General features: G+C 32.8%; 49 protein-coding genes and 1 tRNA gene (1 of these 50 running past the window's edge). 19 read left to right on the top strand and 31 right to left on the bottom strand.

The window, feature by feature from the left end; translation table 11 throughout:
* Nucleotides 1-98: 98 nt before the first annotated feature.
* Both RT228_RS06065 and RT228_RS06070 read right to left on the bottom strand, forming a co-directional pair.
* A complete protein-coding gene (locus RT228_RS06065; protein ID WP_006259091.1) occupies nucleotides 99-686 on the bottom strand; it encodes a hypothetical protein in 588 nt (195 codons plus the stop codon).
* Between the two features lie 670 nt (nucleotides 687-1,356).
* Nucleotides 1,357-2,367 carry a hypothetical protein gene (locus RT228_RS06070; protein ID WP_039329343.1) on the bottom strand — a complete coding sequence of 337 codons (1,011 nt, stop codon included), beginning with the start codon at nucleotides 2,365-2,367 and terminating at the stop codon, nucleotides 1,357-1,359.
* 247 nt (nucleotides 2,368-2,614) lie between these two features.
* On the opposite strand from RT228_RS06070, the gene RT228_RS06075 reads away from it, so the two are divergent.
* From RT228_RS06075 to RT228_RS06105, 7 genes are all read left to right on the top strand, one after another.
* Entirely contained in the window at nucleotides 2,615-4,360 is a 1,746-nt protein-coding gene (locus RT228_RS06075; RefSeq protein WP_039329345.1) for an MFS transporter, read from the top strand.
* A 180-nt stretch (nucleotides 4,361-4,540) separates the two neighbouring features.
* A complete protein-coding gene (locus RT228_RS06080; protein ID WP_286418381.1) occupies nucleotides 4,541-5,668 on the top strand; it encodes a cysteine desulfurase family protein in 1,128 nt (375 codons plus the stop codon).
* 166 nt (nucleotides 5,669-5,834) lie between these two features.
* Nucleotides 5,835-7,007: an AIR synthase related protein gene (locus tag RT228_RS06085; protein WP_006259084.1), complete on the top strand. Its 1,173-nt coding sequence runs from the start codon at nucleotides 5,835-5,837 to the stop codon at nucleotides 7,005-7,007.
* 19 nt (nucleotides 7,008-7,026) lie between these two features.
* The gene (gene ruvX, locus RT228_RS06090; protein WP_131540814.1) at nucleotides 7,027-7,434 is read left to right on the top strand and encodes a Holliday junction resolvase RuvX; all 408 of its coding nucleotides are present in this window, start codon (nucleotides 7,027-7,029) and stop codon (nucleotides 7,432-7,434) included.
* Nucleotides 7,435-7,521: 87 nt separating this feature from the next.
* Nucleotides 7,522-9,018 carry a malate:quinone oxidoreductase gene (locus RT228_RS06095; RefSeq protein ID WP_262711049.1) on the top strand — a complete coding sequence of 499 codons (1,497 nt, stop codon included), beginning with the start codon at nucleotides 7,522-7,524 and terminating at the stop codon, nucleotides 9,016-9,018.
* A gap of 183 nt (nucleotides 9,019-9,201) precedes the next feature.
* Nucleotides 9,202-11,220 carry an ATP-binding protein gene (locus RT228_RS06100; RefSeq protein ID WP_286418379.1) on the top strand — a complete coding sequence of 673 codons (2,019 nt, stop codon included), beginning with the start codon at nucleotides 9,202-9,204 and terminating at the stop codon, nucleotides 11,218-11,220.
* 210 nt (nucleotides 11,221-11,430) lie between these two features.
* The gene (locus RT228_RS06105; RefSeq protein WP_313138515.1) at nucleotides 11,431-13,425 is read left to right on the top strand and encodes an ATP-binding protein; all 1,995 of its coding nucleotides are present in this window, start codon (nucleotides 11,431-11,433) and stop codon (nucleotides 13,423-13,425) included.
* Between the two features lie 55 nt (nucleotides 13,426-13,480).
* On the opposite strand, the gene creD is transcribed toward RT228_RS06105, so the two are convergent.
* Genes creD through RT228_RS06120 form a run of 3 tightly spaced genes read right to left on the bottom strand, consistent with a single transcriptional unit; the run spans nucleotide 13,481 to nucleotide 15,752 of the window.
* Nucleotides 13,481-14,764 (bottom strand): cell envelope integrity protein CreD, encoded by a 1,284-nt coding sequence (gene creD / locus RT228_RS06110; protein WP_006259079.1) that lies wholly within the window; start codon nucleotides 14,762-14,764, stop codon nucleotides 13,481-13,483.
* A gap of 50 nt (nucleotides 14,765-14,814) precedes the next feature.
* Nucleotides 14,815-15,114 carry a winged helix-turn-helix domain-containing protein gene (locus RT228_RS06115; protein ID WP_006259078.1) on the bottom strand — a complete coding sequence of 100 codons (300 nt, stop codon included), beginning with the start codon at nucleotides 15,112-15,114 and terminating at the stop codon, nucleotides 14,815-14,817.
* Nucleotides 15,115-15,128: 14 nt separating this feature from the next.
* Nucleotides 15,129-15,752 (bottom strand): hypothetical protein, encoded by a 624-nt coding sequence (locus RT228_RS06120; RefSeq protein ID WP_131540816.1) that lies wholly within the window; start codon nucleotides 15,750-15,752, stop codon nucleotides 15,129-15,131.
* 513 nt (nucleotides 15,753-16,265) lie between these two features.
* Between RT228_RS06120 and RT228_RS06125 the strand changes: the two genes are divergently transcribed.
* Nucleotides 16,266-17,033 carry a hypothetical protein gene (locus RT228_RS06125; protein WP_016649521.1) on the top strand — a complete coding sequence of 256 codons (768 nt, stop codon included), beginning with the start codon at nucleotides 16,266-16,268 and terminating at the stop codon, nucleotides 17,031-17,033.
* A gap of 138 nt (nucleotides 17,034-17,171) precedes the next feature.
* The gene (locus tag RT228_RS06130) at nucleotides 17,172-20,606 is read left to right on the top strand and encodes a methylmalonyl-CoA mutase family protein (protein ID WP_006265172.1); all 3,435 of its coding nucleotides are present in this window, start codon (nucleotides 17,172-17,174) and stop codon (nucleotides 20,604-20,606) included.
* Nucleotides 20,607-21,060: 454 nt separating this feature from the next.
* On the opposite strand, the gene pheT is transcribed toward RT228_RS06130, so the two are convergent.
* The 3 genes from pheT to RT228_RS06145 all read right to left on the bottom strand — a co-directional run bounded on the left by pheT (nucleotide 21,061) and on the right by RT228_RS06145 (nucleotide 26,185).
* Nucleotides 21,061-23,496, bottom strand: a complete 2,436-nt coding sequence (gene pheT / locus RT228_RS06135) for a phenylalanine--tRNA ligase subunit beta (RefSeq protein WP_006261047.1) — start codon at nucleotides 23,494-23,496, stop codon at nucleotides 21,061-21,063.
* Between the two features lie 101 nt (nucleotides 23,497-23,597).
* Nucleotides 23,598-24,011, bottom strand: coding sequence for a thiol-disulfide oxidoreductase DCC family protein (locus tag RT228_RS06140; protein WP_006259073.1), 414 nt, complete (start codon nucleotides 24,009-24,011; stop codon nucleotides 23,598-23,600).
* The gene (locus RT228_RS06145; RefSeq protein WP_006259072.1) at nucleotides 24,011-26,185 is read right to left on the bottom strand and encodes an endonuclease MutS2; all 2,175 of its coding nucleotides are present in this window, start codon (nucleotides 26,183-26,185) and stop codon (nucleotides 24,011-24,013) included. Before RT228_RS06145 ends, RT228_RS06140 begins: the two co-directional genes overlap by 1 nt.
* A gap of 443 nt (nucleotides 26,186-26,628) precedes the next feature.
* Here RT228_RS06145 and RT228_RS06150 point away from each other — a divergent pair, with 443 nt between their 5' ends.
* The 3 genes from RT228_RS06150 (at nucleotide 26,629) to RT228_RS06160 (ending at nucleotide 29,044) form a co-directional block, all read left to right on the top strand.
* Complete coding sequence (locus tag RT228_RS06150; protein WP_006265173.1) at nucleotides 26,629-27,186, top strand: Crp/Fnr family transcriptional regulator; 558 nt, start codon at nucleotides 26,629-26,631, stop codon at nucleotides 27,184-27,186.
* Between the two features lie 65 nt (nucleotides 27,187-27,251).
* Nucleotides 27,252-27,650 (top strand): DUF3995 domain-containing protein, encoded by a 399-nt coding sequence (locus tag RT228_RS06155; protein WP_036497081.1) that lies wholly within the window; start codon nucleotides 27,252-27,254, stop codon nucleotides 27,648-27,650.
* A gap of 128 nt (nucleotides 27,651-27,778) precedes the next feature.
* Complete coding sequence (locus RT228_RS06160; RefSeq protein ID WP_006265175.1) at nucleotides 27,779-29,044, top strand: acetyl-CoA hydrolase/transferase family protein; 1,266 nt, start codon at nucleotides 27,779-27,781, stop codon at nucleotides 29,042-29,044.
* Nucleotides 29,045-29,203: 159 nt separating this feature from the next.
* On the opposite strand, the gene RT228_RS06165 is transcribed toward RT228_RS06160, so the two are convergent.
* Complete coding sequence (locus RT228_RS06165) at nucleotides 29,204-30,652, bottom strand: hypothetical protein (RefSeq protein WP_006261053.1); 1,449 nt, start codon at nucleotides 30,650-30,652, stop codon at nucleotides 29,204-29,206.
* A 62-nt stretch (nucleotides 30,653-30,714) separates the two neighbouring features.
* Between RT228_RS06165 and RT228_RS06170 the strand changes: the two genes are divergently transcribed.
* Genes RT228_RS06170 through RT228_RS06180 form a run of 3 tightly spaced genes read left to right on the top strand, consistent with a single transcriptional unit; the run spans nucleotide 30,715 to nucleotide 32,579 of the window.
* Complete coding sequence (locus RT228_RS06170; protein ID WP_006265176.1) at nucleotides 30,715-31,500, top strand: MBL fold metallo-hydrolase; 786 nt, start codon at nucleotides 30,715-30,717, stop codon at nucleotides 31,498-31,500.
* A 14-nt stretch (nucleotides 31,501-31,514) separates the two neighbouring features.
* The gene (locus RT228_RS06175; RefSeq protein WP_006261055.1) at nucleotides 31,515-32,009 is read left to right on the top strand and encodes a hypothetical protein; all 495 of its coding nucleotides are present in this window, start codon (nucleotides 31,515-31,517) and stop codon (nucleotides 32,007-32,009) included.
* Nucleotides 32,010-32,036: 27 nt separating this feature from the next.
* Nucleotides 32,037-32,579, top strand: a complete 543-nt coding sequence (locus tag RT228_RS06180; protein WP_006259065.1) for a hypothetical protein — start codon at nucleotides 32,037-32,039, stop codon at nucleotides 32,577-32,579.
* A 63-nt stretch (nucleotides 32,580-32,642) separates the two neighbouring features.
* Here RT228_RS06180 and RT228_RS06185 read toward each other — a convergent pair whose 3' ends face one another.
* The 13 genes from RT228_RS06185 to RT228_RS06245 form a co-directional block, all read right to left on the bottom strand.
* Complete coding sequence (locus tag RT228_RS06185; protein ID WP_006259064.1) at nucleotides 32,643-33,296, bottom strand: alpha/beta hydrolase; 654 nt, start codon at nucleotides 33,294-33,296, stop codon at nucleotides 32,643-32,645.
* Between the two features lie 2 nt (nucleotides 33,297-33,298).
* A complete protein-coding gene (locus tag RT228_RS06190; protein WP_006265177.1) occupies nucleotides 33,299-33,643 on the bottom strand; it encodes a hypothetical protein in 345 nt (114 codons plus the stop codon).
* 17 nt (nucleotides 33,644-33,660) lie between these two features.
* A complete protein-coding gene (locus RT228_RS06195; protein WP_006265178.1) occupies nucleotides 33,661-34,911 on the bottom strand; it encodes a dihydroorotase in 1,251 nt (416 codons plus the stop codon).
* A 114-nt stretch (nucleotides 34,912-35,025) separates the two neighbouring features.
* The gene (locus RT228_RS06200; protein WP_006259061.1) at nucleotides 35,026-35,781 is read right to left on the bottom strand and encodes a carboxypeptidase-like regulatory domain-containing protein; all 756 of its coding nucleotides are present in this window, start codon (nucleotides 35,779-35,781) and stop codon (nucleotides 35,026-35,028) included.
* 70 nt (nucleotides 35,782-35,851) lie between these two features.
* Nucleotides 35,852-37,735 carry a DEAD/DEAH box helicase gene (locus RT228_RS06205; RefSeq protein WP_006259059.1) on the bottom strand — a complete coding sequence of 628 codons (1,884 nt, stop codon included), beginning with the start codon at nucleotides 37,733-37,735 and terminating at the stop codon, nucleotides 35,852-35,854.
* A gap of 502 nt (nucleotides 37,736-38,237) precedes the next feature.
* Entirely contained in the window at nucleotides 38,238-38,816 is a 579-nt protein-coding gene (locus tag RT228_RS06210; RefSeq protein WP_006259058.1) for a non-canonical purine NTP diphosphatase, read from the bottom strand.
* 14 nt (nucleotides 38,817-38,830) lie between these two features.
* Nucleotides 38,831-40,933, bottom strand: a complete 2,103-nt coding sequence (recG, locus tag RT228_RS06215) for an ATP-dependent DNA helicase RecG (RefSeq protein WP_071307353.1) — start codon at nucleotides 40,931-40,933, stop codon at nucleotides 38,831-38,833.
* Nucleotides 40,934-41,086: 153 nt separating this feature from the next.
* Nucleotides 41,087-41,494, bottom strand: a complete 408-nt coding sequence (locus RT228_RS06220; RefSeq protein ID WP_006265180.1) for a DUF4377 domain-containing protein — start codon at nucleotides 41,492-41,494, stop codon at nucleotides 41,087-41,089.
* Nucleotides 41,495-41,991: 497 nt separating this feature from the next.
* Nucleotides 41,992-42,066, bottom strand: a tRNA-Val gene (locus RT228_RS06225).
* A 60-nt stretch (nucleotides 42,067-42,126) separates the two neighbouring features.
* Nucleotides 42,127-42,501 carry a DUF4258 domain-containing protein gene (locus RT228_RS06230; RefSeq protein ID WP_006259055.1) on the bottom strand — a complete coding sequence of 125 codons (375 nt, stop codon included), beginning with the start codon at nucleotides 42,499-42,501 and terminating at the stop codon, nucleotides 42,127-42,129.
* A gap of 63 nt (nucleotides 42,502-42,564) precedes the next feature.
* Nucleotides 42,565-43,761 (bottom strand): alanine dehydrogenase, encoded by a 1,197-nt coding sequence (locus RT228_RS06235; protein ID WP_006265181.1) that lies wholly within the window; start codon nucleotides 43,759-43,761, stop codon nucleotides 42,565-42,567.
* Between the two features lie 14 nt (nucleotides 43,762-43,775).
* Nucleotides 43,776-44,195, bottom strand: a complete 420-nt coding sequence (gene tsaE, locus RT228_RS06240; RefSeq protein ID WP_006259052.1) for a tRNA (adenosine(37)-N6)-threonylcarbamoyltransferase complex ATPase subunit type 1 TsaE — start codon at nucleotides 44,193-44,195, stop codon at nucleotides 43,776-43,778.
* Nucleotides 44,196-44,197: 2 nt separating this feature from the next.
* A complete protein-coding gene (locus RT228_RS06245; RefSeq protein WP_006259051.1) occupies nucleotides 44,198-45,754 on the bottom strand; it encodes a PglZ domain-containing protein in 1,557 nt (518 codons plus the stop codon).
* 145 nt (nucleotides 45,755-45,899) lie between these two features.
* Here RT228_RS06245 and RT228_RS06250 point away from each other — a divergent pair, with 145 nt between their 5' ends.
* From RT228_RS06250 to RT228_RS06265, 4 genes are all read left to right on the top strand, one after another.
* Nucleotides 45,900-46,892, top strand: coding sequence for a glycosyltransferase (locus RT228_RS06250; RefSeq protein WP_006265182.1), 993 nt, complete (start codon nucleotides 45,900-45,902; stop codon nucleotides 46,890-46,892).
* 10 nt (nucleotides 46,893-46,902) lie between these two features.
* Complete coding sequence (gene coaE / locus RT228_RS06255; RefSeq protein WP_006265183.1) at nucleotides 46,903-47,490, top strand: dephospho-CoA kinase; 588 nt, start codon at nucleotides 46,903-46,905, stop codon at nucleotides 47,488-47,490.
* Between the two features lie 144 nt (nucleotides 47,491-47,634).
* On the top strand, nucleotides 47,635-49,143 hold the full coding sequence (locus RT228_RS06260; protein ID WP_006265184.1) for a sensor histidine kinase: 1,509 nt from the start codon (nucleotides 47,635-47,637) through the stop codon (nucleotides 49,141-49,143).
* A gap of 7 nt (nucleotides 49,144-49,150) precedes the next feature.
* Entirely contained in the window at nucleotides 49,151-49,873 is a 723-nt protein-coding gene (locus RT228_RS06265) for a response regulator transcription factor (RefSeq protein ID WP_006259047.1), read from the top strand.
* Nucleotides 49,874-49,930: 57 nt separating this feature from the next.
* Here the strand turns inward: RT228_RS06265 and RT228_RS06270 are convergent, their stop codons facing one another.
* From RT228_RS06270 to RT228_RS06310, 9 genes are all read right to left on the bottom strand, one after another.
* A complete protein-coding gene (locus RT228_RS06270) occupies nucleotides 49,931-50,872 on the bottom strand; it encodes a LysR family transcriptional regulator (RefSeq protein ID WP_006259046.1) in 942 nt (313 codons plus the stop codon).
* Between the two features lie 51 nt (nucleotides 50,873-50,923).
* Nucleotides 50,924-51,526, bottom strand: a complete 603-nt coding sequence (locus tag RT228_RS06275) for a hypothetical protein (RefSeq protein WP_006259045.1) — start codon at nucleotides 51,524-51,526, stop codon at nucleotides 50,924-50,926.
* 12 nt (nucleotides 51,527-51,538) lie between these two features.
* Nucleotides 51,539-52,033 carry an RNA polymerase sigma factor gene (locus RT228_RS06280; RefSeq protein ID WP_006259044.1) on the bottom strand — a complete coding sequence of 165 codons (495 nt, stop codon included), beginning with the start codon at nucleotides 52,031-52,033 and terminating at the stop codon, nucleotides 51,539-51,541.
* A 107-nt stretch (nucleotides 52,034-52,140) separates the two neighbouring features.
* Nucleotides 52,141-53,256: a TlpA disulfide reductase family protein gene (locus RT228_RS06285; RefSeq protein ID WP_006265185.1), complete on the bottom strand. Its 1,116-nt coding sequence runs from the start codon at nucleotides 53,254-53,256 to the stop codon at nucleotides 52,141-52,143.
* Nucleotides 53,257-53,392: 136 nt separating this feature from the next.
* Complete coding sequence (locus RT228_RS06290; protein WP_006261065.1) at nucleotides 53,393-54,523, bottom strand: redoxin domain-containing protein; 1,131 nt, start codon at nucleotides 54,521-54,523, stop codon at nucleotides 53,393-53,395.
* Between the two features lie 99 nt (nucleotides 54,524-54,622).
* Nucleotides 54,623-55,009 (bottom strand): DUF423 domain-containing protein, encoded by a 387-nt coding sequence (locus RT228_RS06295; protein ID WP_006259041.1) that lies wholly within the window; start codon nucleotides 55,007-55,009, stop codon nucleotides 54,623-54,625.
* Between the two features lie 8 nt (nucleotides 55,010-55,017).
* Nucleotides 55,018-55,962: a transglutaminase-like domain-containing protein gene (locus RT228_RS06300; RefSeq protein ID WP_006259040.1), complete on the bottom strand. Its 945-nt coding sequence runs from the start codon at nucleotides 55,960-55,962 to the stop codon at nucleotides 55,018-55,020.
* A 23-nt stretch (nucleotides 55,963-55,985) separates the two neighbouring features.
* Entirely contained in the window at nucleotides 55,986-56,831 is an 846-nt protein-coding gene (locus RT228_RS06305) for a substrate-binding domain-containing protein (RefSeq protein WP_006261066.1), read from the bottom strand.
* 117 nt (nucleotides 56,832-56,948) lie between these two features.
* Nucleotides 56,949-57,671 carry the final stretch of a succinate CoA transferase gene (locus RT228_RS06310; RefSeq protein WP_006263460.1) on the bottom strand. 783 nt of this gene lie beyond the right edge of the window, so only the last 723 of its 1,506 coding nucleotides appear in the window; the start codon falls outside the window, past its right edge; it ends in the stop codon at nucleotides 56,949-56,951.

Consider the following 57,671-nt stretch of genomic DNA (forward strand, 5'->3'; position numbering starts at 1 on the left):
CTTAAGCCCAAAAGCTAGGAAATGGAGACTGACACAGTTTGTGTTACACTCCCATTTAAATATAAAAGGGAATCTACACGGTAGATTCCCTTTTATATTTATTCTTTTTTCTCAACTGGTTTGTTCTTGTTGATTTCATCTTGAAGTTGACGGCGTATTCTTTGTTCGCGTTCAAGAGAAGATTTTCTTAATTCTTCAAGTTCTTCTTCTGTCTCAGATAATTTTCTGTTTACTTCTCTGATTTCAGAAAAGCTTCTTTTAAAGCGATAGTATATTATTCCTAAAACAATAATTAGTATACCTATAATAGCCCATATAATCGTCAAGAAAGTTGATTTCTCTGAAGATATTCCTAAAACTTCAATATTCTTTGTAGTAGTTAATGAAGTTGAAAGAGAATCTCTAGTTATTTGTAACTGCGATGTTAAGCTTTCAACAGATTCTTTATGTTCTAAAGAAGCATCTTTATTATTAGCAATAGTTAGATGTAACTTAGTAAGAGAGTCATTTACATTTTTTTGTAATTGGTGCAATTTTTCTACCTCGACAATTTTAGACTTTTGCCAGTTTGTTGATTCGTTTAGTAAAGTATTAAATTGATTATCTATTGTATTTGTTCTTTCTTGTGCAAAGCTCGCCAAACTAATTGCAATTAAAGCAACAGTAAATGTGAATTTATTTCTCATCTATATTTTTTATTCTCGTATCTTCAGAGTGACACTTGTTAATATAATTTATTTAGCCCTTTCTTGTAAAATCTTCATTGTAGAAAATATCAAAACTAAAAAAGTGAATAGTACAATAACTTTTTACTCTTTGAATACTTTTAAAAATTATAGAAAGAATAAAGAACTATTATTTTATTTAAGACCTTTTTGGTTTTGTTTACATGTGCAATATATAAAATGTTTAGTATTATCTAAAATTGTTTTAAAATTCTAATAAAATTGAATGTAAATACTTCTAATGTTAGATATCAATATGCTTATTTGTATAAAAGTTGTGTTATATTGAATAAAATTGAAGATATTTAAAATATTTAAATTTTATTGTAGTAGCAATTTTTGAATTTTAGAGGGAATAAAAGTTAAAAAGTGCCATATAATTATGTAGTACAAAAATAAAAGTTAATCTTCTTTCTTTTTAAAGAAGCTTTAGAATCATTGTATTTGTTCCTATTTAGACTTTTAAATGGTTTTAATTTTAGCAATGCTATAGAGCTATTTAGTACCATTTTTTAGAACTTTGATGAATATTTATTTTTGTAATATTTATAAGAAAGGTTTAGTATTATTACTAATAATAAAAAAGTCGCTGTTAAAAACAGCGACTTTAAGTGTCCTAAATAGGATAGAATTATTTTTTATCTGTAACAATAGTTCCGAAAGGTAATGTCGGTTTTATGAATGTCCTATCTGTGTTACTTGCTTTTATGAATGTTAGGTTTCTTAGTGAGATCTCATGTAGTAATTTTGGTTCAGATCCATCTACAGGTTCAGTCCATCTAGATTTGATAACTATTTGCCCTTTAGGTGCAACCCAATATTCTTCTAATTTATTTGGGTTGTTAGTATTTGATCCAGGTATGTCTCCTTCGTACTCACATACTTGATTTAGATTAATACCTGTACGACTATATTGTTTTATACTAAGTAGTCTTTTATCGTTTAGTTCTATAATACTTTCAGCCGTAGCTTCTGTTGGAAGATCATCTTCAGTGATATTCAAGATAAGAGCTTCTTTGTCTTTTAAGTTATATAATGAGTTGTTACAATTAAAATTGTTTAGACCATTACCATTGTTATTATCAAACTTAAAAGCTAAAGTTCTATTTGCATAAGTTGTAGATCCAAAAGTCATCTGATCATATTTAATACTAGTGTCTCCTTGATTAAAATGTATATTTAATAAAGAAAACGTGTACTGATAAATTAGGTTGACGCTATTATCAGTTGCTGTTGTATTATTATTAACCTGTACTGTTCTATCTATGATGACTGTTCCACCTGGAGATGCAGGTATACTCTGAATGACAGAAGGAGTAGCTGGAGGAGGAAGGTTACATATAGATGTGCCTTCTACTTTATCAGTATACTTTCTATAATCTAAGCTAGTATCTGTTCCACTAATCTCTACTCTAGCTCTGTTGATAGTTTCATCTCTCATGATGTTATCAGCATCAATAACAAGTATTAGTGCTTCATCATTCTGAAGTTTGTAGAAAATCTTATCAGCTCCTGGTGTAGTACATCTCTGTACAGCAGTTACGTTGTTAAAATCAATGTCTTTATAAACTAGATTACCATCATCACAAGAGGTAAGTAAAAACATAAAAGATATACCTGTAAGGGTAAAAAACTTTTTCATCAGTCGTGAATATATTATTGTATACAGCAAAAATAGTTTTTTTATTGCTATAAAATAGTTTGCATGGGTATATTATAATTTTTTATTATTATTTCTGGGTCATTTTTTACATTTTAGATGGTGTATTCAATGCTTATTAGGGATATAAAAGGAGTCAATAAAAAAAATGACTGTCTTTTTTATGCACAAATAGTATTTGTCTATATTTGAAAATGTTAATGTAATCGTAATAAACTCTTGTTATCACATGAATAATTCGACAGTAAAAACTAATTATCCTGCACTATATACTTTAGTTACGGTATTCTTCTTTTGGGGATTTTTTGGAGCAGGTAATAGTATTTTTATTCCATTTTGTAAAGCTTATTTCCACTTAGATCAATTTCAATCTCAATTAATTGATTTTGCTTTTTATACAGCATATTATTCAGGAGCTTTGATTTTGTTTATTTTAAGTACTATTAAGGGGAAGGATCTCGTAACAAGTTATGGTTATAAGAAATCAATTGTATTTGGTCTGCTGTTTTCAGCAATAGGGGCAGGATTAATGATTTGGGCAGTGAATGTAAATATTTATACTGCTTTGTTGATTGGGTTATTTGTAGTAGCTCTCGGTTTTTCGTTACAACAGATAGCGGCTAATCCTCTAGTGATTTCTGTAGGAGATCCTAAGACAGGGACGAGTAGAGTGAGCTTAGGGGGAGCGGTTAATTCACTGGGAGGAACTATAGGGCCATTGTTAATGGCGTTTGCTTTATTTGGAAGTACAGTCGCACTAACTGATGATCAAATACAACATCTGAGTCTGTCGAGTATGACAATGTTATATGCGGGAGTAGGAGCTCTTTTTGTAATTGCGGCAATGTTGTTTAGATTCTCAAAAAAAATACCTGATGGAGTGCGTATTGAGCCTATGGAACCAGCAAAGAAAGCAATAGGAACTTTAGTTACGATGACACTACTATTAATAATGATATATATTCCTGTATTTAATACCTATAGTCAATCAGCTAATGAACCAGTAGAATTATTGGTTAAAGAAAAGGAAGTTTTGAGCAATAAAGAAGTAGAGGCTTCTCAGTTAGTTGAAAAAGAGAAAGCAATCACTTTTTTAGATACTCAAATTGTTGAAATTAAAGAAGGGTTAGATAATAAACGAATTATGTTACTTTCGGCAGCTTTAGTGGTGATAGGAGGAAGTATTGGCTTTGCTTATCGAAGCAGTAGGAGAAATCAACAAGGTTGGGGAGCGATGCAATATCCACAGTTGCTTTTAGGGATGTTTGGTATTTTTGCATATGTTGGGGTAGAAGTAAGTATCGGAAGTAATTTAGGAGAGTTACTTAAGCTAGAAGAGTTTGGTAATCTCCAATCTTCTCAGATAACTCCTTATATATCGATGTATTGGGGAAGTTTGATGATTGGGAGATGGGCTGGTGCTGTGAGTGTATTTAATTTGTCTAAAGGGAAGCAATTATTAGCAATGATTGTTGTTCCATTTTTAGCTTATTTTGCTGTTCTTGGGGCTAATTATTTGGCAGGTAATGATGTAACACCTTTGTATTACTATTCTGTTTGTGTGGTTTTACAAATTGTATTAACGTATTGGGCAAAGAATAAATCAGCGAGAACATTAATGCTGTTTAGTCTTTTTGGATTATTAGCAATGTTAGTCGGGTTGTTCAGTACTGGTATGATTGCTATTTATGCTTTTTTAGCTGGAGGTTTGGCTTGTAGTGTATTATGGCCAGCTATCTTTAATATTGCTATTATTGGCTTAGGTAAATATACTGCTCAAGGGTCTTCTCTGTTAATCATGATGATATTAGGTGGGGGTATTATTCCTCCGATTCAAGGAAAAGTTGCAGATATACTAGGTATTCACCAATCATACATAGTTAGTTTATTGTGTTTTGCATATTTGTTAGCTTTTGGTATAGTGGCAAAAAAGGTGCTTTCTAAGCAAAATATACAGATAGATGATATTAATTAGATTGACTTTAGTAAGAGTTGTAATTACTAATACTTTTCACATATAGCGTGAAAAGATGTTAATTCTATTGTAGTAATAATATCAGTTTTTACTACATTTGCGATTACGTGACAATAAAAGACAAGACAAAACAACTCTTTTTTAGAAAGAGCATAACAATAACTTACCAACAAAAAGAAAATGAAACACGTTTATCTTGATAATGCTGCGACTACATCCGTACGTCCAGAAGTAATCGAAGAGATGGTTAATGTACTTAGAAATGATTATGGTAATCCATCTTCAACATATGCTATCGGTAGACACGCTAAAGCTTTAGTGGAGAATGCTAGAAAAGTAATTGCAAAGCAATTTAATGCAACTTCTTCTGAGATTATCTTTACATCTTGTGGAACTGAAGGTAATAACTGGATTTTGCGTTCTGCAATTCGTGATTTAGGAGTTAAAAGAATTATCACTTCTAAATTAGAGCACCACGCTGTATTAAATACTGTAAAACAATTAAGTGCTGAGTTCGGTACAGAATTAGTTTTCTTAGATATCCAACCTTCTAGTGAAATTGATTATAATCAATTAGAAGAATTATTAAAAGATGAATCTAAACTTACATTAGTAAGTTTAATGCATGTTAATAATGAAGTAGGGACAGAATTAGATTTAAAAAGAGTAGCTACGTTATGCGAAGCTCATCATGCATTATTTCACTGTGATACTGTGCAGTCTATAGGTAAAACTAAAATTGATTTGGCAGAGACACCGATAGACTTTATTGTAGCTAGTGCTCATAAATTTCACGGACCAAAGGGGATTGGATTTGCTTTTATCCGTAAGAAAAATGTGCTAAAACCTGTGATGTTTGGTGGAGAACAAGAGAAAGGGTTAAGAGCAGGTACTGAAGGAGTACATCAAGTAGTAGGTATGGCTAAAGCTTTGGAAATGGCTTATGATTTATTAGAAGAAGAAAGAGCTCATATCACTAGTATCAAAGAATATTGTAAAGAAAGATTAGTAGAGGTATTTCCAGAAGTATGTTTTAATGGAAATAATGTAGGGTTTTACAATATCTTAAATGTATTATTACCTCTATCTGAGGAGAAAGCAGCTATGATGTTGTTCCAGTTAGACATGAAAGGAATTGCAGTGTCTAGAGGAAGTGCATGTCAATCAGGAAGTCAAAAGCCTTCTCATGTATTATCACAGTTCTTATGTGCAGAAGATTTGAAGAAACCAAGTTTAAGACTTTCATTTGGGCATGAAAACACGAAAGAAGATATTGATGTTTTAATCGAAGTATTAAAAACAATCTAATCAGATTGTTGATCAAATAGAATTTAAATCCACTCTCAGAGAGTGGATTTTTTGTTTTAAAAACTCACAGGCAGTAATCTTAACTAAAAAAAGAGAAAAGTTCACCAAAAATAAGATTGCTTTACATTAACATTAGCGCTAAATTTGCAGAAACAACACAACATTTATGAGTTCAAATAATAGATACGCACTACGCGGAGTTTCTGCTGAGAAAGAAGACGTTCATAATGCAATTAAGAACATTGATAAAGGATTATTTCCAAAGGCATTTTGTAAGATTATCCCAGATCATTTAACTGGGGATGAGGATTACTGTTTAATTATGCATGCTGATGGAGCGGGTACGAAGTCTTCTTTAGCTTATATGTATTGGAAAGAAACTGGAGATATTTCTGTATGGAAAGGAATTGCTCAAGATGCATTAATCATGAATATTGATGATTTATTGTGCGTAGGAGCGACAGATAATATTATGCTTTCTAGCACTATAGGGCGTAATAAAAATCTAGTTCCGGGAGAAGTTATTTCTGCTATTATCAATGGAACAGAGGAATTAATTAATGAATTGAAATCTTTTGGAGTAACAATTCACTCTACAGGAGGAGAGACTGCAGATGTAGGAGATTTAGTTCGTACGATTATTGTAGATTCTACTGTGACTGCACGTATGAAGAGAAGTGATGTTATTGATAATGCTAATATTCAAGCAGGTGATGTTATCGTAGGTTTAGAATCATTTGGACAAGCTACCTATGAAAAAGGGTATAATGGAGGTATGGGAAGTAATGGATTAACATCAGCTAGACATGATGTTTTTGATCATTCTTTAGCAGCAAAATATCCAGAGAGTTATGATTCATCTGTGCCTGAAGAATTAGTCTATTCAGGAAAAGTACATCTTACTGATGTAGTAGAGGGATCTCCTATAGACGCTGGTAAATTAGTATTGTCACCTACTCGTACTTATGCACCTATTATTAAGTCAATATTAAATAAATATAAATCAGATGATATTCATGGGATGATTCACTGTAGTGGAGGAGCACAGACAAAGATTCTTCACTTCGTGGATAAATTACATATCATCAAAGATAATATGTTTCCTGTTCCACCATTATTTAAGCTAATTCAAGAGCAATCTAACACAGATTGGAGAGAGATGTATCAAGTGTTTAACTCAGGTCATCGTATGGAATTATACGTAAGACCAGAAGTGGCAGCTGATATTATTGCTATCTCAGAATCTTTTAATGTAAAAGCTCAGATAGTTGGTAGAGTGGAAGCTTCAGAAGAGAAGAAACTAACAATCACTTCTGAATACGGAACATTTAAATACTAAAAAAAACATACAATATAAAATGGCAAGATTGCTTTCTATCGATTTCGGTAAAAAACGTACAGGTATAGCTGTAAGTGATGAACTTCAAATTATAGCCTCTGGATTAACTACAGTTGATACAGAGCAACTATTGCCATTTCTAAAAGATTATTTTTCTAAAGAGAAAGTGGAGAAGGTGATTATTGGAGAACCAAAACGCCTAAATAATGAACCTTCTGAAGTAGTACCTTTGTTGAATAGTTTTATTGAAAAGTTTAAGACGTCTTTTCCTGGTATGCCAGTTGAGAGAATAGACGAGAGATTTACTTCTAAGATGGCTTTTCAAACAATGATAGATAGTGGTCTTAAAAAGAAACAAAGACAGAATAAAGCGTTGATCGATGAGATAGCAGCGACTATAATTCTACAAGACTACATGAGAAGATAAATGTTTTTTAATTTTATGATTATTTAAGATTAGTTGTAGATAATTTCTCTTAAATAAAGATTAGTTTTGCATATAAATAAATCCGATATAATGTCAAGTATACAAAAATCAGAGGCTGATGTTGTTTTGGTAGGGGCAGGTATTATGAGTGCTACTCTTGGGGTCCTACTGAAAGAGCTGAAACCAAACTTAAAAATTGAGGTTATTGAGCGTCTCGACAGTGCGGCTGCCGAAAGTTCTGATGCAATGAATAATGCCGGAACTGGACACTCTGCGTTTTGTGAATTAAATTATACGCCTGAAAAAGCAGACGGTACAATAGATGCTTCTAAGGCAATCAATATTGTAGAGCAATTCGAAGTTTCTCGTCAATTTTGGTCTTATTTGGTAAATAAGGGGGTCCTTAAAAATCCAAGTAATTTTATCCATACTGTACCTCATATGAGCTTTGTGTGGGGAGAAGATAACGTAAACTATTTAAGAAAACGTTATAATGAACTTCAAAAATATCCATTATTCCAAGGAATGGAATTCTCTGATAATAAAGAGAAAATAAAAGAATGGGCTCCATTAATTATAGAGAACAGAAAAGAAAATGAAGTATGTGCTGCTACACATATGAATCTTGGAACAGATGTTAACTTTGGTGATCTTACTCGTCAGTTATTTGACCATCTAAAGAGTGAAGATGGAGTTAATATGACTTTTAATTGTGAGGTTAAAGATATCACAAAGACTGGTTCTGAATGGACTGTATCTGCAACAGATAGTAAAGGACAAAAAAAGGTAATCAAATCTAAATTTGTATTTGTTGGAGCAGGAGGTGGAGCGATTCTACTATTGCAAAAAGCAGATATTGCAGAAAGCAAAGGTTATGGAGGATTCCCTGTAGGAGGAGAATGGTTAGTATGTCGTAATCCTGAAGTTGTGAAAAAACACAAGGCTAAGGTATATGGTAAAGCATCTGTAGGAGCGCCACCGATGTCTGTACCTCACTTAGATACTAGGTTTATTGATGGAAAGCATTCATTACTTTTTGGACCTTACGCTGGTTTCTCTACTAAATTCTTAAAAAGAGGATCATATTGGGACTTAATTAAATCACTTGAATTTAATAATATTGGTCCAATGTTAGGAGCAGGTCTTCGCAATATGGATTTGACCAAATATTTGATAGAACAAGTATTACAGTCTTCAAAATCTCGTTATGCAGCATTAAGAGAATATTATCCAGATGCTAAAGAGGAAGATTGGAAATTAGAAAAAGCAGGACAACGTGTACAAGTTATCAAAAAAGATAAAGATGGAAAGGGAATCTTGCAGTTTGGTACTGAAGTAGTAAGTGCTGCTGATGGATCAATAGCAGCTTTATTAGGAGCTTCGCCAGGAGCATCTACCGCAACTCCAATTATGTTAAAGCTTTTATCACAATGTTTTAAAGAAGAGTTTAAGTCTGCTGAATGGCAAGCTAAATTTAAGGAAATGATTCCTACTTTTGGATTAAAGCTAAATGAACATCCTGAACTAGTAGCAAGTACTAGGGATAATACAAGTAAGACTTTGAAAATATATCCATATAATTAATAAAAAAGCACTCTATATAGAGTGCTTTTTTATTAATTATATGTTAGTATTATTTGTTTAGAGAAATAATATTTTAGTTATAAAGGCAAAGAATGTATATAACTATTATATTTACATACTTTGTCCTTTTAGTTATATAATTATTATTATCTGAATAAATGTTTAATATGCAGATGCTTAAAAATGACTTCTAAATCTCTTTATCTAATTCTTCCTTTCTGGGTATTAGTATTTGCTATATATGGTTGTGATAATTCAAAAAGGAATGATATTATAAATCATTCTATAAAGGAGTTTCTAAAAAACTATAATACTGATGCGGTAAATGACTTAATGCTAAAACAAGCTGATTCTATAGGAAAACTTGTTTTGTTATTGCCTAATTCCCGTGGTAATAGAGAGATAATAAAGGATTATATAAACAAAACTAAAGCTCATAAAAAGTATTGTGATCGGTTATATGACTATGCAGTTGAAGATCGTGATAGTATAGATATAGCAAATGCTTATTTATTGACAGGTCAGTATTATTTGAGTAATCTTGTATTTGATAGTGCTTACTATTATTATAATCAAGCTGAAAAACTATATCTCATAAAAAAGGATTCCTTAAATATTAGTTACACTTATTATATAAAGGCCTATGTACTTAATAAAAATGGTGTCTATTCAGAGGCAGAAAAACAAATTCTAAAATCTATTCGCTATAATACCAAAGAAATATCTATTCGAAGACGTCATCAACAGTATTTTACAATTGGAGATGTTTTTAGTGGATTAGGTATGTATGAGGATGCTTTACACTATTATAACCAAGCGTTCGAATTACTTTCAGATAAAACAATATTATCAGAGGAATCAGAAGCGTATATTAATCTTAGCAAAACTTATTTAGTTGATAATGTAGCAAAGGTGTATATAAAACAAGAAAAGTACCTCAAGGCTAAAGAACTACTATTAGAAGGTATAGCTAAGTATATAAATTTTAATGATGTAACTAGTGAAAGATACTACGCATATTTAGCTATTAGTTTAGCTTCTACTAAATTAAAAACAAATGATTACAAAGGGATACATGCTTTATTAAACGAGATAATAGAAATAGGAAAAAGGAATAAGAACCGAATAATTATCCATAAAGCTGAATTAGTTTTGGCAGAATATTATTTTGTAACAGGGCAAGTAAATTTAGGCTTCCCTTTAGTTGAAAGAATATTAGAAGAAGTTCGTAGTGTGGGAGATTTTGAAAATCAATTGAAGGCATTAGAATTATTAATATCCTATGATTCTGATAGATCAGACCAGTTTTTTATTGAATATATTGAAATAAGTAAGAGATTTAAAGGAGAAGGAAATTTAATTCAAAATAGCTTTATAAGAATAAAACAAGAGGCAGACTCTTTGAATGAATTGAATAAAACATTACTAGAGCGAAATAGATTATTAAGTACAATTACTATTAGCTTATTTGTGATTGTTACTATTATTTTATTAGCTTATATATATCATTTAAAGATAAAAAAAATAGGGTTAATCAAGATGTTTCAACAAGATACAGAACAGTATTATAATTCAATTATAAACGTTCAGAAGTATTTGGCTGTAGCAAAAGATAGAGAACGTAAAATAATTGCGAAAGAATTAAACGATGGGGTAGTTAATAGGTTATTTGCAACTCGATTTACATTAATGCAATTAAAGAAAGAAGAAATTGATAATCATAAGGATGTTTTGGTAAATGAAGTTGTTGAAGTAGAGGATTATATAAGGAATATATCTCATAGTCTTGTTAATGAAGAAGGAGGGAAGGTACAGGGATTTCAACAGTTATTACAAGAACTTGTCTTAGTACAGAAAAGACAGTCAAATATTGATTTTAGTATACTAATAGATTCGAAACTTGATCTAGAATCTCTAGATCACCGAAAAAGAATAAATATTTATCGTTCGATACAAGAGGTTTTGTTAAATGTAGCTTTACATTCTAATGCGAGTAAGTGTGTCGTTGATATTAAGCTTAAAACTCCTGTAAGTTTTGAAATAGCGATTACGGATAATGGGACTGGTTTTGATACTAGGTCTATAAAAGGTGGATATGGACTACCGAATGTTAAGGAACGAATAGAGATTATAGAGGGGAAATTATTTGTGATTAGTAAGAAAGGTAGTGGAACGAAAATTCTCTTCATAATTTATTTCTAGAAATACAGAGAAATTAAATAAAGTATGTGTATTTCGTTGTAAATAGTATTATGTATTCGGTAATTAATAGTTAATTATATACTTTTTACTTTTACTAGATTACATATTAATAGTTCTCTATCTTTGTATGCTTTTTTTAATAAGTTATAGTGTCTTGTATTTAAAATGTTTAAACTAAGAGTCTTATATTTTGCAGTCTTGTGTATTTCTATGTCGATGATTCATTGTACACAGACTGAAACCAATAAAGAAGACTTAAAGTTAGAAGAAATAAACGCATTTATAAAGAGTTATAACAGATTTAATCCTACTGATAAAGATAAGGCTGCTGCAGACTCTTTAGGTAATGTTATATTAAACCTAAGGAATACTGAGCAGAGCAGAAATGCTTTGCGAAAATATATATTACTAACTAATGCAGATAAGCAGTATATAGAAGAACTCTTTAAAAGGTCTAGAAAAGCAGATGACAAGAAAAATGAAGCGCAAGCTTATTTCTTACGTGGTAAACGTTATGCTCAAAGTTTTCAAATAGATAGTACTTATTATAATTACACTAAAGCTGAGTTTTTGTTTAAGTCTATTCAGGATTCTGTAAACTTGCAAGAAGTGTATTCTCATAAAGCTATTATTCTTTTAAATAATAAAATCTTTACTGAAGGACAATCACAGATTCTTAAAGCGATGAATGTTAATAAAGAGCATAAAGATGCTCGTATTAAATATTCAGAATCTATTATAATGGCTAATGCTTTAGTAGGTTTAGAACAATTGCCAGAAGCTTTAAAGCAATTAGAATTATCTTTAAAACTTTTAGATAACCCTGAAATTGTAAAGTTTTTTTTACCTGATGCAATTAGGTTGAACAAAATTACGATTTACTATAATATAGCAGAGGTTTATATTAAGCAAGGCGAGTATAAAAAAGCCCAAAATTTAATACATAATGTTATTGATAAATATATCAATGAAAGTACTATATATGATGAGATGATGTTGGCACATTTGTTATATAACTTAACTCAAGCCGATATTAAGAGTAAACACTATGATGATGTAGAAAAGAATCTTGTTAGAGCAATCGATATACAATTGAAAAACAAGAATCTTCAGGATTATAATTCGTATAAAATTCTTTTAGCAGAGTATTTCTATCTAATTAAAAAAGAAGAACAAGGAAATCAACTTGTAAACGAGGTATTAGAATATGCTCATCAAAATAATAATCTAGGATTAGAAAAAGAAACTCTTACTGTATTATTAAAATACAAAAAAGAGCAATATAATACCAATTTTGTGAGATACGAGGAGTTGAATAAACTTATACTCGATGAGAATAATGTGATCAAGAATACTTTTGCAAGACTTAGTTTTGAAGCGGATTCTCTAGAAAGAGCAAATGAGCAATTACAAAATCAGAAGAATATTATTACGATGGTTTCTAGTGCTTTACTTGTACTTGCTATAACTATTTTCTTTGTTATTTTGTTTAGGCAAAAAGCAAAAGAAGTTTCTTTAGTCAAGTTGTTTCAGAAAGACACAGAGAAGTACTATGACTCTATTATCAATGTACAAAATGAATTAGCCGAAGCCCGTAATATAGAGCGTAAAGAAATAGCAAAAGAACTACATGACGGTGTTTTAAATAAGCTATTTGTCACTCGTTTTTTATTAATGCAGGTAAGTAAAGAGTCTGTAGAGACACATAAAGATTCCCTTATTAATGAAGTAAAAGAGGTAGAACAATATATAAGAGATGTTTCTCATGTATTAGGACATGAAGAGGATTTTAAAAATAAAGAGTTCAATGAACTAATTAGGGATCTAGTAGGGATTCAGAATAGAAATCAAGTAACTAAGTTTATATTATTTATGTCTAATGATATTTGCTTTAGTAGGTTAAGTATTAAGTTTAAAGTTCATATTTATAGAATTATACAAGAGTGTTTACAGAATGTACAGAAACATGCTAAGGCAACAGAATGTCAAGTATCTATACTGTTAAGAGAAGAAACGAGATTTGAGGTAATTATTAAAGATAATGGAGTAGGTTTTGATACAGATATAGTAAAGAGAGGGCTTGGATTTACTAATATAAAAGCAAGAACCCAATTGATGAATAGTAAGATTAATATTTCAAGTACAGAAGGTAAAGGAACTAGTATTTCTTTTACTATTGATTTAAACGAGTCAGTAGAGTGCTAGAATCTAGGTATTAGATAAATGAGGGAGGTCGCTATTAAGCGACCTCTCTCATTTATTATTCTTCACTAGTGAAGTTTATTCTTTTAGAAAAGTACATTAGTATGGCGATGATGGTGAATAATCCAATACTACCGACAATAAGTGCAGCTTCTTTTAATTGTAATAGGAAGAATAGAAATGCATATAACACAAATAATAATCCAAATATAGTTGCTGCAATACGCTTGTTTTTGCTCAATCCAAAGATAAATGATGTAATCAAAATTATAGTCGCTGATGCTGAAATAATATAAGCATAACTAAAGCCTATATATTCTGCAAAGGATAGGAGTAAGACGAAATTGATACATAAAGCTAACCCCACTAATGTGTAGTGTAAGATATTGATGCTTAGGTTTTTTATATTCTCCATAAAAAAGAAGGTAGCGAAGGTTAAGCCTATAAATAGTAAAGCATATTTAGTAGCTCGGTTTACTTTGCTATAAAAGTCATTCATTTGTAGAAATTTCATTCCAAAACTATAATCTGTCAACTGGGTAATTGTATTTAGATCAGAGCTGATTGGTATAGATTGAAAAATTGTCCATTTTGAATGCTCGTTTACGCTTTGTTTTTCATCGTTATCAGGTAGATAGTTTCCAATATATTTGATATCCTTATAGTCAGAAGTGACATTGACATTAGTCTGTTTAGCAGTTGCTAGAAAGTTAATCTCTGTAGAACCCTTTAACTGAATAGGAAAATTAATATTACTCAAATCTATATCCTCTTTATTGATATCGTAACTTAAGAAAGCAATACTAGAATTGATCCTTAGAGATCTATCCTGCTCAAAGTATTGTTGAGGGTTTTTATTGATAAGAATCTCTTGAGTGAAACCTTTACTATCTGATACAGAGAAGACAATCTTCGCATTTGTAAATGCTTCCTTATCTGCTAGATTTAACGTAGAGGCTAATTCATCTAGCGTAGGGAAGCTAGCTTTTACATTTAAGTTAGTGTTATAAAGTGCTACTTCATATAAGCTTCTTTTTTTAATTTGTGTTTTTATATCACCTGTAAAATCTTGTTTGATAGGAGTTTGTAAATAACTGTTTAATTGTTTCATTACTTTTCCATCCTCAGTAAGATGATTAGTATAGTATTCTACAAGGACAAAAGGACCGTATATGGTTTGTTTTTGTCCCCATTTAGAGGTTACTTCAGTCGTTACTTCACTCTGAAAGCTTTCACGTTCGGAGATTAGACTACTGATAAAAGGTAGTGTGATAAGTAACATAAGAGATAATACACTGATTATAACTCCTTTGATCATTGGTTTGTAATTTTCTTTTTTCATTTTATTAGAATTAAAAGTACTTTGTTTTTCAAAGTTGATGGGTAAAAAAATTATTTAAGCTTTTTAATTAAATTTTCTAAATAGGCTAGGTGTTGTTTAAAGGCAAGCTTACCTTCTTCAGTCACTGTATAAGTAGTATTTGTTTTTCTTCCAACAAATCCTTTTGTAACCGTTATATAATTACTTTCTTCTAGGTTCTTTAAATGAGAGGCAAGGTTTCCATCTGTTAGGTCTAGATATTCTTTTAGATCTTTAAACGATAGGGAGTCATTGACCATTAATCCACTCATAATACCTACGCGGATACGATTGTCAAAGACTTTGTTTAATTTTTCTAAATCGAATTTCATATTTGTGTTATAATTTATTTATCGTACTTATTCCATAAAATAATCCCGTAAAGCAAATGTACTAAACCGAACCCTATTGCCCATAGTAAAAGTGTGTAATCTAAGAAATAGAACGCTAGTAAACCTAGGACTATCTCTAGTGCAGCGATTGATTTTACTTCTTTGACAGTGTCTTCTTGGACGCTAAATAGTGCTAACCCATAGAATAATAGTGTAGTAGGTAAAGCAAATTGTAGCAAATGATACTTATGTAATATTAAGCAAAGAATTCCGGCTATTATTAGCGGAATAGAGAAGCGTACTAATAAGCGCTTAGTGACTTGATTTAAAAACGATTTCCCTTGTTTGCGTGTTTTGCGTATTGTAAAGAAAAATCCACCTACCACAGCAATGACAAAGGTAGCGATAGCTAGCACTAATAGCATTTCTGCAGTATAAGCAGTTTGGTACGGATCTTCTAGTGTTAGATTTTCATAAGAGTACGTAGAGCTTGTCTGCCAATAGTATAAAACACTTGCAGCAATAAGCCCACATAAACCTACCCATATACCGCTCCAACCACTAAGGCTTAAAAACTTAGTAGAGCGCTCCATTATCGACTTGATTTGATTTAAATCTTCAATAGCTTTATTTGTCATAGTAAAAGTACTTTGAAATACAAAGTTAATAAAATAATGATATGTGCAACAAAAAAGTGAATATTTATTTTAATGGTTATAAATCTATACTAATACGCTCCATTATAATCTTAAACGAGTACTTATAGCTAGTTCAAAAATTATTTAAATACTATGTAAATTTGCTTGTTTTGATAAGTAGATTAGGTGTAATAAATAGCTTTAACTCAAAAAATCAAAGCAATGAAGATAAATCTAATTTTGAAAAAATAGGCAGTGTTCGCATAGTTATCGCATAGTGATGGCATACTGCTCGCATATTTTTGATGGTTTTTTATGCGACCGCTATGCGATAAAATTGTAATCCATATACTATTACTGTACTAATGTTTCTAAAAGCAGTGATATTGATGCTTTTTAGAAGTTGTTCTGTATCTAGGTAGGCGTTTGAGCTGTATTTTATGTCAGTTTACGTTTAAATGAAAGAATCATAAAGCGTAAATTTGTTACTTGCAGTCAATTAAATAATGAATTATGACACAGATTACTTCCTATACTTTCTCCACAGCTAAAGCTTTGACAGCAGAGCAGAGCATAGACTATAATCATCAAGTAGATCAGTTTAATGTTTGGCCTGCTTATGTATTAGCAGATACAGTGAATCTAACATATTGGGATAGTATATATGAGTTGTTCGCTGATTATCAGTTTTATCTTTTAGAAGGAAATGTAGTTGTTGGTAATGGAAATTGTATTCCACTTCATCTTACTGCAGAGGAGTTAGCTGACTTACCTGAAGGAGGATGGGATTGGGCTTTGGAAAAGGCTGTTAAAGATCATGAGAAAGGATTAATCCCAAATACACTTTGTGCATTGCAGATTGGGCTCAATAAGAACTATCAAGGTAAAGGCATTAGTCATCAGTTAATTCAGTATATGAAAAGCATTGCTTTGTCTACAGAAATGAATGCTTTTATACTGCCTATTAGACCTAACTTAAAGACGAATTTTCCTTTGATTTCAATGGATGATTATATCCAATGGAAGAATAATGATGGTTTGCCTTATGATGCATGGATACGTACACATATAAAAGGAGGTGCTCATGTCGTAAAGATTTGTCAGCGTTCTATGGTTGTTGAAGGAAGTATCGCCGAGTGGGAGCAATGGGCTAATATGAAGTTCAGAAGCTCTGGTCAATACATCTTACCTGTATTGCTTAATCCTATTCAGATAGATTTAGAAATGGATAAAGGTGAATATATAGAAGCTAATGTATGGATGAGATATGAATTAGGTTAACGCTATAGGATTGTATAACGGGGTATAGGGGAGAACTATGTGTTGTTGATTTAAGCATAAGTAACTCAAATCTTTTGAGGGGGGTAGTGAAATTAGCGAATATTTATTATATTGGCATTCTACAAAAACTAAAAAATTATGCAACAAAATACACCCTATACGCCTACTAACAAGGTGCGTATAGTTACTGCGGCGGCTTTATTTGATGGCCATGATGCGGCGATTAATATTATGCGTCGTATCATTCAATCGACGGGATGTGAGGTTATTCACTTAGGACATGATAAGAGCGTTGAAGAGGTAGTGAATACAGCTATCCAAGAAGATGCTAATGCGATTGCAATGACTTCATATCAAGGAGGTCATAACGAGTATTTTAAATATATGTACGACCTGCTACAAGAAAAAGGAGCAGGACATATCCGAATCGTTGGAGGAGGAGGAGGAGTAATTCTTCCTAGTGAGATAAAGGAGTTAATGGATTATGGTATCACACGCTTATATTCTCCAGATGATGGACGAGCGATGGGATTACAAGGGATGATTAACGATATGGTAGGGAAGGCTGACTATCCTACAATGGACTTGCAATTACCAGAGGGAAAAGATGTATATCAATCTTTGGCAGATAAAGATGTTACTACGATTGCTCGTTTAATTTCGTTAGCTGAAAATAGAGAAGAAGATTTCCTTAAAGTATTCCAATACGACGAAAAGAAACATAAGAATACACCTATATTAGGTATTACAGGAACGGGAGGAGCAGGTAAGTCATCTATGGTAGATGAGTTAGTTCGCCGTTTCTTGATTGACTTCCCTGAAAAAACAGTAGCACTAGTCTCTGTTGACCCTTCTAAGCGTAAGACAGGAGGAGCTTTATTAGGAGATCGTATTCGTATGAACTCGATTAATAATCCTCGTGTGTTTATGCGTTCTCTGGCTACTCGTCAGTCTAACTTAGCGTTATCTCGTTATGTTGAAGAAACACTTCAAGTACTTCAGGTTGCCAATTATGATTTAATTATTCTTGAAACATCGGGAATTGGTCAGTCAGACACGGAGATTTTAGACCACTCAGATGCTTCTTTATACATTATGACTCCAGAGTTCGGAGCGGCTACTCAGTTAGAAAAGATTGATATGCTTGACTTCGCTGATATCGTTGCAATCAATAAATTTGATAAGCGTGGAGCATTAGATGCAATTAGAGATGTAAAGAAACAATACCAACGCAACCATAACTTATGGGATGTAAACCCAGACGAAATGCCTGTATTTGGTACGATTGCTTCTCAGTTTAACGATCCTGGTACCAATGCTTTGTATAAAGCGATTATGGATAAAGTGGTAGAGAAGACAGGAGCAGACTTAACGTCTAGTTTCGAAATCACTAAGGAGATGAGTGAGAAAGTATTCGTGATACCTCCTAACCGTACACGTTACTTATCTGAGATAGCGGAGAACAACCGTAAATATGATGAGACGGTATTAACTCAAAAAGAGGTAGCTCAGAAGCTATACGGTATTTTCAAAACAATAGAAACAGTAGCTGGTAAATTGCCAGAAATAGATAAGTCAGGAATCGTAGAAGAAACAATAGCTTCTAAAGATGCTGATACACAATTGTTCATCAACCTTCTATTAAAGGAGTTTGACAAGGTGAAGATGAACTTAGACCCTTATAATTGGGAAGTGATTCTAACATGGGATCAGAAGGTGAACAAGTATAAAAACCCAGTGTACTCATTCAAAGTACGTGATAAAGAAATCAAGATTGCGACGCATTCAGAGAGTTTATCACATTTACAGATTCCTAAGATTGCGCTGCCTAAGTATGAAGCTTGGGGAGATATCTTGCGTTGGTCATTACAAGAGAATGTACCAGGAGAATTTCCGTTTACTTCAGGACTTTATCCGTTTAAGCGTGAAGGAGAAGATCCTACACGTATGTTTGCAGGAGAAGGAGGACCAGAGCGTACCAATAGACGTTTTCACTATGTGTCATTAGGTATGCCAGCTAAGCGTCTATCTACTGCATTTGACTCTGTGACTTTATATGGTAATGATCCAGGACATCGCCCTGATATTTATGGTAAGATTGGTAATGCAGGGGTTTCTATCTGTTGTTTAGATGATGCGAAGAAGTTGTATTCAGGGTTTAACCTTGCACATGCTTTGACATCAGTATCGATGACTATTAACGGGCCAGCGCCTATGTTATTAGGATTCTTTATGAATGCTGCTATTGATCAACAGTGTGAAATCTATATCAAAGACAATGACTTAGTAGCGGAAGTTGAAGCAAAGATTGAAGCTATTTATAAAGCAAAAGGTGTAGAGAGACCTCGTTATAATGGTGAATTACCAGAAGGAAATGATGGTTTAGGACTGATGCTTTTAGGAGTAACAGGAGATCAAGTATTGCCAAAAGAGGTGTATGCTGAGATTAAAAAGAATACGTTATCACAAGTTCGTGGTACGGTACAAGCGGATATCTTAAAAGAAGATCAAGCTCAGAATACTTGTATCTTCTCTACGGAGTTTGCACTTCGTTTAATGGGAGATGTACAAGAGTACTTCATTGAGAAGAATGTGCGTAACTTCTACTCTGTGTCTATCTCAGGATACCACATTGCGGAAGCAGGGGCAAACCCTATTACCCAGTTGGCATTTACATTAGCGAACGGATTTACTTATGTAGAATATTATTTAAGTAGAGGAATGGATATTAATGACTTCGGGCCAAACTTATCGTTCTTCTTCTCGAATGGTATTGATCCTGAGTATGCAGTAATTGGTCGTGTAGCGCGTCGTATTTGGGCAAAAGCACTGAAAAATAAGTATGGTGCTAATGAACGTGCACAGATGCTTAAATATCATATTCAGACTTCAGGGCGTTCATTACACGCACAAGAGATTGACTTTAATGATATTCGTACTACACTTCAAGCATTGTATGCTATCTATGACAACTGTAATTCACTTCACACTAACGCGTATGACGAGGCTATTACGACTCCTACGGAAGAATCTGTACGTAGAGCTATGGCAATACAGTTAATCATAAATAAAGAGCTAGGATTGGCTAAAAATGAGAATCCAATACAAGGGTCATTTATTATTGAAGAATTAACGGATTTAGTAGAGGCTGCTGTATTAGCAGAATTTGATAGAATTACAGAAAGAGGAGGAGTGTTAGGAGCAATGGAGACCATGTACCAACGTTCTAAGATTCAAGAAGAGTCATTGTACTATGAAACATTAAAACACAATGGTACGTTCCCTATTATTGGAGTAAATACTTTCTTGAGTTCTAAAGGATCTCCAACAGTAGTTCCTGCTGAAGTTATCCGTGCAACAGAGGAGGAGAAACTGTTCCAAATCAAAACAAAAGAGAATTTGAATAAGGCTAATGAAGCTTTAGTAAAAGAAGAATTAGAGCGTATTCAAGAAGTAGCTATTCAAAATGGCAATATATTCGAAGCGCTAATGGATGCTTCTAAAGTCTGTTCGTTAGGTCAGATTACTTCAGCATTATTTGAAGTAGGAGGACAGTACAGACGTAATATGTAAGATTAATTTCTCGCTTATTTATATAAAGCCTGTGGACTGAATGTTCACAGGCTTTTTTTTGGTTTTCGGTGACTAGTATAGACGCAGTACTTTGCGTGTCACACAAGTTAAGAACAAATCTAAAAGCTGTATTATGTGACACGGAAGATATTCCGTCTCTACCTTATGTAAATTGTATTTTGACCTAGTGCTAATGGAGTGATACGACATATATTATGTGACACGGAAGATATTCCGTCTCTACCTTATGTAGATTGTATTTTGACCTAGTGTTAATGGAGTGATACGACATATATTATGTGATACGGAAGATATTCCGTCTCTACTTTATGTAGATTGTAGATATATGATGTGGGTATATGTTGCAAACTATGCAGAATCTAGAATGCACAAAAAAACGCCCTGCTAAAGATCTAGCAGGGCGTTTTTAAATATATACTATAAACGATTAGTATTATCTCAATTGAGCTTGTAAAACATTTTCTAATTGGTATTTTACTTTACCCATGATTTTGTCTACTTGACTATCAGTAAGTGTTTTTGTAACATCTTCCATGATAATAGAGATAGCGTATGATTTCTTACCATCTTCGATTTTCTCTCCTTGGTAAACGTCAAATAGAGTTACGTCTTTGATGACTGCTTTATCTACTTGTTTTACTAGGTTATAGATCTCTTCGAAAGTTACTGCTTCGTTGATTAATAATGCATAATCACGTTTAACTGAAGGGAATTTATTGATTTCAGCAATTTTGATTTTAGCAGAAACTACTTTTAATACATTATCCCAGTTAAATTCAGCGTAACAAACTTCTTGTTTGATATCAAAGTGTTTGGTTACTGATTTCTTCAGAATACCGAACTCTACGATTAATTCTTTTCCTATATAGTAAGCAATACCTTCTGAGAATAAATCTGATTCTACAGGTTGGGTACTTATCTTAGCTAAGCCTAAACGAGTGATAATACCATTGATATACCCTTTGAAGTCAAAGAAGCTAATTGGTTTTTGCTCAGAGTTCCAGCTTGCTTTCGTGATATTACCTGTAGCAAATACAGAAAAACGTTTGTACTCTTCGAAGTTGTTAAGCATCTTGTGGTATGTTTTACCAAACTCGAAGAATTTTAAATCACCACGTTTTCTATTTACGTTGTAAGAGATAGACTCTAATCCTCCGAATAATAATGACTGTCTCATTACTGATAAGTCATGACTTAGTGGGTTAAGGATATCTACTTGGTAATTAGATTTAATATTTTCGCTTAATTCTGTGTAGTCAGGAGTTGTTAATGAGTTATTCATAATCTCATTAAACCCTTGTGCTACCAACTGCTGAGCTACAATATTTGTTACTCTATGATCTTCTGTTCTAGAACTATTAGCGATAGTTGCATTTAATTTAGAAGAGAAAGTAATGTTGTTAAAACCATATACTCTCAAGATTTCTTCTATAACGTCAATCTCTCTAGTTACATCAGCACGATAAGCAGGAACAGTAATACCTATACCTACATCAGACATACTGTGAACTTTAATATCTAATGATACTAAGATTTTCTTGATTGTTTCTTTAGAAATTTCTTCTCCTAATAATCTATTGATATTATTGAAGTTTAAGAATACAGAATGTTCTTCTACTTTCTTAGGGTATAAGTCGATAATATCAGAAGTGATTTCTCCACCAGCTACTTGTTGGATTAATAAAGCGGCATGTTTAAGAGCATATTCAGTAATAGCAGGGTCAACACCTCTCTCAAAACGGAAAGATGAGTCTGTATTAAGGCCATGTCTTTTTGCTGCTTTTCTTACCGTAACTGGATTAAAATAAGCACTTTCTAAGAAAATATTTGATGTGCTTTCAGAAACAGCAGATTTGCTACCTCCGAATACACCTGCCATACACATTGGTCCATTCTCATCACAGATCATTAAGTCATCTTCGTGAAGAGTTCTTTCTACTCCGTCTAGAGTTACGAACTTAGTACCTGCAGCAACAGTTTTTACGATTACTTTACCACCTTTTATTTTAGCGGCATCAAAAGCATGTAATGGTTGTCCTAAATCGTGTAAAACGTAATTGGTAACGTCTACAATATTGTTTTTAGGAGTAATACCGATTGCTTTTAATCTATTTTGTAACCAGTCTGGAGAAGGTTTTACTTCTATACCAGAGATTGTTACACCACAGTAACGAGGTGCTTTTTTATAGTCTTCAACACTAACATCAATCTTAAGTGTTCTTCTTTCAACTTTAAATTTGCTAACAGAAGGAGTGATTAATTCTTTGTGTTGAGTTTCTTCTTTAGAATTTTGTAGTAGACCAGCTCTTAAGTCACGTGCTACTCCCCAGTGGCTCATAGCATCAGAGCGGTTAGGAGTAAGACCGATTTCAAAAACTTCGTCTGTAGCGATATTAAATAAAGTAGCAGCTGGTGTTCCAGGCTCCCATTTATCTTCTAAAACTAAAATACCGCTTCCATCTGTACCTAAACCAAGTTCTACTTCAGAGCAAATCATACCAAAGCTTTCTTCTCCACGAATCTTGCCTTTTTTGATTTGGAATGCATTTCCTTCTGCATCGAACAATTCTGTACCAATAGTAGCAACCGGTACTTTTTGCCCTGCAGCAACGTTCGGCGCACCACATACGATTTGTACTGGCTCACCTGTTCCTAAATCAACTTTTGTTACGTTTAATTTGTCTGCATTTGGATGTTTTGTACAAGATAATACGTGTCCAACAACAACTCCTCTTAGACCACCTTTAAGACTCTCATATGTAGTGATTCCTTCTACCTCAAGACCTAAGTCTGTTAAGATTTCTGAAGTTTCTTCTGGTGTTATGTCTAATTTAATGAATTGTTTTAACCAATTGTATGAAATATGCATTCGAGAATATTTTTTTATAAGTACGCAAATATACGCATTGCCAAAGTTTAAGTAAAATTATTTGTGATGAAAAAATCACAAATTAGCGTTAAGTGAAGAAATTATAGAAATTTCTGTTTAATATCCTCACTTGGTATCATACAGCTTTCTTTTTTTCCATACCATTTGTATCTATTTTTAGCGATATATTCGTATAGAGCATCTGTGATACCTGTTGGTAAGAATGAGAATATGCCGATCAGGGAGTACTTGCCTCCTAGAGCAGAAGCAATCTCAAAGGCAGCTTTTGATTTGATAAAATAGGCTACACCTGGTTCATATAGAACGATGCTGTCTATCTTAGTGCGGTCGATACCGATATAGTTTAGAATCTCTTTCCCTTTTTCTGAATCTAAGGCTACGAATCTAAACTGATCTTGGTGATCTGCTTTAATAACCTTATTGACGGTGCTGTCGCATAAATTGCAAACACCGTCAAATAAGATAATTTTTTTATTGCGAGGTATATCTAACATTATTTTTTGCGTTCTACCATTTCTAGTTGATCAAGGCTTACTTTAGATGTAAAGATACCATAATTAACTGTTGCTTTATTTTTTTCGATTACATCGATTGTTCCCACTGAACGACCATCTATCATACGAACGCGATCTCCCACTTTAAGAGGGAAGTTGGTTTTCTTCTGTGCATCTTGTAGTTGCTTTTTCGCCTTTTCTTCTTTCTTCTCTTTGCGAATCACTTCTACTTTTTGCTCCACTTCTTTAATTAGCTCTTTTTGTTGAGCTTCTTTTTCTTTCTTCTCTTTTATGGTAACCTTCTTGCGTTTAGAATTTTCAATCTCTACTACTTTTAGAACTTCTCCAAAAAGAGTTTTCTTACTTTTATTATTAAAGTATTTTTCAGACAAATCATCTAAGCGTTGACCTAGAGCTACTAAACGTTGATTAGAATCAAATAATTCCTGGTAACGCTCTAGTTTCTCTTGAATTTTAGCATTGATGGTCTCCATTTTCTTACTCTCATCTCTTGCCTTAGTCTCTTCCTCTTTTAAGTTCTGAGAAGTACGTTCTAGTTTATGTCTTTCTTTCTGTAGATTAGCGATAGTCTTGTCAAATCTAACTTTATCTCCTTCTACTTTTTTCTTGGCTCTATTAATTAAGCTAAACGGAATACCATTTTTCTGTGCAACTTCGAAGGTAAACGAGCTACCTGCTTGTCCAACGTTTAGTTTATACATTGGTTCTAATGATTTCTCATCAAATAGCATATTGGCATTCGTAGCATTCGGTAATTCATCTGCTAGTATTTTTAGATTGGTATAGTGAGTGGTAATAATACCATATGCCTCTCTATCATAGAACTCCTCTAAGAATACTTCTGCTAGTGCACCTCCTAGTTCTGGATCAGATCCTGTACCAAACTCATCAATTAAGAATAGCGTATTATCGTTACATTTCTTTAAGAAATAATTCATATTCTTAAGTCTATAACTGTAAGTACTTAAGTGATTCTCTATAGACTGATTATCTCCAATATCTGTCAGTATTCTATCGAATAAGAATGTTTTACTTCTTTCGTGTACCGGAATAAGTAATCCAGACTGTAACATTAGCTGTAATAATCCTACTGTTTTTAGTGTGATACTCTTACCACCAGCATTTGGTCCAGAGATAACGATTATTCTACTGCTTTGTTCTAGATTAATTGTTTGAGGATAGGTAGGCTTATTCTTCGCTCTATTGTTTAACAATAAAATAGGGTGATAAGCCTCTCTAAAGTACATTTCTCTTTCTTTGCTAATCTCAGGAAGTAAACCGTTGATTTTATTAGCATACTTTGCTTTTCCAGCAGTAACGTCGATATAGGTTAAGAAGCTTTGATACTCTAAAAGTAGATCTCTAAAAGGGCGAATAGCATCTGTTAGGTTTTTTAGAATACGTACGATTTCTTCGCGTTCTTCATACTCTAGGTTGTTTAACTCTCTAGAGAATCTCAAAGTAGCTTCAGGTTCGATATAGACAATACTTCCCGTTTTAGACGTTCCTAATACACTTCCTTTTACTTTACGTCTATGCATAGCGATTACTGCTAGTACACGTCTGTTTTCTACCACCGTTTCTCTGATATCGTCTAGATACCCAGAACTGTTGTATTGTGTAAGTGCTGCGCCAAAACTTTGGTTTATTTTACCACGAACTATATTGATGTTTTTGCGGATATTCAATAAATCTAACGAAGCATTGTCTTTGATTTCACCATATTTATCCAAGACATTATCTATCTCTTTAAGAATAGATTTCTCTAAAGGCGTTTGTTCTGCCTCATGGTATAAATTAGGGTAGTACTCCTCGAATTTTTTTAAATAAGAGATTAGGGTAATTGTAGTGTCTGTTAGGGTTTGTATCTTTTTAAAGCTACTTACTTCTAAGAAACTATTTTCAATGCCTAAAAATTTTAATTCGTAGTCTATACTGTCAAAGTAGTGATTCGGGATAATGTTATTATTGGTAAATGAAGAAACGTATTCTGAAGTCTGCTTTAATGCTCTCATCGTTCCTGCTTCTGTTTTAAGCGGGCATATCTCCATAGCAGCTTCTTTACCAGCCTCTGTAGTACAAAGGGCTGATACTGTTTCTAATACCGTATTGAATTCTAAATCTTGTAATGTTTTTTTGTTTATTGATGTCATTTTATTAAAATGAGAATATGTACAAAAATAACATTATTTGAGTGAATTAAAGATTTTTAATTCATTACAGACACAATTTTATACGAATGGTGTAGTAATAGGCGCTAAAATAAATTATAATTCTGTAGGCTATTTTAGAGCAGTTAGAATTGTAATTTGATATAAACTGCTTTGCAATGAGTCCGTACTGTGTCCGTTATGAGTCCGTTATGAGTCCGTTATTTGAGGCGAATTAACGGAGTTGCTACGAAAGTACTATTCATTTATGAAGTATTCATTAGAAGTGAAGTGGTAGCTAAAGGACTTGAGGAGTAAAGCTATTTATCATTTTAGGGAAAAGAATAATATTGTTGTTTTTAGCAGATTAAAACAGGGTATATTCTTGTTTTGATTTATAGAAGGAAATTTTACATTTGATAAGTCATTAATACACGTAGAAGAAAATGCAAAGTAATCATTTTGTCGATAGATTATTAGAGGATTTACAGGATAGCGTAATTTATAGAACGCTAACAAAAGGGGAAGAAATTCTTCAATTGGGAGAAGTTTGTGATTATGTTGGAATTGTTCGCAAAGGAAGCTTGAGGATGTATTATATAGATGCAGAAGGGGATGATGTATCTTTTGCATTTTATCTGTCTAATCATATATTTACTAACTATGAAGGTGTGCTGACTAATGCTCCATCTCAGTTAACCATTGTAGCTACAGAGGAGACAGAAGTAGAGCTAATCCGTAAGTCAGATCTCTTTGCGTATTATGAAACATCTATAGAGGCACAATTACTAGGTAGAAGAATGGCAGAGTTGATTTTCTTAGAAGCAAAGAAAAGAATAGACTTTCTCTTGTTCTTAAACCCAGAACAACGCTATTTACAGTTGATAGAGAGTACTCCTGAGGTGTTTAAATGTATTCCACAAAAGTATATCGCAAGCTATATAGGGGTGAGGCCTCAGTCTCTGTCTCGCATCCGAAAAAGATTAAACGAAAAAGGATATTAACTTAAGTGAATGTTTTCGAGAAAAGGAAGGATGAACTTTGTGGTCATAATATTTAATAGATGACAATGAGTTTAGAAGTAATGATTAAGATAGTGAATACCCTTATTTTCTCATTCCTATCAGCCGTACATATTTATTGGGCACTTGGTGGTACATGGGGTGTAGTAGGAGTACTTCCTACAAAAGATGGAGAGAGAAAATTAAATCCTTCACCTATAGGTACTTTAGTAGTAGCGAGTGGTTTAGCTGTATTTGCAGGGATTAGTCTAGGTGATGTATCAGCCTATAAATGGGTTTATTTGGTTATGGGAATTCTATTTGGATTGAGAGCAATAGGAGATTTTAATTATGTAGGGGTATTTAAAAAAGTGAAAAACAGTGTATTTGCTAAAAAAGATACGACGATCTTCATTCCTCTTTGTTTTTATTTGTCACTTAGTAATATATTTTTATATATGTCCTAAAAATCAGTGAATACAAGTGTTAACTGATATAAATCAGTTGATTTCTGATTTAAAAATACGTATTTTGGAAATGTTTTCTAAATAGAAGAAACACCTTAGATGTTTAATTATTTTCAAGCATTTTTAATATGAAATATGTATCAGCTTCAGAAGCCGCTAAAGTCGTAAAATCAGGAGACCGAATTTATGTACATGCCGCTGCTGCAACTCCTAATATATTAACCAAAGCAATTAGTGATAGAGCGGAAGAACTGCGCAATGTAGAGTTCTGTCATATTCATACAGAAGGAGCAGCTCCTTATGCTGATCCTGCCTTGTCAGAGAGTTTTCATGTGAACTCTTTCTTTATTGGTAAGAACGTTCGTCATACTATTGCCGCTGGTAATGGTTCTTATACTCCTGTTTTTCTTAGCGAAGTGCCTAATCTGTTTCGCAAAGGAGCTTTAAAAGTAGATGTAGTTCTTATACAGGTATCACCACCAGACGAACACGGTTTTTGTTCATTGGGTACATCAGTAGAAGCTACTGTTGCTGCTATGGAGTGCGCAAAGGTGGTAATCGCTCAAGTGAATAAATATATGCCACGTACTTTCGGAGATAGTGTATTACATATATCTAAGATAGATATGGCGGTAGAGCATCATACTGCTATCTATGCACAGAAACAAGCCGTTATTACAGATACAGAAGCGCTAATAGGAGATCATGTAGCTGCTCTGATAGAAGATGAGAGTACATTACAGATGGGGATAGGTTCTATTCCTAATGCAGTACTATCTAGACTTACTAATCACAAGAATTTAGGACTGCACACAGAGATGTTTTCTGATGGTGTAATTGATTTAATAGAGAGTGGTGTAATTGACTGTTCTAAGAAAACAATAGCGAAAGGAAGAGCTCTAGCTACTTTCTTAATAGGATCAGAACGTTTATATAAATTTGTGGATAACAACCCGTTTATCGTAATGAAGGAGTCTAGTTATGTAAACGATACGGCTATTATTCGTCAGAACCCAAAAGTAGTAGCGATTAACTCTGCATTAGAAGTAGATGTGACAGGGCAGATTTGTGCTGATTCTCTAGGGGTACATATGTATTCTGGAGTAGGAGGACAGATGGATTTTGTGAGAGGAGCTTCTTTGAGTAAAGGTGGAAAGGCAATTATAGCCTTGTCATCTACTAGTAATAAAGGGCATAATCGTATCGTACCTTTCTTAAAACAAGGAGCAGGAGTGGTGACTACTCGTGCCCATGCCCAGTATATCGTTACAGAATATGGAGTAGCAGACTTATATGGTAAAACGTTGAAACAACGTGTAGATGCAATGGTGGAGATTGCTCACCCTGATTTTAGAGAAGAAATTCTCAAAATTTATCACGACAGTATCAAATAGTTTTTATAATTGATTACAAAAGAAAACCAGCGTCATAATTGGTTTTCTGACCTAGAGCGTTATCGCTATTAAGGGTATTTCCTATAGTTAACAATTATTTGATTTGTGAGAATAAATAGGAATGAAAAAGCCATTACGAGTGTAATGGCTTTTTTATATTTATTTTCTTTTATATCCGAATAATTCTTTTTCTTGGATGATTTTAGAAATACCTTCTGGTAATTTTTCTTCCCATCCATTTTGATTTTGTTGTAGCAACTTCAGAACATCTCTTGAGAAGATAGATAAATGATCTTTTTCATAATCTTCAATATCGATGATTTGGTTGTTCTTTTTGAAGAATTTATACAACTCTTTAATATGTAAGTCTACTTTTAGATTAGTAGAGTCTACTATTTGTTCTTCGTTACCTATCATAGGGTATAGGTAGATCTTCATTGTGTTTCTAAATAGCTTTCCTAAACCTTCTAATATACCTCCTGTTAGATGAGTGTAGTATTTCTCTTCAAAAATATTTAATAAGCTACTAACTCCCATTGCTAATGCAATCTTCTGATCAGTATATTTAGAGAAGTATTCTGTAAGTTTATAATATTCTTGGAAATTAGAGATCATTACAGTTTGTCCAAGAGAACATAATAAGTCTGCTCTATCTAAGAAGTCTATTTCGTCTAATGAACCTTCTGCTAAAAGGTTAGACAAGGTAATTTCAAAAACAACTTTAGTGTTTTCTTTATCTAAGTTGTTTTGTGTCATGAATTTATCTAAAGACTTCTGATACATATCCATATTAACGATAGTAACAGGTCTAAAGCTACCTCTAAGTGCTAATATGTTTTGTTTGTACAAAATGTTAGCTGCTAGTTCACTACGTCCACTAGGGCTGAACATTACAGCGTCAGTCATTCCGTTTTTAACTAACTGTAAGCTCATTAATCGATTGTCTACTGTCTCAAAGATAGGACCAGAGAAGTTAATACTATCGATTTCGATTTGGTCTTTATCTAAGTGATCATAAAGACTGTGAATTAGCTTTTTAGCGTCATGGTGTTGGTAGAATGCACCATAAATCAGATTCACACCTAAGATACCTAAAGTCTCTTGTTGTAGTTTAGAATCTGTCTCTTTGAACTGTATGTGTAGTACTATCTTGTTATACGCTTGGTTAGAAGCTGTCTGAAACATAATACCTACCCATCCATGCCCTTTGTTTTTCTTAGCGTAGTCAATTGTTGCTACTGTATTGGCATAACTAAAGAAAGTCTTGTTAGGATTCTCTTCGCGTATTAATCTTTCTTCAATTTTTCTTGTCTCATAATCAAGCATTTTGATTAGGCGACTTTCTGTAACATAACGTCCATCTTCTTCTACAGAATAGATAGCGTCACTAAATACTTTATCATAAGCGGACATCGCTTTGGCTACTGTTCTAGAAGAACCACCAGCTCTAAAGAAGTGACGGACTGTCTCTTGTCCTGCACCGATTTCTGCAAATGTTCCGTAAATGTCGTTGTTAAGGTTGATTTTTAGTGCTTTATCTGAAATGGCAGGGTGATGTTCTATTACTCTATCCCCATTTAGTACTAAATCTTCAGCAAAGTTTTTCATGAATTAGCTATTTTAAACAAACCTAACAAATATCGTACAACAAAAAAAGATAAACCGTACTTTTGTGGAAAATTTATGTCATTTTGGAAGTATATTTTTTAGGTACGGGTACTTCACAGGGTATTCCGATAATAGGTATAGATCATCCAGTAGCTCACAGTATAGATTCAAGGGATAAAAGGTTGAGAACATCTGTATTAGTTAAGTGGGATGAACACACTATTTTGATTGACTGTGGACCTGATTTTAGACAACAAATGTTGACTGCTGGGTGTAGTAAATTAGATGCAATATTCTTTACTCACGAACATGCTGATCACATCGCAGGATTAGACGAAATAAGACCATTAACCTTTTTGCATGGCCCGTTGCCAATCTATGCTCAAGATAGAGTAATAAAAGCCTTGGAGAGAAGATATGATTATATTTTTACCAAAGAAGATAGATATCCTGGGGCTCCTAGTGTAGAAGAGCATAGCATTACTTCACAAGATACCATTACGATAGGGGAGAAGACTATTATTCCTATTGATGTGATGCATGGACCTTTGCCTATATTGGGGTATAGATTGGGAGATTTAGTCTATATCACAGATGCTAAGTACATCACAGACGAAGAGGTCGAAAAGATAAAAGGATGTAAGGTTTTAATTGTAAATGCTTTGCGTATTAAGGATCACCCTACTCATTTTAGTTTAGAGGAGTCGCTTGCTTTTATTGATAGAATAAAACCAGAGAAAGCTTATTTAACTCATATAGCACAAGACTTAGGTTTTCATAAAGATGTAGAAAATATACTTCCAAAAGATGTATATTTGGCGTACGACAATTTAAAAATCACTATATAATTTATTATCACATTATGAAACATAAAGCTTTCTTTTACCTATTCCTTTTTTCACTTGTAATTCTTGTTCTTCTATATGCCAATAATAAGAATATGTATAAGATGGAGGGGAAGAAGATAGAAATAGCTCATAAACGCATTGATATTGTTCGAGATTCATTAAAAGAAGTTACTAAGGATTTTAATGAGGCAAATTATTTTTCTATCGAATACAATGAAGATGCACAGGAGTATTTTAATTACAAAACAATAGATCAATCTCTAACTTCTATAAAAGAAGAGGTATTAGCTTTAAACCATCAAGATAATGGTAATCCATTAGTTCCTTATGGAGTGATTAATGGAGAGAAATGTGTGATTAATAAAGTTAAAGTTCTAAATCATAGATGGATAATTGCAGATTTTTATGCAGGAGCTGTTCATGGAGAAGTTTTAATTAAGTATTTTTACACAGAGGGTAAACCTACTGAGTTTAAGACCATAGATACTGTTATGTATGCTACTAAGTAGTGTCGTCTAATATAAAAATAGAGTAGTATGAAAAAGTCAATAAGTTTGTTTGTTATATTGTTGCTTACCATGACGTCCTGTGATTTCATCTTGAAAGATAATAAAGATGATAATGAAAAAGGAATGGTCATAACAGACGGAAGTACTGAGATCGTAACGCTGGATGAAGATGATGAAGTATTGGGGTGTGCTTATTCTGCTGGATATCGTTGGAGTGAGTTAGAGAATAACTGTATTCGTATATTCGAGATAGGGTTTAGACTTAATCCAATAGGGTTAGAAGAGGATACAACAGAGGATAATGCTTTAGAGGATAATAGCGTTAGCTGTTTTGTTACTTATGCTAAGGATAAGAAGAAAGCAGAAATATTCTTACCAAATCATAAAAAGGGGATTGTTCTAGAACTTACTAAAGATAAGAGTGCTTATATCAACGATGGTTGGGAATTATCTAATGAAGGGATGGTTTTAAAGCACAAAGGAGAGACTGCCTTTACAGCGGCAAAGACTATAGAATTAAAAATCATTAACTCTGACCAACCAGTAGAGGAAGATGTTCATGAAGAATAAAACATAATCAAGTTATGTATAAAAAAGTAAGGCTAGTGTATAACACTAGCCTTACTTTTTTTATTACTCTTCTAAAAGGAATTCTTTGAAATCTCTGAAGTTTAGTGGATGTACTCCATGTCCTACAGGGTATTCTTTATAAGTGTGCTTGACAGCTAAACTTGTAAGAATCGTAGGTGTTCTTCTTGCCCAATCAATAGGTATAACCTGGTCAACTGTTCCATGAGAGGCAAATAACCTCAATTTACTTAAGTTGTTTTCTTTATAGTTTTTTGCAATGATATTTTCATTGAAGTAACCACTTAAAGCAACTACTTTATTTACCTTTTCAGGATAAGATAAAGCGATAGCATAGCTAAGTATAGCTCCTTGGCTAAACCCGACTAAGTTAACATTGTTTGCATCGATAGGGTATTTTGCTACAAGCTCGTCAATAAAACGCACAATTAAATCTCTTGATTCAATCGCTTGGTTGTCATCTGAGAATTTGTTAGCATCTGCATCAAAGGTAATAGCGTACCAAGCATATCCGTAAGGAGGTACTGTGTATGGTGCGCGTGCAGATATTACATAGTAGTCATCTGGTAATTCAGGAGCGAAAGAGAATAAGTCTTCTTCATTGCTACCATATCCATGTAATAAGATAATTACTGGGTTTTTGTCCTTTATTACTTTAGGCTCTTGAATTAAGTATGAAATTGAAAGTGATGTATCCATAATTAAGCTGATAATTTGTCAAACCATTTTTGGAAATATACGCCAATTTTTGGTAATGGCTTAATTTCACTGTTTATTGCTCCTGCAAAACTATAAACCCAAAGTAGGAAGAAACAGAAGTAAAAAGGCCCTGAAATCATCCAAGAATCAAAACGACCTGCTGTATAAGCAAGTGCATAAAAGAATAACCAAATTCCAAAAGATTGTTTGATATAAAAACCAGCAAATCTATTCTTAGGTTCTAGGTTCATAAAAATAGCAATAAGACAACCTATAATAGTTATATGTGACACGATGGCCATGGTCTTACCTGTTTTGATCTCCTTTTCGTTAAAAGTCTTCAGCATTATGTATATTGATTAATTTATTTTAGAGTCTTTTTGTCTCCGTGTACTACTCCGTATACTTCACCATTCATTGGATGGTTTAAGAAAGCAGAGTTTTTAGATTTTGACAAGATGTTTTCTTTTGTAAAACTGTATTCTTTTGTAGGATTAAATAAAGTGATATTTACTTTATTACCTTCTTTGATAGATGGTGTGTCTATTTTAAAGATAGTTCTAGCACTAGTCAATTTATCTACTATAACTTCTAAAGGTAGTACTGTATTCAGTGCAGCAAATGCTGATTCTAAACCAATAGTTCCATTAGAAGCACTGTTGAATTCTAGTTTTTTGTGTTCAATGTCTAGCGGGTTGTGCTCTGAAGTGATACAGTCGATAGTTCCGTCTAGTACTCCATTGATTAAAGCTTGTCTAGTAGCTTCGTCTCTTAGTGGAGGATATACTTTAAAACGAGTATCGAAGTCTGCTAGTTTTTCATCTGTCATCGTTAATAAATGAACAGCAGTACTACAGGTAACGTTTAATCCTTTTTGTTTTGCTTCTTTGATTAACTCTACAGATTTTGCAGTTGATATTGTTGGGAAGTGTACTTTTCCTCCAGTATATTCTAATAAAAATAGATTACGTGCTATTTGTAACTCTTCTGCCAGTGTAGGGATTCCTTTTAAGCCTAGTTTAGTGCTTTCTACGCCTTCATTAGCTACTCCTTTACCTTTGATGCTATTATCTTGTGAAAAGGCGATAATTAGCCCGTCAAAGTCTTGCACATATTGCAGAGCAATTTTTAGTATATTGGCGTTTTGAATAGGTTTTTTGTAATCACCAAAAGCAATAGCTCCTGCATTTTTCATGTCAAATAACTCTGCCAGGTCTGTTCCTTCTGATTTTACAGTAAGTGCTCCAATAGGAAATACCTCTGTGGTCTGTCCAAAAGCTTTTTGTTTAATAAAACTTACTATACTTTGTGAATCAGTGATAGGGTATGTGTTAGGTTCAACTGCGATCTGTGTAAATCCACTTTTAGCAGCTACTTCTAAACCGTGAGCGATATTCTCTCTTTCTTCAAATCCTGGCTCTCCTAAACAAACAGAACTGTCAAACCAACCTTGAGAAACGTGTAGGTTATCATACTTGATTTGTTCGAATTGGTCATTTTCTATTTGATTAGCGATTTTAGTAATAAGGCCATTCTCGACTTGAATGTCAACTGTCTGGTTGTGAAATGGGCTAGTAGGATCGATTACTTTTGCAGCTTTTAAAATGATATTCATTTTCTGTGAAGTAGTTTTTAATTAGTGATGTGTTGTTATTTGTACAAAAATAGGTTTTATTTCTATTTTATCATATTTACAATTCGTGAAAAAAGAGCAAAAAAAATACATCCCTTAATTGGATGCATTTTTCTTTTTTGAAGCTAATAGCTTAGAATTATCATAGCAATCATTTAATGCTTGATAAATCTGGAAGTCTGTAGCGGTATAGATAAATTTATCAGTGTAATTACAGTTTTGAAGAGACTTTACGATATCCTCTCTTGTGATTTCTAATAAGCCACAAACAATCTCTCTGTCATATCTGGTCTGCATTAAAGCAATCATGTTCTGATCTTCTTTAATAGCTTCGATTTTCTTAAGTTTTTTATCTTTTCCTTTAAATAGGTTGTACACAGCATCAACAGGGCTAAAGAAAGTACCCATAGCCGTACCATAATAAGGAGTTTTATTTTGTCTATAGAAGTCAAACTGCATTTTTTCGTTTAATTCAATTAGTTTGGTATCCACTTCTAAGTACCCAGTTAAGTCAAATTTCTTAATAAGAATTTCGTCTAGTTCTATTGTGTTTTCTGTAAAGTAAATCTTTAGATTCTCGTTGTTTAACCAATCGTTGGTTACTTTAAGTTTAATAGGGATATAGCCAGGGTAGGATAGGTGTATAGAATCATTAAGATTGGCTTCTACTGTGAAAGAACCATCTCTCTTACTGATTGTACCTTTGACTTGGCTAATATTGATGACATTCACATCATCTACTGGCAAAAATGATTTGTCATTTAAAATAGTTCCTTTAACACTAGTGCGATCTTGAGCCGCTACAGTTAAAACAGAAAGTATTATAAATAAAAAAACTGTAAAATTTCTCATACTTTTTAAGATTGCCTAAAAGTAAAAGATATTTTACAGTTTTGTATGCTATTTTAAAAAAATTAACAAATTAGTTTCTTCTAGTTCTTCTAGATGAATCTCCTTCGCTACTTCTTCTAGATCCGCGTTCGTTACGAGGAGCTCTTTCTGATGATCTGTCTGATCTTCTTTCTCCACGTCCTTCAGATGATGATCTATCCGATCTTCTCTCTCCGCCTCTGAATCCTCCTTCAGATGATCTATTAGATGATCTTCTTTCACCACCTCTAAATCCACCTTCAGATCTTCTTTCTCCACCTCTGAATCCTCCTTTACGGTTGTTATGGTCACGGCGTCCACCGTTTCTACCACCATCATTGTTAGAGATTTCAACATTCACACGGCGTCCTTGGTATTCAAGACCGTTTAATGTTTCCATTACTTTTTCAGCGTGTTCAGCTTCAGTATTGAAGAATGAGAAACCATCTTTTACATCAACTTTGAATAAGTCATCACGACCTAACTCTAAAGTATCACGTAAGAAATCTTTTAACGTCATCCAGTCTAGGTTATCTTTAGCACCTAAGTTAACGAAGAAACGTACTGCTCCATCTGTAGGAACTTCTTTAGAATTGTTTCTTCCAGCAGATACACTAGATAAGCTGTTAGAAGCTTTTTGGTAGTATTCTAAGAATCTATTAAACTCAACAGAAACTACTTTTTTAATGATTTCTTCTTTGTCGAAGTCTTTTAATAACTCAGTAATTGCAGGTAAATAAGCTTCAATCTCTGTGTTAACTTCTACTTCTTTAATTCTATTGGCTAAGTGGAATAATTGAATTTCACAAATCTCAATTCCAGATGGAACTGGTTTCTCTTCAAATTTAGTTTTGATGATTCTTTCGATTTGTTGAATTTTTCTTAATTCACTTTTCGTTACGATAACCATAGAAGTACCAGATTTACCAGCACGTCCTGTACGTCCACTACGGTGAGTATACGTTTCGATTTCGTCAGGTAATTGGTAGTTTACTACGTGAGTAATGTCATCTACGTCGATACCACGAGCAGCAACGTCAGTAGCTACAAGCATTTGTATCTGTTTACCACGGAATGATTTCATTACTGCGTCACGTTGAGCTTGAGATAAGTCTCCGTGTAATGCAGCAGCGTTGTATCCATCCTCGATAAGTTTTTCAGCAATAGATTGCGTATCTCTCTTCGTTCTACAGAACACTACAGAGAAAATATCTGGATTGGCATCTGCTAAACGTTTAAGCGCTGGGTAGCGATCTCTAGCAGATACTAAATAAAATTCATGACTTACATTAGTGTTACCTTGGTTTTTATGACCTACAGTAATTTCTTCTGGAGTTTTCATGAATTCTCTTGCGATGCGCGCAACCTCTTGCGGCATAGTAGCAGAGAATAACCATGTGTTTTTTTCTTTTGGAGTATCCGCTAAAATAGACGTGATATCCTCATAGAATCCCATGTTAAGCATTTCATCTGCTTCATCTAGGATACAGTAATTAATGTTTTTAATGTTAACCATACCACGGTTAATCATGTCTTGCATTCTACCAGGAGTAGCGACGATAATTTGTGCTCCACGTTTTACGTCTTTAGCCTGTTCTGTAATGCTAGCCCCTCCATAAACAGCTACTGAATGAAGTCCTTTTACATACTTCGAGTACTGTTTGATTTCGTTTGCGATTTGCAAACATAACTCTCTAGTCGGCGATAAGATAAGACCTTGTGTATTCTTATTAGAAACGTCTATCTTCTGAATCAAAGGAAAACCAAAAGCTGCGGTTTTCCCAGTCCCCGTTTGGGCTAACGCAACAATGTCGGTATCTTTCTCTAATAGTAATGGAATCGCCTTTTGCTGGATCTCTGATGGATTTTCAAATCCCATATCCTTGATCGCAGATAAAAGAGATTCATTTAATCCTAATTGTTCGAAATTGTTCATATAAATATTAAAATAGCCGCAAATATACTACTATTCAAATTATAATTGTAGTTATTGCAGGTTTATTATTCGAAAATAATTTAAACGCTTGTTTTGAGCGTTTTTTTTAAAGATAATGTAATGATATATCTTCCTTTATATAATTTTTATTTTGCTTAAAAGTGTCTATATCATGTGTGTTGTGTAATGATAAGTACTTTTTATACACTTTATATATCTTTCTTTTATTTAACATATACCGAGACAGCCTCAGTCTAGTTTTATGGTATTTAATTCACTTTATTCTTAATAAGTCATTCAGACATAGCGAAAAGTATGCCGAAAAGTTCAAGATATGCAAAAAAGTGGGGAGTAGTAGATAAGAAAAGTAAGTATTTATGTTTTGAGAAATAAGAGAAATATCAAAGATTCTAATGAAGGATAGGGGAGTAACTAAAAATATGCTCTGAAATGGTGTATAAACCATAAAGAGCATATTTAGATAAATTTTATTCTCCTGCTGCTATGATTTTTTTAATAAAAAGTCAACTAACTGACGAACTGCTTTTCCTCTATGGCTAATACCGTTTTTTGCATTGATATCGATTTCAGCAAAAGATTGGTTCATTCCATCTGCTACGAAGATTGGATCATAACCGAATCCTTCTGTACCTTGTCTCTCTCTTAATAGCTGACCATCTATAATACCAGTAAAGTAATACGTTTCTGTATGTAGGTTTAGGCAAATTACTGTTTTAAAGTTAGCTTTTCTGTTATCTTCTTTTTGAAGTACCTCAAGCAATTTATCTATATTGTCATTGTCATTTTTTTGTTCTCCTGCATAACGAGCTGAGTATACTCCTGGTGCACCGTTTAAAGCATCTACTTCTAATCCTGAATCATCAGCAAAACAGTCATATCCATAATGTCTTTTGACAAAATCAGCTTTTAGTTTAGCGTTGCCTTCTATAGTATCAGCTGTCTCAGGAATGTCGATATTACATCCAATATCTTCTAAACTTAAGATTTCAATTGTATCAGGTAATTGATTTCTAATTTCTTTAATCTTGTTTTTGTTGTTTGATGCGAAAACTAATTTCATAAGTGTTGTGTGTTTTAGCTTATATAGTTCCAGATAGTGGTTTTACTATTTAGAATGTTTAATTTATTTTTGATTCTTTGGTTTTCAGGTTCTTCTAGTGTAGGGTCTTCTTTTAACAGCTGTACAGCATGATGTCTTGCATAAAGCATAATCTCTTGATCCTTGACAATATCAGCTATTTTTAAAGGAAGGGTACCACTCTGTTGAGTTCCCATAATATCACCTGGGCCACGCAATTTTAAATCTACTTCTGAGATTTCGAAACCATCATTAGTACGACACATCGTTTCCATTCTGATCTTAGAGTCATTACTTAGCTTATCTCCTGTCATTAGGATACAATAACTCTGTTCTGCTCCACGACCTACACGTCCTCTAAGCTGATGTAGTTGTGATAATCCAAAGCGCTCTGCACTTTCGATAATCATAACGGATGCATTAGGCACATTCACTCCAACCTCAATCACAGTAGTGGCTACCATAATATTTGTCTCTCCTTTAATGAATCTGTCCATCTCTCTATCCTTTTCTGCAGGAGTCATCTGTCCATGAACAATGCTGACACTGTATTCTGGTAAAGGGAAGTCTCGTGATATGGCTTCATATCCTTCCATTAGGTTTTTATAGTCTAATGTTTCGCTTTCATCTATTAAGGGATAGACGATATAAACTTGCCTTCCTTTGGCAATTTCTGTTTTTAAGAAGTGCCATACAGCTAAGCGTTTACCTTCGAAGTAATGATTAGTTTGTATTGGTTTACGCCCTGGTGGAAGTTCATCAATAACAGAAATATCTAAGTCTCCATATAAACTCATAGCTAATGTACGAGGTATCGGTGTAGCAGTCATGACCAACACGTGGGGAGGTAATTCATTTTTATGCCATAGTTTAGATCGCTGTTCTACTCCGAATCGGTGTTGTTCATCAATGATAGCTAAACCTAGATTTTTAAAGATAACTTTATCTTCAAATAAGGCGTGTGTACCGATAAGTATATGTAGCTCTCCAGAAGCTAATTCTTCGTGCAATACACGTCTCTCAGCCGTTTTAGTAGATCCTGTAAGTAATTTTATCTTTAGCCCTAAAGGTTCTCCTAGTTCTTTAATCCCGACATAATGTTGGGTTGCTAAAATTTCTGTAGGAGCTACGATACACGCTTGGAATCCGTTGTCTAATGCTAGAAGACAACTCATAAAAGCAACTATTGTTTTTCCAGATCCCACATCTCCTTGTAAGAGACGATTCATTTGTGCTGGAGCACCTAAATCATTCCTGATTTCTTTCAAAACTCGTTTTTGAGCTCCAGTAAGAGGGAAGGGGAGGTGTTCGCTATAAAAAGTATTAAAGTAATCGCCTACTTTCTCAAAAGGGTATCCTTTAATTTTGTCTTTTCGTGCTATGTTTTTAATCAATAACTGTAATTGAACATAGAATAATTCTTCAAACTTTAATCTAAACTGAGCCTTATTCAACATATCCATATTCTTAGGAAAGTGAATATTAATTAAGGCTTCTTGCATCGAAATCAAGTTGAGTTTTCTCTTGAATTCATCAGATAAGGTATCCATAAAGAGAGGATGTGTCTCTTTGACAAGTTGCATCATCATCTTGATGATAGACTTATTAGATATTCTTGCTCCGAATTTTTCAGTAGAAGGATAGACAGCTTGCATTGCGTTAGCAATGTTTTTCTGATGTTCTTCTAATAAATCTAGTTCAGGGTGCGGCATAGAGAAGGTATTGTTAAAGCTATTAAGCTTTCCAAATGCCACATAAGGAGTATTTAGTTTTAAATTTTCTTGTATCCATTTGTATCCTTGAAACCAAACTAATTCTATTTGTCCTGTACCATCTGTAAAGGTTGCGACAAGGCGTTTTCCTCGTTTTTGTTCTACAGTTTTGATATGGATAATTTTACCGACTATCTGAACTTCACTATTGTTATTATAAAGTTCATTTATTTTATAATACTGTGTTCTGTCGATATATCTGTTTGGGTATAGGTGTAGTAAATCTCTATAGGTGAATATACCTAGTTCGCGTTTAAATAAGTCAGCGCGCTGTGGACCAACTCCTTTAAGGTATTCTATAGGTGTATCAAGTAGATTCTTAGACATATTATTCAAATAAATACACGGCTAAGATACGAATTAGAAGCCCTTCGGACAATTAAGAGTAAATATTTAAGGGGAATTGCTATAGATTTTAGCGGAAGCTAAGATTGTACTTAGGTTAAAAGAATAAAAAAGCGAGCCTAAGCTCGCTAGATATTATTTTTTAGTTTTAGAAATTTCTTTTACTAGAATGTATTTGATAGAAGATGCATCAGCTGGTGGGTTTTCTATTTTTTCACGTTTTACTTCGATTACATATTCATATCCTTCTTCATAGTTAAATCCTTCGATTCCTCCATACATATTTAACCATTCGTCAGAACCTTCTTCTTTGTACTGCATACATTTCATTGGTGCTACACCTGTACAATCTACTAGTTTAGAAGCGATCGTATAAGTTACGTTACCTAATTCTTCTTTAGGTGTTGCTTCGGTAGACTCAGTAGGAGTTGTAGTTTGTTCTGTTGGCTCTACTGCAGGAGCTGTAGTTCCTGATTCTCCATCTTTTTTGCAAGAGGTAAATGATAAACCTACAACAGCAGCTAATAATAAAATCTTTTTCATGATAAATGCTTTTTATTTATATCAAATGTACAAAAAATATTTTTTTTGAAGTAAAGTACTCAGAATAATTAAGTTTTAACGATAGTTCGATTAAAAGATTCTAAACATTATTGTGTGATGGAACTGTATTAGAGCAATATAAATATGTGCGAGTAGATTAAAGTAGCAACAGGAGTTAAAATTTTTAAATGAATGTATGAGTTTTGCTTTTGCCACTTATGAATAAAAGAAGAGCGCTTAGCTTGCAGTTCCTTGCGGATTCCTTGGAGATTCCTTGAGGTTTTCTTGCCTAGAGAGCCTTTTTGTCGAAGAAAGGTGCAAGAAACCCTCAAGCAATCCCCTAGAAGGTCAGAACAAAACGACTCTTGGTTTATGAATAGACGCTGTGGAGAAATAGATTTTCTGCGTACTTAGTTTAGAAAGATGAATCTTGGAATGTAATATAAAGAGTAGGAGATGGTATAAAAAAAGCCTCACTAAAAGTGAAGCTTATAAAGTGGGCGATGAGGGATTCGAACCCCCGACCCCCTCGGTGTAAACGAGGTGCTCTGAACCAACTGAGCTAATCGCCCGAAATAGGATTGCAAATATAAAGATGTTTTTAAATAATGCAATGCCTAATGTGAAATATTTTACATTTTTTCAATATCGTAAAGTACAATCTTATCTGTATAGTTTATGACTTTGATTAATATATTTTCATTTTGTTCATTTCTGCCTATAATGACATAAAGTTTACCTTTCTCAAAGTCAATATTACTTTCTGAAAAGTTCACATCTCCATATTGTAGAGATTTACGGATGTCATCGTTAGATACCCAACCTTCTTTAAACTTAGCTTCTACTGTCTTTGAATAAGTAACTGGTTTACTTCTCAAATCTTTTAAAACCCTACAATTAGGTAAATAACAAAATTCTGTTTTCTTCTCACCGAAGAAATAAAATAAGAACATTCCTCCTATAAGTAACCCAAATAAATAGTATGCTAAACGCTGTGTAAACTTCATTTCTTAAAAAATTTACACAAAAGTAGCAATTCAATACAGTAAAACTAAAGATTTATAAAATATTTAAAAGGCGAAAAGGTGAATGTCTTTATAATCAAGGTTAAACCATTCCGCAACATTTCGATTGGTAACTAATCCTTTATAACTATATATGCCAGATTTAATGACGCTTTCACAGTTAACAGTACCGTCTAAATCACCACAATCTGTGTATTCTAATAATAAAGGTGTGATAATATTGCTAAGGGCCATGGATGCTGTTCTACTATATCTAGAAGTGATATTTGGTACTCCATAGTGTATCACACCGCCTTTTATGATGGTAGGGTGATCATGGGTAGTTAATTCGGATGTTTCGAAACACCCTCCTGTATCAATAGATACATCTATAATTACAGCACCATTTTTCATATTATCTACCATAGACTCACTTACTACTATAGGTGCTCGATTCTTACCTCGTATTGCACCGATAGCAACATCACATCTCATTAGAGCTTTGTGTAATATTTTTTCTTGGATCGTAGAAGTAGAGATACGCTGTGATAAATTATTTTGAAGTCTGCGCAACTTTTGAATAGAGTTGTCAAAGACTTTTACGTTAGCTCCCATACCTAAAGCGGTTCTCGCTGCGTTTTCGGCTACTAGACCAGCTCCTAATATGACTACTTCTGTAGGAACAACTCCTGCAATATTCCCAAATAATAATCCTTTACCATTATTGGTTGTGGTCATTAGTTCTGATGCAATTAGGATAGACGCAGTCCCTGCGATTTCACTTAATGCACTAACAGCAGGGTAGGTGCCGTTCTCGTCATGAATAAAATCAAAACCAATAGCAGATATTTTTTTCTTAGATATCGTTTCGAAATATTGTCTAGTTAGTGTTTTTAATTGGATAGTAGACCATACAACTGTGTATGGTGCCATTAGTTTTACTTCTTCTAGAGTAGGTGGAGCAACTTTAACAATGACAGGACAACTAAAAATTTTCTTTGTATCACTAGTAAGTTCGGCTCCTGCTTTGCTATAATCTAAATCAGAATAGTTAGCGGCTTCTCCTGCTCCTTTTTCAATAAGCACACGATGCCCATAGGTGCTTAAAGTCTGTACTGCTTCTGGAGTGATACAGATTCTTTTCTCTATCAGGGTATTTTCTTTAGGAACTCCTATAAAAAGTTCACTTTTCTTGCGCTCTACCATCAGACATTCCTCTTGCGGAATTAAGTCTTTCATTGAAAAAGGAGTTAAGGTTGCCATTCTGTTTCTGTTTATTAATTATTATTCAAAATCAGTTTTCTATCACCATTTTCTAAAATAGAAATTTCTATTGTAGCATGTTCGTCAGGAATAATATGAGGAGTCTTTTCGGGCCATTCGATAAAGCACCAATGATTAGAATCTAAATATTCGTCCATTCCCATATCATAAGCTTCTTCTTCTGAGTTTAAACGATATAAGTCAAAGTGATATACTCTGTCTTTAGAAGTTGTAGAATGATACTCATTCACAATAGAAAAAGTAGGACTACTCGTCATGTCTTCTACACCTAGCTGTTTGCTTATTTCTTTAATAAGTGTGGTTTTTCCTGCCCCCATTTGTGCATCAAATAATACGATGCGATGTTTTAACTTACTTAATATATCAGTAGCTACTTCTTGAATTTGATTTAAAGAAAAAACTATCTCAGTCATTGTTATACTTTTGGATTTAATACTATAAATGGAACGATCATTTCTTCTAAAGAAATACCTCCATGCTGGTAAGTGTTTCTAAAATAAGCTGCATAATAATTGAAATTATTCTGATATGCTAAGAAGAAATCATTCTTTGCAAAAATAAATGAACTACTTACATTAATGTTAGGTAATTGAACTTTTTTTGGATCTTTAACATGATAGACATCTTTAGCCTCAAAGGTCAAGCTCTTACCTGTTTTATATCTAAGGTTTAAACTAGTGTTTTTGTCTCCAATAACTTTAGAAGGATTTTTACAGTTAATTGTACCATGATCTGTTGTAATGATTAACTTATATCCAAGTGCCTGTGCTTGTTGAATTATTTCAAACAAAGGAGAGTTTCTGAACCAACTAACAGTAAGTGAACGGTATGCTTTATCGTTAGAAGCTAATTCTTTAATTACTTCCATTTCAGTTTTAGCATGAGATAGCATGTCCACAAAATTGTATACTATTGTGATTAGTTTATTGTCTTTTAAAGCCTTGAAATTATCAGCTAATTTTCTTCCTTCTTTTAGATTGGTGATTTTGTGGTATTCATTCTTAATATTTAATCTCAATCTTTGTAATTGATGTTGTAGGAATTCATTCTCAAACAAATTCTTTCCTCCTTCATCCGTATCATTCTTCCAATATTGTGGAAGTTGTTCAGACATTTCTAGAGGTGTCATTCCTGAAAATATAGCATTTCTAGCATACTGTGTAGCAGTAGGTAAAATAGAGAAGAAGCTGTTCTCGCTCTCTACTTTATAGTGATTTGTTACGATTGCTTCGAATGCTCTCCATTGATCATACCTTAAGTTGTCAATAACAATAAAAAGTAATTTAGAATCTTCTTTCTTTAATTCAGGAGCAACCCATTTTCTGAATATTTGATGAGAGAAAACAGGACTGTCTTCAGGATCATTAATCCAGCTCTCATAATTTTTTTCTACGAATTTGCCAAACAAACTATTAGCTTCAGTTTTCTGAGAGTCTAGTATATTGAATAGGTTTTGATCTTCAATGTTTTCTAACTTCTGTTCCCAATAAAGCAATTTTCTATAAATAGAGATCCAATCTTCATAATCTCTAGCTTGCATTAGATCCATTGAGATGTTTCTAAATTCTTTTTGGTAACTAAGAGAAGATTTCTCGGAGATTAGACGAGAGTCATCTAGGTTTTTCTTTAGTGAAAGTAGGATTTGGTTAGGATTAACAGGTTTGATTAAGTAATCAGATATTTTAGCACCAATTGCTTCTTCCATGATATACTCTTCTTCACTTTTAGTAATCATGATAATCGGAGTATTGCTTTTGATGGTTTTAATTTCATTTAAAGTCTCAAGACCAGAAAGTCCAGGCATATTCTCATCTAAGAAAACAATGTCGTATTGGTTCTCTTTAAATAAATCTATAGCATCTTGTCCATTAGTACAAGTAGTTACGATATAGTCTTTTTTTTCTAAAAATAGGATATGAGGTTTTAATAAATCCACTTCATCATCCACCCATAATATATGAATTTTGTTCATTGTAGTTGTTTTAGTACCTCTAAGAATATTATTAATTATAATAAAAAGAGATTTTAGATTAAAATAGTATTGATAAATATAGGAATGAATTTCCGTATTACAATAGTTAACGATATTTTTGTGATTGTATTATAAAAAATTATAAATGTATTTTTCGTTCATTATTCCTGTTTACAATCGACCAGACGAGGTGGATGAGTTATTGGAGAGTTTGACAAAGCAAACATATAAGGAGGCTTTTGAAGTGGTAATTGTAGAGGATGGGTCTAAAGAAGATTCGCGTGCTGTTGTTAGTAAGTATGAGGATAGACTAGAGATATCTTATTATTATAAAGCGAATTCTGGGCCAGGGGCTTCGCGCAATTATGGCATGGAACGAGCAAAGGGAGAGTACTTTATTGTATTAGACTCCGATTGTATTATTCCACAAGAGTATTTAACTACAGTGGATCAGTATCTCAAGGAAGAGTATGTGGACTGTTTTGGAGGACCCGATGCGGCATTAGCGAGTTTTAGCGATGTACAGAAAGCAATAAATTATTCTATGACCTCTGTTCTAACTACAGGTGGAATAAGAGGAGCTAGTGAACGTATAGGAAAGTTTCAGCCGAGAAGTTTTAATATGGGAATTTCAAAAAAAGCTTTTTTAGCTAGTGGTGGTTTTGGTAAAATACACCCTGGAGAAGACCCTGATTTGACAATTAGGTTATGGAAGTTAGGATTCGATACTCAGTTGTTTAGTAAGGCCTATGTTTATCACAAAAGGAGAATTGATTGGAATAAATTTTTTATTCAGGTCAATAAGTTTGGAAAGGCACGTCCGATATTAAACCAACGTTATCCTGAAACGTCAAAGATAACATATTGGTTTCCAGCTTTATTTATGGCAGGCTTATTGTTAAGTATTATAATGACATATTATACATTTGTTTTTATTTTATGTTATATCTTTTATTTTTTGCTTGTTTTTTTAGGTTGTTTAATAAAAGAGAAGAATTTTAAGATAAGTTTATTAGCACTTGTGGCAATTTTTATACAATTTTACGGCTACGGTATAGGCTTTGTGAAATCTAGTTATATTTTATTTGTAAAAAGACAAGAAGCAGAAGTCGGAATGCCAGAAATGTTTTTTAAATAATATATAAGGTATGGCACTTATAGTTGGACTAACTGGAGGAATAGGCAGTGGAAAGACCACTGTAGCTAATATGTTTGCAGAAGAGGGGATTCCTATTTATATAGCAGATGAAAGAGCTAAACAGATTATGGATCGGGCTGATGTAGTGGAAGCAGTACAATCTATCTTTAAAGAAAACGTTAAGATAGGAGAAGTGTTAGATCGCAAAAAAATAAGAGAAATTGTTTTTGATAATAAAGAATTACTAAATCAATTAAATCGAATTGTACACCCAGAGGTTAAGAAGGATTTTGAGCGTTGGAAGGAGGAAAATGACGCTTTTCCGTTTGTAATTAAGGAGAGTGCAGTTCTTTTTGAAAATAATTTGAATAAACAATGTGATTTAGTTATCTTAGTTACAGCTCCTGAGGAAGTACGCTTAGCCCGTGTAATGGCAAGGGATGGAGTATCTTTAGATAACGTAGAAAGTATTATGAGGAACCAATTGAAAGATTCTGACAAAATACCGTTTAGTGATTATGTTATTACTAATATTAATAAAGATTTGGTAAAAAAAGAGGTGGAAATGATAATTAATGATATAATAATCAAAATTTAAACAATTACCATTGTTAATTTTATGTTAATCGCCGTGTAGAGTATTTTTTTTAATGTTAATTTTGAAAAAATAATGAGTAAGGTCAAATTTCGACTTTTAGTAGGGATAATGAGTTTTTCTCTTATAGGAATAATCATTGTTCAAATGTATTGGATAGTTAGCTCTTATAGAAATAATGAAGAGCAGTTTAAGTATCATGTACAACAAGTATTAGGAAATGTAGGTAGTGGACTACAACAAAATGAAGCTACGGAGTTTTATAGAATGTATAATCAACTTAAAGATAGTATAGGAACGCCACCTAAACAAAGTGAGTTGAAACAATATTACATAGTAGAACGAAATCCTACTACTAATGAACAAATAGTATACTCGAATATTTTAGTTTTAGAAGATTATAATATAAAGAGTTCGTTCTTTGATAAGAAAGCAGATAGTTTAAAAGTCAAGAATTTCGTTTCAAAACGAAAAACAGAGATTTATAAAGGAGATGATTTAGATAGAAGTAGTCTTAAGCAAAATTATCCTGACGAGGTTATAGAGCAATCTGGTAATCTAGATATTTTAGATAAAGCACAATTTGATATTTATTTTAAGGATATTGTAGCTCTAAGAAGTATAGATGAAAGGATTTCTAAAGCTAAATTGAGAGAGATCTTAGAGAAAGAGCTTAAACAATATGGTGTTAATGCTAAGTTTGAATTTGGTATTTATAACAAAGGATTATCAACCAAGATTAAGTCAGAAGATTTTATTTATGAGGAAGGTTCTACTTATGGAGTGCCAATCTTCACAGATAATGAGAATAGAAGTAAATACCAACTGTATATTACTTTCCCAGAAAAGAGTAAGTATTTATTCTCTTCGTTAATAGGGATAACACTATTGTCAATTTTGTTTACGATGGTTATTATCGCAGCATATTTGAATGCGATTAATCAATTGATTAAACAAAAGCAAATATCTGAGATTAAGACAGATTTCATCAACAATATGACTCACGAGTTTAAAACGCCTATAGCAACAATTAATTTAGCTTTAGATGCAATTAAAAACCCAAAGGTTATAAATGATCCAGAAAAAGTTGATCGTTATTTGAAAATGATTCGAGACGAGAATAAAAGAATGCATGCGCAAGTTGAAAATGTTCTTCAAATCTCAAAATTAGAACGACGTGAGTTTAATGTAGACAAAGAAGCAATGGATGTCCATGAAGTGATAGAAAATGCTGTAGATCACGTAGGATTAATTATTCAAGATAGAGGAGGAGAAATAAACTTGAACTTAGATGCTCGTAGAAGTGATGTGTTAGGAAATGATTTTCACTTTACTAGTGTGATAGTAAATATTTTAGATAATGCTATCAAGTACTCTAAGGATGTGCCAATTATAGATGTGTATACTGAAAATGTAAAAGATTTTATCTTAATCAAAATTCAGGATCACGGTGTAGGAATGAGTAAACAGGCTCAGAAGAGAATCTTCGACAAGTTTTACAGAGAGCACACAGGTGATTTACACAACGTAAAAGGTCATGGTCTAGGACTAGCATATGTTCAACAAATTGTAGAGGTACACAATTCTCAAGTTTATGTTGAGAGTGAAAAAGGAAAAGGAAGTACCTTTATTATAAAAATGCCATTAATAAATTAAATATAACATGGAAACAACAAACAACAAAAAGATTTTATTAGTAGAAGATGATCCGAATTTCGGTGCAATCTTAAAAGATTATTTAGCCATCAATGATTTCGAAGTTACTTTAGCTAAGAATGGAATGGAAGGATTCGAAAAATTCAAAAGAGATACTTTTGATTTATGTATCCTAGATGTTATGATGCCTTATAAAGATGGATTTACTCTAGCCAAGGAGATCCGTGATAAAAATAAAGAGGTGCCTATCATTTTCCTTACAGCGAAGTCAATGAAAGAAGATGTATTGAAAGGTTATAAAGTAGGAGCTGATGACTACCTAAACAAGCCATTCGATTCTGAAGTATTATTAATGAAAATCAAAGCGATTATTCATAGAAAATCGTCTGAAGTTAAAACAGATAATACGAAGTTCGAATTCCAAATTGGTAAATTCCATTTAAATTCTAAGTTGAGATTCTTAACTTTTGAAAATGATGAGCCAATTAAATTATCTCCAAAAGAGAATGAATTGTTAAAGATGTTAGCAATTTATGAAAATGATTTAATGCCACGTGAAGTAGCGTTAACTAAGATTTGGAGAGATGACAACTATTTCACTTCTCGTAGTATGGACGTATACATCGCTAAATTAAGAAAGTATCTTAAATTAGACGAAACAGTAGAAATCTTAAACATTCACGGAGAAGGATTTAGACTTGTAGTGAAAGAAAAAGAAGAAAATAATTAATTAAGCCACAAAAAAGGGAAGCATTTGCTTCCCTTTTTTATTTTATATAAGTCAAAGTTATTGATTCTTTTTCGGACTAATAATTTTAACGTCTTGAAATGCTATTGCTCCTCTTATAATACTTAAAATAACCTCATATAAAGCATTAATAATTTGAAGCTTTAATTCGTTGTCTGTATAGATTAAACTAATCTCTCTAGCAGGCTTTGGATCAGCAAACTGTATTAAGTTATTTTTGTCATCTTGATTTAATGAAAGTGTGTGTAGGTATGGTAATAGTGTGTAACCTAGACCTTCTTTAGATAGATTTATTAAAGTTTCAAAACTTCCGCTTTGTAATTTAAAGTTTTTGCTTTCTGCAGTAGATTTGCTGTTACAGATATTGATTATACCATCTCTAAAACAATGTCCATCTTGTAGTAAAAGTAACTTTCTTAGATCTAGGTCTCCTTGATGAAGTTCTGCTCCCATTTCTTGTCTAAAATTTGCAGGAACATATCCTACAAATGGTTCGTAGAATAGAACTCTTTCTTTAATGTCAGACTCTTCTAAGGGAGTAGCAACTATAGCAGCATCCAGATATCCATTGCGAAGTTTCTGAATAATCTCTTCAGTTGTATATTCTTCTATAATTAGGTTGACCTTATTGTACTTATTTAGAAATGTTTTTAGGAACATAGGAAGTAGAGTAGGGGCTATAGTAGGTATCATTCCTAGTTTAAACTCTCCCCCAATAAATCCTTTTTCTAGATCAATAAGATCTTTAATTCGATCTGATTCATTGACAATTTTCTTTGCCTGTTGAATAATAACTTGACCGATAGCCGTAGGCTGAATAGGTTTTGTGCTTCGGTCAAATATTTGTACCTCGAGTTCTTCCTCTAACTTTTGGATTTGCATACTTAATGTAGGCTGTGTAACAAAAGTTTTTTCTGCAGCAAGCGTGAAATTTTTATGTTCTGCTACTGCTAATACATATATTAATTGTGTTATCGTCATTCTTTAAAACCAATATTTTGTCTAAGTTATGCAAAATAAAGGAAAATGTTTTTATTCATAATCTATTTTCTCTAGTTCCGTATAGTTTTTCATTAATCGTTTGATTAATAAACCATAGATTAGACGGTAGTATAACCATAGTAATCCTAAAAATACACCACATATAATAATAACAATCACTGCGCTAATTAAAGCCGTAGGTAAGGTCAACTTATCATCATGTGTCAGAATATCAATCAATATAATAATGAAAGCTATAAAGAAGATAATTAGGTTAGTATAGATATAATAGTTAACTGTCTTTTTTGTCTTTAGAATAGATTCCATTAATAATTTAGTGGAATCAGCTACAGATATTTTTTTATAATTTAAATAGAAAATAGTAATAAATATCACTGATATTCCTAATGATAACCAATCTAAGTTATTGATCATAAAAGCATAGATAGGGCCAATATCATTTCTATTTACGTCTGATCCGAATAAATAACTAAAACCATTTAATACAATAAATTCGATTATACTAATGATAAATATCCACATGACGATAGAAGACGATTTCTTATGTATCATCTTTTGTATCTCTTCAGTAGAGATCTTAGGGAATTTTTGGTCGCTATTCCAGTGTTTTTTTAATAAATCTAACTCCTTCATATTCTATTGCCTCTAGGGATTTAATATCTTTTTAAGTTTGCTTTTTATTCTATTCATTTTTACCCTAGCATTGACTTCACTAATACCTAATGTCTCTGCTATTTCTTCATAATTCTTATCTTCTAAATACATGAATACTAATGCTTTTTCAATATCGTTTAGCTGTTGAAGAGCTTTATACATTAGTTTTAATTGCTCTTCTTCTTGATAATTGTATTCGGAATATTCAAATTTGCAAAATGTACTATCGTAAGGTATGGTGCTTAGTTCTCTTGTTTTTTTACGATATAACGAGATGGCTGTATTTAATGCTACTCTATAAGCCCATGTAGAGAACTTAGAATCTCCTCTAAACTTTGGGTAAGCGTGCCATAGTTGAATAGAGATTTCTTGGAACAAGTCTTTATGAGCTGCTTCATCGACTGTATATAGTCGACAGACTTTGTGGATAAGGTTTTGATTCTTATCCAAAAGAGCAACGAATTCTTGTTCCAAATGTTTGTTCATGCCTATAAGTAGTCTAATGTTACGATTTGTTACAATATTTTTAAAAAATATATTTTTAGTTATAGAGTAATCAGTTTAGGATAATTATTAGAACATGAGCGAAGATATTATTTTCCTAAATATTTAGTAAGTAATTGGTCAAAGTCTACTTCTAAGTGGTTAATATCTATTACAGTTCCATTCTCGTCTAAAACAAATACTGTTGGAATATTTTTAACTCCATATTGTAGTTGAATTTCATAAAGATTATAGATATGAAGCCAATTAAGACCTTCCTTTTGTATACTTTCTATCCATTCCTCTTTATTATCATCTAAGGCAATACTAAAGATGTTCAAGCCTTTATCGTGATACTTTTCATAAATAGATTTTATGGTAGGCAGTGTTTCGTGACATGCAGGACACCACGGAGCCCAGAAGTGAATAATGGTCACTTTACCAAGATTATCGTATAGTGAAATCACTTCTCCATTAGGATCTTTACCTGAGATGTCTAACGCTTTATCTCCAATTTTTACTAAAGTATTGGCAGCAGAATTGTCTAATAGGTTTTTAATAGCTATACCTATATTAGATTGCTTAATATTATCAGCTAGTTGATTATAATATAATTTAGCCTCATTAGTATCTATATTTTTATTGTCTATTCGCTGAAATAAAATTACAGAAGACGTGAATGAATTGCTATGTTGAGTTAGTTGATTTGTGATAATGTCATTAATGTCTTTTACATAGACTTTAAATTCATTTGATAACCTTTCAAGAACTTCTCTGTTATTATCTTTTATAGCTTGTGTTAAGATATCTTGATTCGTATCTCTATACGCATTAGCTTCTTTCTGTACTCTTTTTATATTATTGTGAAAAGCATTTAATTCATTATTGTTTTTTGTACCAATAGCAGAGGTGCTTAGATCATCATTATAGTCATATTGAAAATTAATAATACCATTTTCTAAAACTACTAATTCCGTAACGTTTTCAGATAACTCTAATAGTGCATAAGTAGGGTAAGTTGTGTTACCTTTAAATTCGAATGAGTTGTTTTTTAAACGAACAGAATCTATTGCGTCAAAATTATTAGTTTCAGGATTTAAAACTTTTAAATAGATCATTTCTCCCTCAGAAATGTTTTTTGTTATTCCCTTTATTAGAAAACCTTTATCTTTTATAGTAAAACTCATTAATAGAAAGGCTATAATTACTAAAGGTAGTGTTCTCATTGGATGTATTTTTAATATAATTTGTAAAGATTAAATATAATAAAATATTACTGATTATAACGGAGATATTAGAGTATTAAAAAAGGGTTATAGAAACTTCTATAACCCTTTTATTTTCTATATCTTAAGTAGATATTTATTTGTCTAAGATTTCTTGAACTTTAGCTCTAAGTTTTTTACCTCTTAAGTTTTTAGCGATTACTACACCATTTTCATCTAAAAGGTATGTCGCTGGAATAGCACGTACCTCATAATTTTGAGCGATTGGCTCTTCCCAGAACTTTAAGTTAGAGATTTGATTCCAAGTTAATTTATCTTTAGCAATTGCTTCGATCCATTTTGCTTTATCCTTATCTAAAGAAACACCAATGATGTTTAATCCTTTAGGGTGGTATTCTTCATATAGAGCTACTACATTAGGATTCTCTGTTCTACAAGGACCACACCATGATGCCCAGAAATCAATAATAGTTAATTTACCTAAACTTTCTTTTAAAGAAATTTCTTTTCCTTCTGGAGATGGAGCACTGAAATCAGGAGCTTTGTCACCAATTTTTACTTTAGCATCAGGAATAGCGTCTAATGCTGTTTTAAAAGCTTTTGCTACAGTAGTGTTCTTTAATGTTTCATCAAATTTATTGAATTTTTCAACTAATTCTTCTTTGATGTATTGTCCTGAACCAACTGTTTTTGATAAATAGACTAAAGTAGTTAATGAATTAGCGTTATTATCAATGTAATCTTCTACATACTCATCATACTTTTCTGCTAATGCCATATAACCATTGATAATAGCATCTTTTTTAGCTTGGTCTTGAGCTTCGTTAGCTTGTTTAAAAGCCTCTTGGTTATCACCTTGGTATTGGACTAAAGCTCGCTCTAATTCGTCAACTTTTTTAGTGAATGCTGTATATTCATCATTGTTTTTAGTACCTGTTACGCTACTGTTTTCTGCTTTTTCATTATCGTATTGAACAACGATTTTACCATTTTCTAAAACGAAAGGTAATTTTCCTGGTTCTTTACCAAATGAAAAGAAGTTTTGGTCTAGACTTTCAGCAGCTCCTTTGAAGGTGAATGCATTGTCTTTAATTTCAGTAGAGTCAATAGCTACTGTACTACCAGTTGCAATATCAATTTTCTCAATATATACTTTAGTTCCATCTGTTAGACCTTTAGTTTCACCATTGATTGTATAACCAGTAGCTTCTTTGTTACATGAAGCTAGTACAGCTACAGCTCCAAGTACTGTTAAAATTTTTTTCATCGATTTTGTTTTTTAGTATTAGAAATACAAGTTATAATTGCATTATATGAACAAATATACTTAAAAAACTAGATTAAGCTAAAATCAGCCTAAAAAAGTCTATAAAAGTTTTATGAATTGAATTAACAGCATTATCCAACCAATTACTAAACACACTCCTCCTAAAGGAGTTATAGGGCCAAGTATTTTTATTTTCTTCTTAAATGTAGCACTTAAGGTTAATCCATAAATACTGAAAGAGAATAAGAATACACCAATGATGATGATATTAACTGCTCTTGTGATATGAATATGTGCAGGCATTAATCCTAAGATTAGTAATAGGATAGCGTGGTACATTTGATATTTTACGCCTACTTCAAAGCTCTCTAAGCGCTCGGCAGTCATATGTTTTTTTAGAGCGTGTGCTCCAAAGGCACCAAATATAATAGCTAGTGCGCCATATATTGAGCCTGCTATGAGGGGTGTTGTATTAACTAATTCCATATATTTATTTAATTAAAAGTGAGTTGTCCTAATATTTCTTCTGACATAAACGGTCCGCCAGGGTATCTAGCGGTGTAATCCATGTTTAACCATATTTGACCACGTTCGTCTATGTGATAATGTATCTCTTTACCTTTACTTTCTTCTTTAAAAAGAACTTCTTTAATAAGGTAGATTACCTGTTCTAGATCTCCTTTATTTGGGATTAGTAGTTCAGGATACATATGTTCTTTAGTATGTATCAATCTTGGGGTTGCGCCTATAGCTCTGAGAAGTCCTGCCATTAATACAGAATAGTCATCACAATCTCCTGAGAAATGCTGTAATGATTCTGATGCCGTAGCGATATATTCTCTACCCTTAGGGTCATTTACATAATTCCACTTCGTACGTACCTCTTTAAAAATAGCTAAAGATTGTACTATTTGTCTGTAATGTTGAGTATTTGGAATATTGCTAAAGTGTTTACGTGTAGTTGCTAAAGCATAATTCCTTACTATAGGTTTATCATATTCTATCGCTGGGATTATTTTACTTTTATTAGGAAAAGGGAGTAGCTTAGAAATGATAAGATCTTGCGGTTTAGGATCTTCTGCCATCGCATAGATCATAACTTTATAGTCTTCAAAAACAGCATTATAACCATAACCTCCAAAGAAAGAATTTACAATAAGAACAATCAAATAAATGATAATCAGCATATTCAAGACTAATTTCATCTTTTGAAGTAAGAACTGCAGTATACCTACAATAGATAAAAATAGAATGATACGATCTAGTTGGTATGGCCAGTTCGGGTCATCTATATTTTGATGAATAATAATAAAAATAGGAATAGTGATCAGTACGTTAAGTATAAGTATGATGATATTGTCCCAAGGTTTTGGGACTCTCAAGTACTTAAGCCAACTTTTTTCAGAAACTTTATCCGGTAATTCTGTATTATTACTCATCGTAGTCTAAGGTCAAAACTATATTATAAAACGGTTTCGCTGTATTTAATAGTATTAGTGATTATATTTAAATCTACTAATTGTTCTTGTGTTTTATTAAAGTGTTTTTCTGACAGTTGTCTTTGAGACCATTTAGTCATACTTAGCCATTCTTTAACATCATCTATATTGATATTATATTTACTAGATAATGTACGGTCAATAGAAGGAATCATTTTGAACTCTTCTGTAGTAGCATTAATACATTCCAGTAGATTGTCAATTAATCCTTTGTTTTTATTTAGGAATTCATTATTCGCAACTAATACGAACGAAGGCCAAGGAGTAGGACAGTCACCTAGTCTTCTGAATATTCCTTGGTCAACTATTGGTTTAGTCATAAAATGCTCCCACATAAAATAGTCTGCTTCACCCTTAGTTAGCGCTTCTACTGCATTATCTAAAGTGTTGACGATAACGAACTCAAGATTATCAATATCCCAACTCATCTTTTTTGCATGAACAATTGCCATAAGGTGTGAACCAGATCCATATCTACTGATAGCAATTCGTTTGCCTTCTAAGTCTTCTATTTTTTGATATGGAGAATTATGTGCTACATGTATTCCCCATTGTAGAGGAGAGGCTACATATTCTTGTATGATAGTTGTTGGATTTCCTTCAGATATATCTTTTATAATTCCTTCAGTAAGTATAACAGCGAGATCTGTTTCTTTATCTCTTAGCATCTGACACATTTTACCTGTACCTTCAGGTATGTCTGTCCATTTTAAATTTATGCCAAGTTCTTCGAATTCACCATTTTCTATACATAATTGCCACGGTAGGTTGAAGTGCTCAGGCACTCCGATAATATTTACATTTGCCATTTTAAATCGTACTACATTTTTATGCTAAGATAGTAAAATAGGGCATTTTTTAGATAATATTTTAAGAGTAAAACAAAAAAAACTCTACTAAAAAGAGAGTAGAGTTTTTATTTATTATTAAGGTTTCATTGAACCTTTTTCTTGGAAGCGAATGTGGAATTTGAAAGCTTCTTCTAATACATGTGGAGTGTGTCCTCCTCTTTCTTTCGCTCTTTCAAAGTAATCTCTTAATTCTGCTTTATATTCTGGATGTACACAGTTCTCTATGATGACTTCTGCACGCTCTCTAGGGGATAGACCTCTTAAGTCTGCTAGACCTTGGTCTGTAACTAGGATGTCTACATCATGCTCAGTATGGTCTACGTGAGATACCATAGGAAGTACGTGAGAAATATTGTTTTCTTTAGATGCTGCCTGTGTAACGAAAATACTTAAATAAGCATTTCTAGCGAAGTCTCCAGATCCACCGATACCATTCATCATTTTACTACCTCCGATATGAGTAGAGTTAACGTTTCCGTAGATGTCAAATTCGATAGCAGTATTGATAGCGATAATACCTAATCTACGAATAACCTCAGGAGCATTACTAATGTTCTGCGGGCGTAGTACTAGTTTATCTTTATATTGTCCGAAGTTGTTAATGATTTTTCCATAGCACTCTTCAGTAACAGTAATAGAAGATCCTGATGCAAAAGTCATTTTTCCAGAGTCAATTAAATCAAAAGTACTGTCTTGTAATACTTCAGAATACATCGTTAAGTCGTGGAATGGGCCATCAATAAAACCAGTTAATACAGCGTTAGCTACTTTTCCGATTCCTGCTTGTAATGGTAAAAG

Source organism: Myroides sp., assembly GCF_032073645.1.
GTDB classification, from domain to species: domain Bacteria; phylum Bacteroidota; class Bacteroidia; order Flavobacteriales; family Flavobacteriaceae; genus Flavobacterium; species Flavobacterium odoratimimum.

What these genes read in the sequence shown, in the direction of transcription:
- RT228_RS06065 (WP_006259091.1), bottom strand. Translation starts at nt 686, where the DNA reads ATGAGAAATAAATTCACATTTACTGTTGCTTTAATTGCAATTAGTTTG.
- RT228_RS06070 (WP_039329343.1), bottom strand. Translation starts at nt 2,367, where the DNA reads ATGAAAAAGTTTTTTACCCTTACAGGTATATCTTTTATGTTTTTACTT.
- RT228_RS06075 (WP_039329345.1), top strand. Translation starts at nt 2,615, where the DNA reads ATGAATAATTCGACAGTAAAAACTAATTATCCTGCACTATATACTTTA.
- RT228_RS06080 (WP_286418381.1), top strand. Translation starts at nt 4,541, where the DNA reads ATGAAACACGTTTATCTTGATAATGCTGCGACTACATCCGTACGTCCA.
- RT228_RS06085 (WP_006259084.1), top strand. Translation starts at nt 5,835, where the DNA reads ATGAGTTCAAATAATAGATACGCACTACGCGGAGTTTCTGCTGAGAAA.
- ruvX (WP_131540814.1), top strand. Translation starts at nt 7,027, where the DNA reads ATGGCAAGATTGCTTTCTATCGATTTCGGTAAAAAACGTACAGGTATA.
- RT228_RS06100 (WP_286418379.1), top strand. Translation starts at nt 9,202, where the DNA reads ATGACTTCTAAATCTCTTTATCTAATTCTTCCTTTCTGGGTATTAGTA.
- RT228_RS06105 (WP_313138515.1), top strand. Translation starts at nt 11,431, where the DNA reads ATGTCGATGATTCATTGTACACAGACTGAAACCAATAAAGAAGACTTA.
- creD (WP_006259079.1), bottom strand. Translation starts at nt 14,764, where the DNA reads ATGAAAAAAGAAAATTACAAACCAATGATCAAAGGAGTTATAATCAGT.
- RT228_RS06115 (WP_006259078.1), bottom strand. Translation starts at nt 15,114, where the DNA reads ATGAAATTCGATTTAGAAAAATTAAACAAAGTCTTTGACAATCGTATC.
- RT228_RS06120 (WP_131540816.1), bottom strand. Translation starts at nt 15,752, where the DNA reads ATGACAAATAAAGCTATTGAAGATTTAAATCAAATCAAGTCGATAATG.
- RT228_RS06125 (WP_016649521.1), top strand. Translation starts at nt 16,266, where the DNA reads ATGACACAGATTACTTCCTATACTTTCTCCACAGCTAAAGCTTTGACA.
- RT228_RS06130 (WP_006265172.1), top strand. Translation starts at nt 17,172, where the DNA reads ATGCAACAAAATACACCCTATACGCCTACTAACAAGGTGCGTATAGTT.
- pheT (WP_006261047.1), bottom strand. Translation starts at nt 23,496, where the DNA reads ATGCATATTTCATACAATTGGTTAAAACAATTCATTAAATTAGACATA.
- RT228_RS06140 (WP_006259073.1), bottom strand. Translation starts at nt 24,011, where the DNA reads ATGTTAGATATACCTCGCAATAAAAAAATTATCTTATTTGACGGTGTT.
- RT228_RS06145 (WP_006259072.1), bottom strand. Translation starts at nt 26,185, where the DNA reads ATGACATCAATAAACAAAAAAACATTACAAGATTTAGAATTCAATACG.
- RT228_RS06150 (WP_006265173.1), top strand. Translation starts at nt 26,629, where the DNA reads ATGCAAAGTAATCATTTTGTCGATAGATTATTAGAGGATTTACAGGAT.
- RT228_RS06155 (WP_036497081.1), top strand. Translation starts at nt 27,252, where the DNA reads ATGAGTTTAGAAGTAATGATTAAGATAGTGAATACCCTTATTTTCTCA.
- RT228_RS06160 (WP_006265175.1), top strand. Translation starts at nt 27,779, where the DNA reads ATGAAATATGTATCAGCTTCAGAAGCCGCTAAAGTCGTAAAATCAGGA.
- RT228_RS06165 (WP_006261053.1), bottom strand. Translation starts at nt 30,652, where the DNA reads ATGAAAAACTTTGCTGAAGATTTAGTACTAAATGGGGATAGAGTAATA.
- RT228_RS06175 (WP_006261055.1), top strand. Translation starts at nt 31,515, where the DNA reads ATGAAACATAAAGCTTTCTTTTACCTATTCCTTTTTTCACTTGTAATT.
- RT228_RS06180 (WP_006259065.1), top strand. Translation starts at nt 32,037, where the DNA reads ATGAAAAAGTCAATAAGTTTGTTTGTTATATTGTTGCTTACCATGACG.
- RT228_RS06185 (WP_006259064.1), bottom strand. Translation starts at nt 33,296, where the DNA reads ATGGATACATCACTTTCAATTTCATACTTAATTCAAGAGCCTAAAGTA.
- RT228_RS06190 (WP_006265177.1), bottom strand. Translation starts at nt 33,643, where the DNA reads ATGCTGAAGACTTTTAACGAAAAGGAGATCAAAACAGGTAAGACCATG.
- RT228_RS06195 (WP_006265178.1), bottom strand. Translation starts at nt 34,911, where the DNA reads ATGAATATCATTTTAAAAGCTGCAAAAGTAATCGATCCTACTAGCCCA.
- RT228_RS06200 (WP_006259061.1), bottom strand. Translation starts at nt 35,781, where the DNA reads ATGAGAAATTTTACAGTTTTTTTATTTATAATACTTTCTGTTTTAACT.
- RT228_RS06205 (WP_006259059.1), bottom strand. Translation starts at nt 37,735, where the DNA reads ATGAACAATTTCGAACAATTAGGATTAAATGAATCTCTTTTATCTGCG.
- RT228_RS06210 (WP_006259058.1), bottom strand. Translation starts at nt 38,816, where the DNA reads ATGAAATTAGTTTTCGCATCAAACAACAAAAACAAGATTAAAGAAATT.
- recG (WP_071307353.1), bottom strand. Translation starts at nt 40,933, where the DNA reads ATGTCTAAGAATCTACTTGATACACCTATAGAATACCTTAAAGGAGTT.
- RT228_RS06220 (WP_006265180.1), bottom strand. Translation starts at nt 41,494, where the DNA reads ATGAAAAAGATTTTATTATTAGCTGCTGTTGTAGGTTTATCATTTACC.
- RT228_RS06230 (WP_006259055.1), bottom strand. Translation starts at nt 42,501, where the DNA reads ATGAAGTTTACACAGCGTTTAGCATACTATTTATTTGGGTTACTTATA.
- RT228_RS06235 (WP_006265181.1), bottom strand. Translation starts at nt 43,761, where the DNA reads ATGGCAACCTTAACTCCTTTTTCAATGAAAGACTTAATTCCGCAAGAG.
- tsaE (WP_006259052.1), bottom strand. Translation starts at nt 44,195, where the DNA reads ATGACTGAGATAGTTTTTTCTTTAAATCAAATTCAAGAAGTAGCTACT.
- RT228_RS06245 (WP_006259051.1), bottom strand. Translation starts at nt 45,754, where the DNA reads ATGAACAAAATTCATATATTATGGGTGGATGATGAAGTGGATTTATTA.
- RT228_RS06250 (WP_006265182.1), top strand. Translation starts at nt 45,900, where the DNA reads ATGTATTTTTCGTTCATTATTCCTGTTTACAATCGACCAGACGAGGTG.
- coaE (WP_006265183.1), top strand. Translation starts at nt 46,903, where the DNA reads ATGGCACTTATAGTTGGACTAACTGGAGGAATAGGCAGTGGAAAGACC.
- RT228_RS06260 (WP_006265184.1), top strand. Translation starts at nt 47,635, where the DNA reads ATGTATTGGATAGTTAGCTCTTATAGAAATAATGAAGAGCAGTTTAAG.
- RT228_RS06265 (WP_006259047.1), top strand. Translation starts at nt 49,151, where the DNA reads ATGGAAACAACAAACAACAAAAAGATTTTATTAGTAGAAGATGATCCG.
- RT228_RS06270 (WP_006259046.1), bottom strand. Translation starts at nt 50,872, where the DNA reads ATGACGATAACACAATTAATATATGTATTAGCAGTAGCAGAACATAAA.
- RT228_RS06275 (WP_006259045.1), bottom strand. Translation starts at nt 51,526, where the DNA reads ATGAAGGAGTTAGATTTATTAAAAAAACACTGGAATAGCGACCAAAAA.
- RT228_RS06280 (WP_006259044.1), bottom strand. Translation starts at nt 52,033, where the DNA reads ATGAACAAACATTTGGAACAAGAATTCGTTGCTCTTTTGGATAAGAAT.
- RT228_RS06285 (WP_006265185.1), bottom strand. Translation starts at nt 53,256, where the DNA reads ATGAGAACACTACCTTTAGTAATTATAGCCTTTCTATTAATGAGTTTT.
- RT228_RS06290 (WP_006261065.1), bottom strand. Translation starts at nt 54,523, where the DNA reads ATGAAAAAAATTTTAACAGTACTTGGAGCTGTAGCTGTACTAGCTTCA.
- RT228_RS06295 (WP_006259041.1), bottom strand. Translation starts at nt 55,009, where the DNA reads ATGGAATTAGTTAATACAACACCCCTCATAGCAGGCTCAATATATGGC.
- RT228_RS06300 (WP_006259040.1), bottom strand. Translation starts at nt 55,962, where the DNA reads ATGAGTAATAATACAGAATTACCGGATAAAGTTTCTGAAAAAAGTTGG.
- RT228_RS06305 (WP_006261066.1), bottom strand. Translation starts at nt 56,831, where the DNA reads ATGGCAAATGTAAATATTATCGGAGTGCCTGAGCACTTCAACCTACCG.